Genomic DNA, 55,118 nt, shown 5'->3' with positions numbered 1-55,118 from the left:
CCCCGCGGCCCCCCGGGGGGGGGGGGTTTGGGGGGGGGGGGCCGGGGGGGGGGGGGGGGCGGGCCCCCCCCCGGGGGGGGCCGCCCCCCCCCCCCCCCGGCCGGCGCATCCGGCTTACGCGCCGGGGAGCCCTGCACCGATGACGCCGACGTACCCCACGGAGGGCGGCACGGTGCCCGGCCGGGCACCTGCCACGCGCAGCGCCTCGCCGCATGTCTCCAGGTGTGCTGCGGCCGGCCTCGTCCGTGACGGCGCCGAAGACACCGAACGTCGCCGGCCCCAGGCGCAGCGCGACCCACAGGGGCGTCGTCGCCTCCTCCCGTACCTGATCCAGCGCCCGCTCCAACGCGGCCCCAACCTCCGGCGCCTTGTCCGGCTTTACCCCGAAACGGACGAGCAGTCCCACGGTGACCATCTGGGAACACGGCTACGAAGCCACCTCCATCGCCCTGCTCCCCCAGCCGCTCACGCGCGGCCAGCCTGTATGCGGCGTTCGGCGACAAGCGGGCCCTGTTCCCCGAGGCGCTCGGTTCCTCGGCCGCCGCCTCACCGCCTACGGCGCGTTCACCGCACGCGCACCGGCCCAGGAACCGAGCGCCCGCGCAGCCCCCGAGCGCCTGCTGCCCGAGGCGGCGGCCGCCTGCACCAGGCCCGGCCGCGCGGCTGCCTCCTGATCACCGCGGCGGCCAACTGCTCCCCCCTCCGCCGGCATGACCGGCCGGCTGCGCCGACTGCGTGCCGCAGGCCTTTGCGCACTCCAAGACAAGAACGCCGCCGCGCCGCCGGACCACCTGCCCGCCCACACCGACGCCCCTGCCCTCGCGGCCTTCTACCCGGCCGTCCTGCACCGCAGGTCCGCCCAGGCCCGCGACAGCGCCGAACGACGCGACCCTGAGCAGATCGCCGAGTCGGCACTTCGGGCCCGGCCCTCTGCCACCGGACAGGCCACGGCACGGGTACGAAGCCCGCATAAACCCTCATGAAACCGCATAAAAGAGCGCCTCACGGCGCCACGGCGCGCATCCCGCCGAAGTCGCCCGACTCCACCGCCAGGGGACACGACACGGATGCCGGACCGGTGAGCAGCGGCGACACCGAACTGGCCCTGGCCGCACGGGAACTGGGTGACGACCGGGAGGACGACTGGGCCGACGCCGCGGCCGGATGGGCCGGGGACTACCTGGACTCCGACGTCAAGGGCACCCTCAACGTCGCCGACGTCAGCGCCCTTGCCCACGTCGACCTGGCCACCGTCCTGGACGGCGACCGGACGAACGGCATCGGCGCCGAGGAACTGTACGAAGGCCTGCGCCGCCAGTTGGACGACGGTGTCGAGCGTGCCGGGCACGACCCGTTCGGCGCCGGCGCCGTCTACGACGACTTCGACGCCGTACCGCACACCTTCGGGCTGGTGGCCACCGCCCGCCTCTACGCCAAGGCCACCGGGGACACCGAATACGAGGCCTTCGCCGACCGGCAGTGCGGCTGGGCGCTGGGCGTCAACGCCTGGGGAACCAGCTTCGTGATAGGTGCCGGTGAGGTCTTCCCGCACTGCCCGGAACGCCAGTTGGCCAACCTCAGGGGCAGCCACGACGGGAAGGGCGCCATCCTGCGGGGCGCCGTGGTCAACGGTCCCAACGAGGCCTCGAAGCTGGAGGAGTTGAACGGCGAAGAAGTGCACGGCCGCCCCGCCGACAGGTGCCTGGACGGACTTCGACGGCAAGGGCGCGCGGTACGTCGACGACGTGGGCGCCTGGCAGACCGGGGAGCCCGCACTGGACTTCACGACCACGGCGCTGCTGGCCTTCGCCCTGACCGCACAGGGCGAAGGCCAGTAGCCCCGGCGCTGCTCAGGACGTGAGGTAGCAGGACTTGCTCACACCGGGCAGCGGATCGGTGCCGAAGGCCGCCGTCGTGCAGCCGGTGCCGCCGCTGAACGTCTTGTAGGCGAAGGTGCCCCGTGCGCCGTAGGCGACGGTCTGCTGTCCGCTGAAGGCGCACGTGCCGCCTTCGGCGGAGCAGCTGGTGGCGTAGCCGGCCGGGCCGCCGGTGGCGGTGTAACAGGCCTTCGACTCGCCGGGGATCGGGTCGCCGAACCTGCCGTCGGTGCAGGGGGTGTCGCCGGTGGCCTTGATCGTCGTGAACGCGCCGAAGGCTCCGTACATCACCGGCTGGCCCGCGGCCGCCGGGCAAGTGCCGTTCTGGTCCGCGCACTTGGTCCAGCCACCGGCCGGGGCTCCGGATGGCGGTAGGTAGCAGGACTTGGCGACTCCGTCGATGGGATCGCCGAAGTGGGCGTTGGTGCAGGCGACGGAGCCGTTGGTGACCTGGTGGGCGAAGTTGCCGTTGGCGCCGTAGGCGACGTCACGGTTGTAGCCGGGCACGGCGCAGGTGCCGCCCTCGGCCGCGCAGACGGTGTATCCGGGCGGACCGCCCGCGTCGGCGACGTAGCAGGACTTGAGGAGATTCGCCGCCGGGTCGCCGCCGAAGGAGGCGTTGGTGCAGGCGGTGCTGCTGGTCACCGTCTTGTATCGGTACGTCCCGGCCCCGTAGGCCACGGCACGGGTGCCGCTGAAGGAGCAGGTGCCGCCCTCGCCCGCGCACCGGGTAAAGCCTGCCCTCAGGGCGCCGGTACCGGGTTCGGCGGGTGCCGACGGATTGCCCAGTCCGCTGGCGGTCACGCTGTAGCTGCCCGGAGCGACGCCGGTCAGGTAGACGTAGGTGTCGTCCTGGCTCGCGCCGGTGATGCCGGAGGTGGGCGTGAAGGTGCCGTTGCTCCAGACGACGTTGCCGTTGACGGACACCGAGATGTTGGAGCCGCCCAGATTCGGGACGCCGATACGGCCGGTGGTGCCGGACGGGCTGGTGAGCTGAGCCGCGTAGGTGCCGGCGGCGGGGGCGCGGGACCAGGAGGCATTGATCGCGCCCTGGGGCATGGTGATGCGGCCCTCGGCGCTGGTCAGGTCGCCGGGGTGCGGGACGAAGCGGTAGGCGCCGGTCGCCGACTCCGGTGCGGTGCCGAGCACGTCGAAGGTGAGCGTGGAGGTGGGCGCGGAGGACCAGCCGTGGGCCAGGCTCATGAAGGAACCGCCGTAGGCGAGGCCGCCGTCGGCCTTGATGCCCTCCCAGAAGGTGCTCTTGGTGCCGATGTCGCTGCCCAGCATGTGGCCCCAGGTGCGGCGGATCTGTGCGAGGGCGCCGAAGTCGTCGTTGGCGGTGAAGCGGGCGTTCAGCTCCATGCCGCCGGCGAAGGGCGACACGTTGCTGCCCCATTCGGGGGTGGTGGGGCCGTAGATGCCCCAGTTGTTGCCGAGCCCCGCGACGATGCTCTTCGCCTTGGCCGTGGAGTCGGTCAACCCGTACCAGACCGCTAGGGAGTTGCCGTCCTGCGGGTACAGGGCGCTGGTCGGGTTGTCCTTGTACATGCCCTTCGAGGCGTCCCACAGACGGGAGTTGGCCGCGGTCTTGATGGCGGCCGCCTTGTCGGACCAGCTCGCGGCGAGCGCACTGTCGCCCTTGGCCTGGGCCAGGGTGGCGCCGCCCTTGAGCGCGGCGTACAGCAGCGCGTTGGCGGAGATGTTCTCACCGCCCTGGCCGGACCGGGCCCAGTCCTGGGTGCGGGTCACGTTGAGGAGGTTGTTGCCGTCGATCTTGTTGATGATGAAGGCCATCCCGCGTTTGTAGTCGGCCCATTCGGAGTCCAGCCACGCCCGGTCGCCGGTGTAGGTGTAGTACGTGGCCGTGCCCAGCAGCGTCCAGGTGTGGTAGGTGTCCGAGCCGGTCAGGTTGAACGGCGGTCCCGACCAGGGGATTTCACCCGCCGCCGACTGCGCGTTGTACATCGTGGTGAGCGCGTTGCGGGTCGAGGTGAGGTCGTTGGAGTACGCGTACTGCGTGGGTACGGCGATGCCCAGGTCGCCGGGCCACACCGTACGGTCGCGCTTGGCCCCGTCGACCAGGACGGACTCCCCCACGCCGACGGTGGCGCCGTTGTCCCACTCCGTGGCCGGCGGGGGCCAGGCGCGGCCCTGGTCGGAGGCGATCGTGTTGAGCTGCACGGTGTACGCCCCGGCGTACCAGATGCGGTTGAGCAGGTCGTCGTTGGAGTGGAAGTAGTTGGCGTAGTCGGCCGGGTTGGCCTTCCCCGGAGCCGCGGTGAACGCGAGGCTGACACCCTTGAGGTCCACCCACCCCGAGGTGTCGAGGAAGACGGTGAGATAGCGGAAGCCGCCTCGTTGCTGCGCGGTGGGCATCGTGTAGGTGCCGTTGGCGGAGGCCGTGGTGTAGAGCGCCCCGTCCTCGCCGTCGCGGCCGCTGCTGCGGTCGCTGTTGGTGCCCACGTACAGGGACGACTCACTGAAGGCCAGACCGACCCGTTGATTGCTGTCGCTCGTACTGCCGAATGACAACGTTCCCATTCCGGCGACTTCTTTACCGAAGTCGAGCGTGATGGCCGACTGTGAGCCGGAGATCCGCGTCGACTGCCCGCTGAGGACGTTCTGCGGGTTCGCGACGCTGCCGGACGTGCGGTACACAGCGGTCGGCTTGAGCGTGCGGGAGGTCGGCGAGTAGCTCAGGGGGTCAACGGCCGCCGCACCGACGCTCGTTGCGGTCGTCAGGGTCACCGCGGAGGCGGACGGCGCGGGACCTGCGGCCAGCGCGGCGGCCGCGACCATGGCGAGGCTGAGCAGATGGTGCCGGCCTGGCGATCTGCTCAGTGGGGGACGACGGCGCATGGAGACCTCCCGGGGCGGGTGCGGGGACACGGAGACGTGGTGTATGAAACGATTCAAAAGCGCGGCCTGCGAGCCCCATCGCCTGTTCGGACAGTCGGATGCACGAGGAGCCTCGTCGAAGTTTCACCGATGATGGGCGCGCGGAATCGAGGTGTCAACCCGTCGTGACCACCGTGAACTTCCCTGCGAAAGACTCCCGTTGAAGGCATTGACAGGGACTCGCCAAGCCGGTTCACTGCCTCGGAGACAGGTATGGACCAGTGCGCGATTCCGGCCCGGCTCGGTGAGAGTCGTCGACCCCAGCAGCGCCCACCGACCGGCGTCCCCCATCGCGAAATCGAGGCGATCTGCCGTGCGCTCACGAAGCTCCGACATCGTTGTCAGATCGCGGCTTCTCAGCTTCCTGCTGACGGCCGCGCTCGCCTTCGCGGCACTGGTCCCGGCCGCGACGCCCGCGGCCGCCGCCACCCCGGTGTGGCCTGTGACACGCTGGACCCCTCACAGGCCCGGCAGGAGAGCTTCCCGGCACCGACCAAGAACCTCAACGGCCGTCGCCTCCAACTGCACGTCTCCGACGCGGACAACATGGCGTGGGCCAGCATCGACGACGGCGTGCCCGGCGACGCGGTGTGGCTGGACCGCTCCTGGGACGGCGGCGCCACCTGGGAAGGACTGCTCGGCAAGGCGAGCATCCCGAGCACCTGGACCGGCACCAGGACGCTGATGTACAACATCACCGACCCCCGCAACCACCGGCGCGGGCTGGTCCGGGCCTGCGGCGACGCCGTCGGCGTCGGCTGCACGAACTGGGTCTACCCCACCGTCTGCGAGACGCTCTGCGACGGCACCAGCGCCGGCCAGGCGGCCGGTGACGACCAGCCGGTGCCGTCCACGACCATCTACGGGCGCACGGTCCGGCTGCACTTGGACCAGAAGAACTCCATGGCCTGGGCGAGCATCGAATCCGGTGGCGCGGGCGACGAGATCTGGCTGGACCGCTCCTGGGACGGCGGCTCGACCTGGCCCGGCGGCTCCTCCCTCGGCCGTACCAGCACCCCGTCCGGCACCACCGGCACCCGTACCGCCATGTACGCCACCCGCGACCCGCGCGGTCTCCTCTACGGCGGCGCGGTCCGAGCCTGCGGCCGCGAGGCCGGCCACAACGAGGGCAGCTGCACCGCGTGGGTCAGGCCCGCACCGACCAGGGCACGCGCCGCCGCGGACGCGCCTGGACCCGTTTCAGCCCGGCACCCTCCATACGGCGCCACTCGCAGGTGGGTGAAGTCGAACTCCTGCGGTTATCTGGGGTAGCGGTGTAGGGGCTTGGCAAGGTCGCTGTTCAGGAAGCTGCGGACGCGTCCGAAAGGTGGCTGAGGTTCATCCTCTGCCCAGTTGGAGGTAAGTCGCTGTCCTGTTGGAGTGGTGCATCCGTAGGATCACGTCATGACTGCCGATGCCCCGCTCACCCGAGAGTCGTTCCGGCGCCTCCAGCCGATTAACGCGCCCAGGCCGGTGTCTCAGTTGCCGGATCGTGTCTGGACTGACGAGGACTGGGACCGGATCCGGCGCGGATATCGGGCCCGGGACATGGATGAGAAGTGGAACGTCTTCGTCGAAGGCGATGTCCTGTTCATGCATCGGAGTTGGACCGGTCATGGCGTCTATGAGGCGTCCTTTGCCCCCGTGGCTGGTGGTGGGTGGAGGATCGCCTCTGCTGTGGTGGAGGCCGATGGCGAGCGCTATCGGAGCATGGGCGACGAGCACGACCGTCTGATGCTGGAGCTGGTCATCAGCGCGATCGTCCTTGGTGAGGCAGCCGCCGACCTCCGGGCCGGACTCGTGGAGTTGACTGCTCGGGCTTCGGGGAAGAGTGATCTTCCCTCGGGTGTGGTGGAGCACAGTGTTCTGGGATTGCGTTCTGGATCGTGAGCCGTGGAGCCCGGCGAGTGCTGTCACGGTCTCGGGTTATGTGACTGGATCACACGTTGCAAGCGCAGGATCTCGCCGTGTGCCGCGGCCAGTCGTTGTTCGAGCTCTTGGACGCGCTCTCGGTGGGTGGTGCGCTCACGGCGGAGGGCTTCGGTAAGGGTATGAATCACTGTGCCGTCGTCGGCTGAGGGTGCCTGCGGGGGAGACTGGTTCTCGGTCCGTTTGCTGGCCGCGCAAGGTCTCGATGCGTTTGCGCAGGTCGGTGTGGGCATAGAGAAAGTCCAGGCTGACGCCGGCCGTCCGCGCAACGGTGCGGAAGTTGATCTCCTCGCTCTCCTTGATCAGCCTTCGAATGCCTGCCTCCGCTCGTTGGACGGCCTGCTGGTGCTTGTCCTGTGCGGCCTGCCCGAGGGCGGCGATCCGCCGGTCAGCAGGAGGCACGGTTTGCGGGGCCGTCTCGTTCGGCTGCTTGCTCATGAGTGTGATGCCCCTTTGCTGTCCGAGGTGTTGGCGGCGTCCTGATAGCCGGTGCGACCGAGCACGCCGGCGCCGCGGACGACGGCGGTGCTATCGGTTGGTTGGGCTTCGAGGGCGACGATCTCCAGCTGCATGCTGCGGATCTCCGCGTTGCGCTGTTCCATCCAGACGTTGGTTCCGCTCATCGGCTCGCCGTAGCGTTCGGTGTGCCGCGCCTGCCGGGTGGCGACCAGGGACTGGGTCTCGGCGAGTTGGCGCTGGATGTCTGGGAGGAAGGTGCGGTCGGTGGCGAAGTGGCCGCAGCCGTGGCAGGCGTTTCCCTTGTCGCAGGACCGGGTGGGCGGCAGCAGGCAGTAGCCGTTGGGCAGGATGCGGTCGGTGCGGCGGTCGAGCTGCACGAGGTCGAGCATGTCGCGGCGGCCCATGCCGATCTCGCGCCCGCCGCGCCCGATCTTGGCCAGGGCGAGGAACTCGCGCTCTTCGGTGCTCGCGAGGGTCGCCGCGTAACGCATCGTCATCTCCCGTGTGGCGGAGCCGGTGGCTTCGTGAGTAGAGGAGGAGCTCGCCGCGTGAGTCGCGCAGATCCAGGTGGTGGCTGAAGTCCTTCAGGACATGGTTGTAGTTGCTGGTCTCCCAGGACTTGGTGCCGTGCCGGTTACCGGTGGTCTTCGGGAACAGGTAGCGGATGGTGTCGGCGGGGCCCAGGTGCCAATGCTCGCGCACCCATGCCTGCTGTTCCCGGATGATCTCGACCACGTCGCGGCCGACGAGGATGGTGTTCGGCGCCGCGTCGATCTTCGTCTGCTGGTAGCGGAGCCGCGCGACCATCCCGCCCTCCGGGACGGCGGCGGCGTCCAGGCCGGGGATGTCGGACAGCGGCTCGAAGTCCATCATCAGCACTTCGCTGGCCCGGCGTCCGGTCATGGCCTGGATGAGCCAGGCCCGCATGACCGCGGGATGTCCGAGCCCGGCCAGCTCAACCTGGCGGGCCTCGCGGACGACGGTGCGGGTCTGCTCGGTCGGCAGGCCGAGGAGCTCGATGTGGGTGAGCATGCTGCTGAGATCGGTGTCGTTGATGTAGTTGCGTTCGTCGGCCTCGCGGACCTCGCGCTGACGGGGCCGGTCGGCGGGGCGGAACATGCGGGCATGGCTGTCGGTGAGCGCCAGCCGCCGGGCATCGTCCAGGGCTTCGGCGGCCTCAGTGCGGCAGTCGGTCATGACCCGGTAGAACAGGTCGATCGTCTGCAAGTTCTTGTTGATCGTCCTCGGCTGGAGGCTGCCGCCGACCTCGGCGCGGCCCGGCGTCTCGCGCTGCCAGTGGTGCAGGAAGGTGCCGAAGTCCAGCGCGAGGACGCGCAGGCTTCGCTCGGTGTCGTCGGCCAGGGCCGGGTGGTCGATTCCGCGCTCGGTCACGAACGCGGCGAAGCGCGCCGTGTTCACGCGGTGCTGCATCACCGTCGACCAGGTCAGCTGCCCGGATTCCATTTGCAGCCGTAGGTAGAACTTGGTCCCCTCCCGCAGCCAGAGCGGGGTGATGTCGCCCCAACGGACGGCGGTTGGGCGCCCAGGGGTGCCCGCTAGCCGTCCTCACCCCGACCGCGGGGTCAAGACCACCGTCGTGCGCACCACCCTGGAAGGGCTGGTCGCCAAGAGCCGCGCTCAGCGCACCAGGCATGGCTCGTCCGTCTTCTACAGCGCTTCGGCCGACTCGGAGTCCGCGCAGACCACACCCCAGGCCGACGACGTCACCAGCTGAGCACCGCCGGGCGCCTGTGACAACGACGTCGGCTCCTCGTGTGATGGCGCGCCGGCATGGAATGTCAGCGCGAAGGGCGCAACCGGCGGTCAGCGGTGCGCGATTGAGACGATGCCGAGCAGACCAGGCCTGGGACTGCAGGGCGGGGCAGCCGCTTCAGCGGCGGCGGAATGGTGCGCTGCGTAAGGATGAAGAACTACAAGATCCTGAGCGACTGCTGACAGCGCGGTGACGGCCTGCACCGCGCGTTCCAGGCCGTCGCCGGCATGCACAACCTCGTCCTCGTGGCATGACCCGGCGATCCCGGCGACTGGCCCCGGCCTGCCAGAACCCGGCCTTGTGCAACCCAACTTTAGGCCCGTTATTTACAGGCGCAGTCCACTTCGCAAACGCCACCCCAGCTGCGAGCAGCACCAGCTTGGGCCGCGGCCACGGCCGAACTTGCTGGCGCGTAACTGCCGGACCGCCCTCATCACCCGTCGCGTCACCGTCCCCGATGAACGGCAGCTCCCTCATAGCCACTTCACAGGTTCTACAAAGGAACCTAAACAGGTAATCATCAAATCCGATTGACCGTCAATCAAGGATTGTTAAAGTTGATCGGCTCGTCCATCTCTGGCCTGCAGGAACTCGAATCGGTCTAGATCAAATAGGGCGCAAGCGCCATTCCTCGCGAACCGCATGTCACGCACCCAGGCATTTCCCATCTGACTGACCTTCATGTGAAGATGATCGCCGCCTGACGCCGGGGCACCGGGCCTCTTCCAGAACCGCGAGAGATACGAGGCGCGCACAGCGAGCCATCCGCCCAAGCGTCAGAACTCCCTCAAGTTTTCTCTAGCGAATATCTATTTGTTGTGCGAAGGGGCTCAGACACACAGGCATGACAAGGCCTCGACGGGTGCTCCGGCAGGTGATCGGCACCTGCCGCATCCGGAGCCGTCAGCGTCTGCAATAGACCGGGCGGAGAGCGCTATGACTGAAACGAATCGCCGCCACGCCAGCAGCACAGTTGTGTGGAGGGTGCTCATGTGGCTGATGGCCGCAGCCGTCAGCATGTTGGTGGCCTATCTATCTTGGGTCATCACCATGATGGGCGGTGGCTGGTATCTACTCATCAGCGCTGTCGTCCTCTGCGCACCCGTTCCTGTCCTCCACCTGATCACACGGCGCCGGCACACACGGCGTTGATATCGCCGAGCCCCACGTTTCTTTGCCGTAGCCACCCTCTGCCGGAACCGGAGACCGATCTCCTGGAACGTCGCGCACGAGCCGAAGGCCGGGGCGGCGAGATCGAAGGCATCAGCCTCACCCTCGCCTTCCCTCGCTCGAAAAAGGACGACTCTCAGCGCCGAGCGCAGCGTCTGCCTGTTGCCCCCCGCATGCCGAAGCCACGAACCCCTGTGACGGAGAGCGAAGATTGGTCGAACGGGCTACAACATCGCGACGTCCACGCTGTCAGGACAACCACCCCTCATTGTCCCGATGCTCGCCAAGGCCCACGACCGTGAACTCGTCATCCTCACCGGCACGGACGCCAAGCTCCCGCAGAGCCTGGCAGACCGGGGTTGCTTCGGCCGGTGCCGGTTCACCCTCCACCAGGTGGAGCGGCCCAAGGACGAGTTCTCCGTCACGCCAGACCGCCACATTCTCTTCCCCTGCGCCACCGAAGTACTCAGCTTCGGCATAGGCCACGGGGCCTCCTTTCGACCACTCGGCCAGCACACCGTCGAAGCTGGCCGGGAGGCTCCAGAAGTCGGTACGCCGGGCCCGGGAGGCATCGGTCAGCGCGTCCGACAACACATCGGTCATCGGCACCAGCGCCAGACCGTGACGCAGATCCACGACGCGCGCGGCAGACAGATCGCCCGTCACCGCATCCAGCAATCCCTTCCGCGCGATCACTGCCTTGAGGTCATAGCCTCAACCCGCTCACCCTCGCCGTCGGTCTTCACGCCGCTGATCTTGGCACCGAAAGCCACCCGGGCCAGCACCACTCCCTGCTCATCGACGCTCGCCAAGAAGCCCGACGCCGACCGCCCCCTCACCATCGGAGCCTCATTGAGTGGTGTGCATCGTGAAGTTGCTGGTCACGGGTCTGGTGTGAGGGCCGGGAGAGCTACTCGCGCTGGTCGTCGGCCGAAGTCCATGGCGAAGATCGTCTGACATGTCGTTCGGGGCCGTCTTCGGGTTCTGCTGCGCCGCTCTTACGATCCGTGGCTGGGCAGGTACGCCGGGAGAGCGTGGGAGGGTGCGGGGATGCAGGAGCTGGAACGGATCACGGCTCGCCGGAGTGAACTGGACACGCTCGCTGCGGAGTTGGCCAAGCAGCTGCAGGAGGGCCAGGCCGAGCGGGAGGAGCTCGTGATCGCCTGGGCGAAGAAGCCGAGTCCCACCGGCCGAGCTGGCCTACGAGGAAGAATCGGGGCCGTCGTCGCCGAACTGCCGGTGTCGGGTCATCGAGCGGTGAGGACGTGCGCCCACGGCTCATCGATGTCGGCCAGACCCAGCACGGCGACGACATTGTCGAGCATTCCGGCGCCGAACCAGCGCCGCACGGCGTCGTCGTCGCCCAGCAGCTGCCGGACGGTGTCAACCTGCTTGGCGTAGCACCGGCGCACGGCCTGTGCCACCAGCGGCTCGCCGACGGCACAGTTTGCGTGCATGAGGAAACGCAGGATGTTCTGGTCCGCGACGAGCGCGGCGTAGGCGCCGCGTGCGGCATCCAACGCCGCCTCGGGCGCCGGCCCGGCCCCACCCGAGGCTGGCGGGTGAGCGAGCAGCGTTTCGGTCATGACGACGGACACGTGGTCGACCACCGCCGCGAACAGTGCTTCCTTGTTCGGGTACAGGCGGTAGAGATACGGCTGAGAGATGCCGACCCACTCTGCGATCTCGTGTGTCGTCGTACCGTAGAAACCTTTTTGCGCGAAGCAATCGACCGCGGCGGCCATGATGGCCCGACGTCGTTCGTCGCTCTTCGTGCTGGTACCGGCGGCAGGCATGGGCGTCAGTCAAACACGGCTCCCCTCAGCCTCCAAACGTCACGCTGAGGTCAGAGTCGGACGCCACGTCGTTGGGCGTCAGCGCCTCGATCGCCACCAGCGGGTTCCAGTAGTCCAGGTAGTGGGTGATGCGCGCGTCGTCATCGGTCCGCACGACGGAGATGCACGTCTGCTCGTACGGCTTGCCGGTCGGCAGCGCCGTGCCCTTCGAGCGGAATTCAGCGATCACCAGACTCGGATCGACCGTGTCATGGAACACCAGGTCGACGAACTCCACGTCGAAGGTCTCGGGAAAGTTGCTCATGTGCGCGCGCAGTGCCTCTCGCCCCGTCACCCGCTGGGGCACGCCGGCCGGCGCGTACGGGAACTCGAGCACCGCGTCCGGGGCGAACAGCTCCACCCATTCGTCGGTGCGTCCTGCGGCGGTGAGGCGCAGGTGCTCGGCCAGGGTGTGCTGGGCAGCGGTGCGGCGGGTGGCGTCGTCTTCCTTGGCTGTCATCTTCACTCCTATGTTAGTGGTCGACCTATAACCTACCATGCCGCGAGCCGTTGCGAGTAGTCGAGCAGAGGTAGCGCCAGGGGATCCCGGTCCGGTTCACGTACAGGATGACGTCAGGGAAACGCCCCTGCGGTGGCGGGCGGCACCCCGGTACTATCGGCGCCCGTCACGCTTCGGTGAAGATCGTCGGTCACCGGGAGACTTCTCGGTTCGTCAGGACCAGCAGGGCCCTGACCAGGGCGGTCGCCCATTTGGGGTCGGTGCGGAGCCTGCCGAGCACGCGCCAGTTCTTGAGGTGGGCGAATCCGTGCTCGACCGGGGCCCGGACGGCCGCCAGTGCCTTGTTGGACAGCTTCTGTCCCCGTGTCAGGGGCCGGTTCCGGGTGGCCTTGTAGCCGGTGATCACTGCCGGGTCGGTGTCCGGTCCGCTGTCGTCAAGTCCGACGAATCCCAGGTCGGCGATGGCGCCGAGTCCGGCCGCCCGGAGTTGGGCGGTGAGCTGGTCGTGACGGCAGGCGGTGATGTCCGAGGTCCGTCCGGGCCGGGTCGCCGAGACCCAGAGCAGCCGGCCCCTGTTGTCGGTAAGCGCGATCACGAGCAGGCCATGGCACTTATGCTTGCCCGAGTAGTTCTTCCGGTTCGCCGTGCCGGTGCGCCGCCGGGTGCGGATCAGCGTGCCGTCCAGCAGTACGACCCCGCCGCCCGTTCGGGCGATCTTCTTCAGGGCCCGCTGAAGGCGCGGGGCGCGGGCGGCCAGCAAGCCGACGATCTCGCGGACCCACCGGGTGACGGTGGTGCGGTGTATCCCGTTGCCGCCCGCCAGATCGCCCGGCCGCTGGTCACAGCGCAGTACCGCGAGCGCGATGGCGGCGATCCTTCCCGCAGGCAGGGTCCGCCACCGTGAGCCGATCTTCTTCAGATGGCCGCGCATCAGGGCCGCGAGATAGTTCAAAGTGGCGCTCGACAGGGGCAGGCGGGCGGTGTAGACAAGGCCGTCAGGGCCCTCGACGGTGCTGTTGGCTTTCTTCACACCAAACCCAACTGCCGTTGGGGGCCCGCCAGTTATGCCCCGCCGCGCGGTCACGGACGCGCAGTGAACCGCCCGTCGGGCCGCTTGTGCAGCCAGCCACGATCGGCGAGCTTGGTCATCTTCGCTCGCAGCGGCTCCAGCTTGCCGCGGACCGCAGCGTCCAGGCCCAGCCGCTCGCTAACCGCCCTGACCTGCACCGGGCCGTCGGTCTCCCGCACGATCGCCAGAATTTTGCGGTAGTCACCGGGCAACGGGTCCTCGGCGGCCGCGTCGCTGCGGTGAGGGATGAGCAGTACCGTCCGCCCGGCCACCTTCGCGGATACCGGAGCGACAGCTTCGGCGTCGGCCTGGGCCTGCTCGGCCAAGCGGTTCAACACTCGTTCCGCGATCGCCAGTTCGTCCCGCTCGACCTGGACCTCCTGCAGCTGCTTGGTCAACTGCTCGGCAAAGGCGTCCAGTTCGCCTCGGCGAGTGGTGATCCACTGCCGCTCCTGCATCTCCGCAGCCCCCTCGATCTCATGGCGTGCCAGCCTGCCGACGGATCGTAGGCGGGGGTCGGTCGTGGGCGCAGCCGAACCCGGCAGACCGCCGGAACGGGACCTGCCCGATGATCTACGCCGTGGTCATCGGCCGCCGACCAGCGCGAGTACCCGAATCGCTACTCACACCAGACCCGTGACCTGCGGCTTCACGATGCACGCGACTCATTGACGAACTACATCCCGATCGCCACCCAAACAAGTGAAGTGCAGAGAAGCATCGGCATGCAGAAAGGAGACCGCGTTTCCGCTCGCAGGGGCGGACGAGTCTTTGAACCGCGGTCCGCCAGGCGCGCGGCCATCCGGGGTGCAGCATCGGGGGCACATGAGGGGAGGCTGGTCATCAGGCGGGCGAGACTGCGCAGTTGAGAGGGATCGAGTCCTGGGAGTCTGGGCCGGGCCTGGACCTGTCGGCGCTGGACGTCTGCCTCCGGCGAACGGGCCAGGCTGCCCGGACTGCGTGTTGTCACGTCGACAGCCCTGCAGCACAGTGGCTCTCGGGCGTGAGCCCGGGAGTCGTTCAGAGCCGCCTGGGCCCTTCCGCGGTCATTCTGGGGCGTCCGCTGTCAGGAACGGTGATGCTCGCTGTGCATGCCGTTGGGCCCACTGCCTGGGGGCAGTGGGCCCAACGTCGCCCTGGCGGGTGCTTCACCCGATGGCGATGCGCGTCTTCCAGTAGTCCTTTGCGGCGATGATCTCTGTTCCGGATCCGGACAGGACGGTCTTGCCGCCTGGATAGAAGCGCACGGAGCCGTCGGACCGTACGGCCCAGATGTCCGGGACGGAGTCTCCGTTGGCGTCCGGCGTACCGATCAGGAGCGGAATGCTTGCGGTGGACCAGCCTGCGGAACCGTACGTGCTGTCGTCGCCGCCTGCGGAGTTTCCGGCGGAGGCCAGCGAGTCGAGTTTGACTCCGCCGCCCGACGCCGCGATGCCCGTCCGGAGCTTCAGTTGGGCCGAGGTGTCGGACCGGTAGACGACGTCCGTGACGCCGTCACCCGTGATGTCCTGCACGGTGACGAGGTCGCGGCTGGTCCAGCCGGACGCCCACAGGCGGGTCGCCTGGTCGATGGTCGCCCCGTGGTAGCCGGTGAAGACCCACAGTTCGTCGCCGATGGTGGCGAAGAAGTCGGTCCGTCCGTCGCCGGTGGCGTCGCCCGCGGACACGATCTGAGTGAAGGTCGTGGGGCTGGGTGCGCCGTCGGGCAGCAGGATCTCGCGGCGCTTGTCGATGTTGACGGCGCCGTAGCCGTCGCCAGGGTAGACCCAGAGTTTGCTGCCGAGGCGGACGACGAGGTCCTGGAGGCCGTCGCCGCCGTAGATGTCCCCGTTGTGGGTGATCAGGGCGTCCTTGAAGTGGCCCTTGGGCGGGGCGGCATAGGGCGGTAGTTCGTCTCCATTGGGGTCCTTGTCGGGGTTGACCTGGTAGGCGCCGGGCATGGAGTAGTCCAGGTCACCGGTTGCCTTGGTCAGGTCGTCCTTGTCGGCTTGGGAGGGGTAGAGGGCCAGGTTGCCGCCATCTGTGACGACCATGAGGTCGGGCATTTTGTCGCCGGTGAAGTCGCCCGCGGCGTCGGCCTGGTCGCGGGGGGTGACGTAGAAGAAGTACCTCGTCGGATCAGAGGCGTTGCCCGCGCTGTCGATGGTGCGGATGTAGAGCACGTTGGGTCCGGCAGCCGGAGGCTTGGCGTTGCTGATCGTGGCGCTGACGCTGGTGGCCGTGCCGGCCGTGCGGTCGATGTGGAAGGGATAGGAGGGCGAGTTGAAGCCGTACTCGTAGCGCACCACATCGGTGTTGAGGGCGCGCACGGTGAACGTTCCGGGTGTGCCGAACTTCTTGGTGCTCCAGTTGGCGTCCTCGCCGTCGTTGCCGAATCCGTTTTCGCTGCCGTCGGCGTTCGGGAAGTCGGCGGAGCTGACCTTGGGCGGGCGGGGAGCGTCTACGTCCAGAACGAACCGGCATGGTGTCTTGGTGGGTTGGTACGCCGAGGAACTGCCTGCGTCGTCCACTGCCCGCACGCGCCATGAGTAGGTGGTGCCGCTCTTGAGCGAGCTGGTGGAGAAGCCCTTCGTCGTTCTCAGCGCCGTGTCGGTGTCGCCGCCCACGGAGACTTTGCCGGTGGAGTCGAGCAGGTCACCGCTGGTGTCCCACTTGCCGGTGGGCCAGAGGTCGAAGTCGAGGTAGTTGAGGTTCTTGTCCTTGTCCGTGGCCTTGGCGGTGAAGGTCAGGTCTGCCGATCCCATGCGGACGTAGGGCTTCGTGGTGGTGCACTTGGCGTCCGGCCCCAGGTCAAGGGAGTTGGGGACGATCGTGGGCTTGCGGTTGTAGACCAGTTCCAGGACGGGGGCGTTGTCGCCGTTGGCCTGGAACTTCTTCCACGCGTACTGGGAGTGTTCGTCGCGGGCGCGCAGTCCGAAGGTGATGGTGTCGTCGCCCTCGTCGGCGGTCTTCTGGGCGCCCTTCTTCACGTCGAAGGCTTCGTACGCGTCGCGGCAGCTGGATGCCTTCCAGCCGTGCGCAAAACTCTTGGTGGCCAGTTTGTTGCCGTCGTGGAGCTTGGGTGCGTTTCTCCAGTTGGTGTGCGAGTTGATCTCGCTGGTGAGGTGCACACTCATCGAACGGGCGCTGCAGGACCAGGAGTAGGTCTCCAGCATGCGCAGCTTCGCACTGGTGATCTTCGTGCCCTTGAGGTCCTTGTCGAAGGAGATGTTGAAGAACGAGCGGGAGGTGCCCCAGGTGTCGGATTCGAAGCCGACGCGGGCTTCGTGGGTCCCTCCCCTGTTGAAGCCCTTGCCGTTGTAGAAGGTGGCCTTGGGGTGCCGGTTGTAGGCGGTGGTCCAGTTCTGGGTGTGCTTTTTGACCGACGGGTCGATGAACACCGGGTAGGTGGTGGCCGGGTCGGTCAGGAAGTCCTGGCCTGGGGTGATCGTCCACTGTCCCGCGGACAGATCGGTCTCGACGAGGTCGCCGTGCGAGTCGGGAGAGGGACCGTCGAGGGAGGGCAGGCTCAGCGTGGCCGCCGGGCCGGTCTGCGAGGGCTCCGGGGTCGGCTCTGCGGGCGCGGACGGCAGCGGAGACTCCGAGACCGTCGGCTCGGGTCCGTCGCTCGCGGAGGGCAGCGCTTCGACGTCGGTGTCGCTCTGCTCGTCGGATTCGACGGGATCTTCTGCCGTGGCAGTCGGGGTGTCGCTGGGATCTGGCGCGGCGGAGTCCGAAGGATCCGGGGACTCGGGCTCGGTCGGCTGGGCGGTTTCGCCCACGTCGCCGTCGGTGTCGGCCGGGGCGCCGCTGCTGTCCCACATCAGTGGGGTGGGCGAGACCGCGACCTCTTCGCCGTAAGGGTTTTCGGCGCTGATGATCCCGGAGGCCGGGTCCAGGCGGAAGGTGAGCTCGGCGGAGTGGAGACCGTAGACCAGTTGCTGCACATGCGGATCGGAAGCCGCCTGGCGGTTCTTCAGCACGATGAGCTGTCCGAAGCCGTCGTCATCAGCGGTGAGCACCAGGTCGCCGCCCGGGAAGATCTCCGGGTACAGGGCGCGGTTGCCGTCGATGATGGGCGTGGGGACGGCGCCGGGCCAGGTGAGCTGGATGTCGTAGGCGCCATCGCCGACATGGAGTGTGACCAGCGGGGTCCCGGTGTCTGCTGTGGCTGCGCCCTTGAGCAAAGAGATCCGGCGCGTGGTTGAACGCGACGCGCGCTGCTGACCGTGTGCGGCGGAGCCGGCTGAGAACACCATGCGGGTGTTGGTGGCGGCCGGTTCCCAGCCGTCCTTGGTGCGGTGCAGGTTCGGGTCGATCTTCTTCCACTCACCGCCCACCTTGGCCCGGATCGGCGACGAGTACAGCTGTTTCATCATGAGGCCGTCGGGGCGCGCCCAGGTGGTGGAATGCGTAGTGCGCGCGGAGGTGACCTCGACGGGTTTTCCGGTCCTGGCCGCCTGGTTGATGGCTGTGGCTTCGGTGACGGTCTTCGCGGATCGGTCGTGTCCGGCCCCGCCGCCCTTGGCGTCACTGTCCGGCCGGAGCCCTGCGTAGACAATGCCGGTCGTGGCGACTGCGGTGGCGAGCAGTGCCGCACTGGTCCGACGGCCAGGCATGCGGCGCCAGTTGCGCGTCATCGGGCGAGTTCCCCTTCCCCCATGGAACCGGCGCGTGACAGAGCGCGGCCGGGCCTGCCGATGATGACCTATGGAGGAGCTGTCGTCATCCTGTGCGGAATTTGCGCACGGGGCGGGTTAGACCACGGGCGGCGTTCCGCGAGCGGGGAAGAAGTCGTTGGCAGGGCACGGAGTTGATGAGTCGTCAACTATAAAAATGGGCAGCGCCGCCCCAACCGGCCCGAAGTGACTGCCGTTATGCCAGGGGAAGTTCGCGTACACACCAAAGGGCACTAAAGGGCAGACCGACCCTCCGTAGCGGGTTTTCCCGCGTTCGAGCCTGTTCATTGCGTAGCGATGCGTTACGTTCCGTGACGATCATCACTTCGGCCCCTCATGTCTGGCGTTTCCTCACAGAGTGATCACAGAATCTTCGCTGTCTGATACGTCGTCATGCGTGGTCCTTCACCGGTCCCGCTCCAAGTGGTTCGGGGGGACCCTCGCCGTGTTCGGTGGACTTCCGCACGTCCGTAGGCGCCGCTTCGCGCGTGCAGCCGTGCCTGTCACGGCTGCCGCATTGCTGGTGGGCCTGCTGCCCGCGCAGTCGTTTGCTCTGCCGCCGGATCCGGCGACGGCGGAGAAGGGGCGCGAGACACTGAACCTGGAGGACCTCGGACGTGATCTGCCGGTACCCGGCAAGGTGTTCAGCAGGCACCTCGACACGCTCAAGGCCGACGTCCCCAAGGACCTACTCACGGCCCCCACGGGCACGACGACCCCGCCCTCCAACCTGACGGGCTCCGTCACCTTCGGCTCGACCACGACGACAGCTTCAACCCGTACAGCCACCGCCAGCCCGGCCGCCCTGTCTCCCGTCGGTACTCTGCCTGTCAGTCTCGGCCAGGCCCCCGACCAGCCCGCCCCGAGTGGCACCTGGCAGGTCACCATCCCGGACCGCACCTCGCCGGTGAGCCAGGGGGTGGACGGCGCTGTCCTGGTGGTCCAGCCCCCTGCTGCCGGTTCAGTCCCGGTCTCCGTCAAGCTGGACTACTCCAAGTTCAAGAGCCTCTACGGCGCCGACTGGGCCTCGCGCCTGCGGTTCGTGCAGTTCCCCGACTGCTACCTGACCACGCCGGACGACGAGGCGTGCCAGACGTATGAGGAACTGGAGACGGTCAACGACCCTGCGTCGAAGTCCCTCACCGCTACCGTCGACCCGGCAGCTGACGACACAGTGACTCCGGCTTCTGCGGCTTCCTCGGGCGCCAAGGGCTCCGGCGTGGCGCAGGCGGCCTACCGGACATCCGCCTCGGCGACCCCCGCGGCCGCCGGCGGCGCAGCGGTCGTCGGTGCGGTCGACTCCGGTGGCAGTGCGGGCGGCTCGTTCAAGGCGACACCGCTCGCCTCCGACGGCAAGTGGGCGGCCGGAGGCTCCTCGGGTGCGTTCAGCTGGTCCTACCCGCTGACGATGCCGCCCCCGCCTGCGGGTCCGGCACCCAAGATCTCGCTCGAGTACAACTCACAGACCGTGGACGGCCGTACGGCGGTTTCCTCGCCGCAGGCCTCGTGGATCGGCGAGGGCTGGTCCTACGACCCCGGGCACATCGAGCGCCGCTACCGCACCTGCAAGGACGACCGCAAAGCACTCGACGCCGGGACTCCCAACAACACGGCGAAGAAGGACAAGACGTCCGACCTGTGCTGGGTGTCGTACAACGCGGTGATGTCGCTGGCGGGCAGGACCACCGAACTGGTCCGGGACGCCGCACCCGGCAGCAAGCCCGAGGAAGACACCGAGATCTACCGGCCCCAGCAGGACGACGGAACCAGGGTCGAGCACCGGGTCGGCGGAAGCAACGACGACAACAACGGCGAATACTGGATCGTCACCACCACGGACGGCACCCAGTACTTCTACGGTCTGAACAGCGTCGGCGGCGGTCACGCCGACACCCACTCGGTCTCCACCGCCCCCGTCTTCGGTAACCATCCCGGCGAGCCCTGCCACGCCGACGCCTTCGCCGACTCCCGCTGCGGCTCCGGCAAGCAGCAGGCCTGGTATTGGGGCCTGGACAAGGTCGTTGACGTGCACGGCAACGCGATGGTCGTCAACTGGAAGCAGGAGACGAACTACTACGCGGTAAAGAAGAAGTTCAAGTCGCCTGAGCAGTACGACCGCAACGCGTACCCGACCACCATCGAGTACGGCATGCGCTCGGACCTCACCAAGCCGTCCGCCACCGTCGACTTCGGGGCCAAACAACGGTGCCTGAAGTCCGAGACGGCCTGCGACGCCGCCAACTTCGCCAAGACCGACGACCCGGGTGCCTACCGCCCCTGGTGGGACACCCCCGGCAACCTCAACTGCAAGTCCACCTCCAAGCTGTGCGCACCGTTCCCGTCCTTCTGGACGCAGATGCGTCTGGACACAGTGACGAGCAAGGCAGCCCGCGCCGGGGAGACCGGTCTGGGCCTCGTCGACAAGTACACGCTTCACCAGTCCTTCCCCGAGGACTGGTACGACACCTCACCCGGCCTGTGGCTCAACTCGATCACCCGCACCGGATATGCGCCCGGTGACACCACCGGCACCCTGCAGTCCGCGGACGGCATCAGCTTCGCGCCCTACACCGTCGGCGCCGACTCTCCCCTGCACACCCGGCTGAAGGACAGGCAGCTGCCGAATCTGGTGCTCAACGGCAAGAGCGACCAGCGACCCGGCTTCACCCGCCCCCGCATCGGCACGGTCTCCACCGAATACGGCGGGGACATCGAGATCGAGTACACCGGCGGCTGCGCGGCCGAACCCTCAGAAGACAAGGGCAAAAGCAACGGCACCTGCTACCCGGTCCGCTGGTCACCCGACGGCGACGAAAAAACCCCGGCGAAGGCCTGGTTCAACAAGTACGTCGTCGACTCCGTCACCGAGACCGACAAGGTCACCTCACACGGAGATTCGGTCTTCACCAAATACAAGTACAAAGACACGGCCTGGGCCAAGAGCGACGACGAGTTCATGCGCCCCGCGCTGCGCACCTACAGCGACTGGCACGGCTACCGGCAGGTCACAGCCGTCAAGGGCAGCAAATCCGCCTCCGAGGAAGGTGTCCCGCAGTCCCAGTCGTACTCCGTGACCCGCTACTTCCAGGGTGCAGGCGGCGCGGTCAAGGACTCCACCGGCACCTACACGCTGCTCGCGGACGACGCGCCGCAGTACGCCGGCATGACCGCGGAAACCATCACCTACCGCGACTCCGACGGCAAGATCCTCGAGCGCGGCCTCACCTTCCCCTGGTCCAAGCAGACCGCCTCCCGCTCCCGCGAGAACGAAGACGGCACCGCGGGGGAACCGCTTCTCGCTCACCGTGTGGGCATCAAGCGGACTGACCAGATCCAGACGGACGACTCCAGCTGGCGCGCTGTGCGCACACTCACCGACGTCGACGACACCTATGGCCTGCCACTCCAGGTGGAGACGGCTGTCGTCAAGCCCAACGGCACCGGCGAGACCCTCTCCAACCAGACCTGCACCAAGACGTCGTACGTGCACAACACCACGGCCTGGCTGATCGGCCTGCCCAAGGAACAGCGCACTACGGCCACGTCGTGCGCCGGCTATGACACGGCGGACCCCGCCACCAAGCTCAAGTCCGCGGCGCAGAACACCTACGACAAACTCGCCTACGGCGCGACACCGACCAAGGGCCTGGTCACCTCGGCGGCTCAGATCAACGGTGCCGGTACCGGCTACGCCGCCGCCATGACCACGACGTACGACCCGCTGGGCCGGGTGCGCACCGTGACGGCCCCGGGCCTTGGAACCACCGAGAAGCAGTACACCCCGGGCGACGCGGGCGGCCCAGTCACATCGGTGAAGACCATCGATGCCAAGGGGCGGGCGACCACCACCACCTACGACCCCGGCCGTGACCTGCCCCTGGCCGTCACCGACCCCAACAGCCGCGTGACACGCAGCGAGTACGACGCGCTGGGGCGCCTGGTGAAGGGCTTCTCCGCGTCGCGCTCCTCGGGCGGCAAGTCGCCGAACGTCGAGATCGCCTACCAGGCGGCGATCGCCACACCCAAGGAGAACCGTCCGGCCGCCATTACCGTGAAGACGCTCAAGGACGACGGCTCCTACGCCCGCGAGGTCACCCTCTATGACGGTCTGACGCGTCCGGTCCAGACCCAGTCCGAGGCCCACGGTCCCGGCCGGGTCATCACGGACACGACGTACAACGACCACGGCCTGGTCGACCAGGAGACCAGCGCTTACCTGGCCAAGGGTGAGCCGAGCGCAGAGCTGTTCGCCCCCAGGTCGAAGTCGCTGATCCCCAGTTGGACCAAGCACCGCTACGACGGGCTGGAGCGCGAGGTCCGCGCGTCGGTCTACCACGACGGCGACTACAAGTACGCGACGTACACCGACTACAACGACACCAGCACCTGGGTGAACCCGCCGGGGTCGACGACACCGACGACACTGACGTCGTTCGACGCCCTCGGACGAGTCACGTCCGTCAAGCACTACACCACGACAAATTCCGACGCGAGTGCCGGGCGTACCACGACGTACGAGTATGACGCGAGGGGCTACCGGACCAAGGTCACCGACCCGGCGGGGAACGTCTGGTCGTACACCTACGACGCTCGCGGCCGGGTGACGTCCGCAACCGACCCCGACACCGGCACCACGGACACCTGGTACGACGACGCCGACCGCGCCAACCGTGTCAGGAACGCGCGTCAGCAGGAGACTTTCACCGAGTACGACGATCTGGGACGTGTCCTCAAGGTGAGGCAGGGCTCCGCGACCGCGACCCCCGTCAAGGAGTACACCTACGACACCCTGCCGGGTGCGGTCGGGCAGCCGGTGGCGTCGATCCGGCACACCGCGAACGGCGACTACATCAACCGTGTCACCGGCTACGACACCGAGTATCGCGCCACCGGCAGCGAGACGGTCATCCCGGCCAACTCCATGACCACCGGCGTGGCCGGAACCTATTCCTACGCCTACACCTACACACCCACGGGCGCGCAGCAGTCGGTCACGCTGCCTGCCGCGGGCGGCCTGGCGAGCGAGAGGGTTGTCACCCGCTACAACGGGGACGGTCTGCCGGAGTCGACCTCCGGTCAGGCCTGGTACACAGCTGACGCCACCTACTCCCCCTACGGTGAGCCGCTGCGCACGGTCTCCGGATCTCAGCCCAACCGAGTCTGGACGACCAACTTCGTCGACCCGCACACCGGCCGGCTCCAGCGCACGGTGGCGGACCGCGAGACGTCCGGCCCCCACCGCATCAACGACAGCTACTACTCCTACGACACCTCCGGCACGATCACCTCCAACGCACGTCAGCTCGGCGACCCGGCAGACGGCACCTGGGACAACCAGTGCTTCACCTACGACGCAATGGGCGAGCTGGTGCACGCCTGGACGTCGAAGACCACGCCTGACGCAAGCGGCACGGGCTGCAAGGCCGCGAATGGCACCACATGGGGTCACCGCACCTCTTACGCGGCCTCATCAGGTCCTGTGGCCGAGGCCCCGGACGAAGCAGCCGACGCGACGAGCCCCAACACCTCGCTGACGTCGACGCTTGCGGCCGCGGCGCCCGACGCGGGGACCGTCTCGACGGGCGCAACGGCCTACCGCCAGTCGTTCACCTTCGACTGGCTCGGTAACCGGGCCACGGCAACCGAGCACGACACGGCCGACGCGACGAAGAACGTCACCTTCACCTACCGGTACGGCAAGACCGTCACCGGCAGCGGCACGACCCCGTCGTACACGAAACAGCCGCACACGGCCACTTCCATCAGTTCCAGTCCCTCCGGCAAGGGCAGCGCCTACACCTACGACGACAGCGGCAACACCACCGTCCGCGACCTGTCCAACACCACCCAGAACCTGGTCTGGACGCCCGAGAACAAGCTCGACACGATCACCGACGACGGCAAGAAGACGACCTACGTCTACGACGCCGACGGCAACCGCATCCTGGAAAACTCGGCCTCCGGCTCGACCCTGTACCTGGGCGAGACAGAACTGACCACCAACGCCACCGGCACGATCACCCGCGCCTCGCGCTCCTACACCCAGCCCGGCGCGCCCACCGTCGTCCGCACCACCACCAACGGCGCTACAACAGGCCACAAACTCAGCGTCCTGATCGCCGACCACGTCGGCACGGCGAACACATCCGTCGACCTGTCCACCGGCCAGCCGGTCACGCGCCGGGCCTTCAAGCCGTACGGCGAGATACGCGGCACCAAGCCGGCCAGCTGGCCCAACAAGCGCAGCTATCTCGGCGTGGGCATCGACGACGCCGCCACCGGCCTGACCCACCTCGGCGCCCGCGAATACGACCAGAACTCCGGCCGGTTCCTCTCCGCCGACCCGATCATCGACCTCGCAGACCCGCTGCAGATGAACGGCTACACCTACTCCAACAACAACCCCGTCTCACACTCCGACCCCTCCGGCCTGTGCATGGCAGACATCTGCGGCATCGGCTACCCGATCGGCGGCACCGGCTCCAACGGCGGCGACAAGGAGTACGTGACCACCGCCCCCCAGCACGCAGGCGGAGTCGGAGGCGACCACTACAGCGGAGCCGGATACACCGGAGACCTCCCCGCCGCAGCACACGGCGACTCCAACCAGCTCGTACGCCTCAACAACGAGTGGTACCTGACCATCTACCCAGCCATCTACCTGCCCGTCCACCACAAGCAGATCGACTCGATCGCGGCAGAAATCCGCGACGAGATGGCAAAGACCTGCGACGGCCTCTCCTACGACTGCGCAGCCCCACGAGCGGACAATACCGACCCTCGAGCCCAGGCCCGCATGGTCGCCAAAATGCGCGCCTGCCCCAAAAGCTGCCACGGCGGCAAATACTGGGTCAACCCGGCCCTCATCGCAGACGCTGTGATAGCCAGCGGACTGCCCGGCCTCGGCAACAGCGTCCTGGGGGGCGGCAGCCGGGCACCCGGGGGGCCCCGGAGTGCCTCGGGGCGGACAATCCACTGCCAGTGCTTCCTCGCCGGCACAGACGTCCTCATGTCCGACGGCTCCACCAAGAACATCGAAGACATCAAACTCGGCGACAAGGTCCTTGCCACCGACCCTAAGACCGGTAAGACCGGTCCCCGGAAGGTCACACGCCTCATCAGGACCGAGGGCGACAAGTACTTCAACGAACTATCCATCGCCACAAAAGACGGCATCGAAAAGCTCACCGCCACACACGAACACCCCTTCTGGTCCCCCTCCCAACACGACTGGATACCAGCAGGCAGCCTCAAACCCGGCATGACCCTGCGCACCGACGACGGCCACACCGTCATCATCACCGGCAACCACCCCTTCACCCAGCACACACGGACCTACAACCTCACCGTCGACGGCCTCCACACGTACTACGTGCTGGCAGGCAAGACGCCGGTGCTCGTTCACAACAGCAGCTGCCCGTTCAACATGACTCCGCTTGGAAACGGATCAATGTTGTCTCCCGCAGGTTTGGTCTACAACCCTGGTTCCGCCGATGGCCACCGTCTGAGGCATGTACTAAGGCATGGAACGCAAGGGACCACCGACCCCTCAAAGGCGACGCATACGCAGTTCAATAGCCACGGTCGCGAGCTACTGAGTACCGTGGATGAAGCTTGGGAGCTCAGGGGAACACCGCTCACCGTCGGCGGTACGGACGAGTACATCGTCCCTATGGGACGAACAATCGGTACACAGGGACAGACGGACATTAAGATCATTACCGAATCGGGTTCGAGTAGAATCATTACGGCTCACCCGGTATAGGTCGTTCCTGTCTCCCCCCGAAGAGAGGTAATTCGTGATTCTGTGCACTCGCTGCAACGTGGGACGTGTTTCAGCATTCCGATTCATTGAGGACGGACGTCGCCTCTGGATATGCCGTGAATGTGATGCCGTTTGGCTCGGTGACTCCGCACCCGAGGGAATCCCGGATGGCACGCTCTATCAGTATGTCCAGCCCTACCGAGGTCCGGGAACTCCCACGGATTGGGAACAGATCGAGCCTGTCATGGAATGATTCGCGCCACCGCGCCAGGGAGCGCGGAACGGCCTCGCTGCTGTCCTGGTGCATGTGGCCCATGAGCTCGCCCATCTCGCGGGAGTCGGCGTTCGGGGCGTCGGTGTTCTGCACCGCGCGGCGCAGCCAGTCGGCGGTCGTCAGGGCGAGTGCGGTGGCGTCCGCTTCACGGTTGTCGTCGAGGAGTTCCTCGATCCGGAAGGCGAGGCCGCCCAGGGTGTCGTCGTTGGTCTCGGGCGTCAGGTAGCCGCGCAGGCCGTCGGGGTAGGGGTCCTGGGCTCTGGCGTGCCGTACGACAGCGAGTACCGCGGGGTCGTCGCTGTACTGGTCGAGATGGCCCAGGAGGACGTAGATCCGCCCGGTCAGCCGTGGCCGTCCGGGGTGGCGGTCCAGCCAGGCCATCAGTTGCTGCTGGCCGCCGAGGTGGTCGACGATCGGGTCAGTGCTCTCCCAGTGCAGGCCGAGGAGTTCGCCCTTGCGAAGTCCATCAACGCGGGCGCCAGGTGCGAACTTCCAGGTGAAGGATGTGGGCGTCGGGCTGGATGCGTCCGGTCTCTACGAGCCATTGGTGTACTGCGGCGGTGACGTCTCCGCCTGCAGCGTCAACGCGACGGGCGAAGTCGGCTGCGTCGTGGCCACCGGTCTGTGCGGAACCGTAGGAGCGTTCCTCGGTGTGGTCGGCGCGTTGGATGACGTCGCGGCGGATGCCCGGTGAGTCGGTTCGGCTGCCCGAGGGGTGCAGGTAGGCGGTCTTGGCGAGGCGGACGGTGAAGGCCAGGCGTAGACCGCGGCGGGCGGCTTCGGCGATCAGGGGACGCAGGCGGGCGGAGCCGGAGGCGATGGCTTGGGCGCCGACGCGGCCGGTGCCGGATCCGGTCGGGGTGATCAGGACGGCCTTGGTGCGTACCCGGGCACGGGCGCCGGAGGCAGTGGTGCGCCGGTGGGTGTGGCGGGCGGCGATGGCAGCAAGTTCGGGCAGGTCGGTGATGCCGCCGGTCTCGACGGCGGCCAGGACCTGCCGCAGGGCGGGGACGAAGGCGGCCCCCTTGTGCTTGGTGTAGAACTGCGAGACCAGGGACGGGTCGCGGTCGAGGATGCGGGCGATGTCGCGTTTGGTGTAGCCGGCCTGCTGGAGCCTGTCGGCCAGCTGCGCTGCCTCGTTCAACTCGCCCTGTCGTCCTGGCTGGTTGCGGCGGCGGGGCGGCATCAGGGCTCCCGCTCAGCCGTGAGGGCCGCACGGCCGGCATCCCGCAGCGTGAGGAGTTCTTCTTCGGTGGTGGGGGCTGTGACGGGGCCGGTGAGATGGCCGCGTAGGAGGTAGTCGCCGGGCTGGTGGTGGTAGGGCCAGTCCTGTGGCTGGGTTAGGTAGAGGGCGTCGGTGCGGAAGGCGACCACGGTGCCGGGCGGGGTGTGCAGGGCGCCTGCGTAGGTGTCGTCGTCGCGGTGGCGCTGGGTGAGCGGGGCGGCGCGGGCGCCGGACCAGATCGCGGCGGCCCATTCGGGGTGGGCATTGGGGTCGCGGGCGAAGCCGGTGGGCTTCTGCCAGGTGATCAATTCGTCGTCGAAGCCGATGATTTCGGCATCCGGCGGCACGTCGCGCTCCAGGGTGCGGGGGGTGGTGCCGGTGACCATGCGGGGGCGCTGGGCGAAGGCACCGATGCCGTACAGGAGGATGGAGCGCACGGCGCGGGAGGCGAGGTGGGCTGCGCGGGCCTGCTGGGCGTCGCCCTGGAAGTGGGCCTGGGCGGAGAGGTTGGTCCAGGTCTCCTTGAGTTTCTTGGCCCAGTCGTCCAGCGGTTTGCCGTCGTCCCACATGATGCCTTCTAGGATTTCGATCTTCCACGGCTGGATGGGGTTGGTCAGGGCGGTGTGAATTTCGGGGCCGCCGGCCCAGGTGGTGAAGGTGGTGCCGGGTGCGGCTGGGTAGTGCCAGGCGCGGTCTCCGGGAGCAGGGGCCGGGAGGAGTCCGACGTGGTTCCAGGTGTCGGGGACCGTCACGCGGACCCGCCAATGCCCGCACCCATACAGTGCGCGCATCTGCTCCTTTTCCGGCCATGCGGCGAACCTGTCGGCGGTGATGCGGCGGGGTGTTCCGACCGGGGACTTCCACGTGTGCTTGGCGTAGGCGAAGGTGCGGTCGTACTCGACGAGTTGGGGCAGCTGGGCCGGGACGCGGGGCGGGGTGATGAGTTCGTTGCGGCCCTGTCCGGCGGTGGCGTGCAGCAGGCCGCGCAGTTCTTCGGACAGCACGGGGAAGCCGTCGGCATGCTGGCCACGCTGCGGGATGGTGCGGGTCCATACGTCGCGGCCGGTCTGCGAGGGCGAGCCCATGACGACGGCATCGCTCCAGTGGCGGCGAAGGGCCTGCCACAGCAGCACGAACGCATCGCGGACGGTGCGCGGGTCGTCTCCGTCGACGTCGAACCACTCCCCCACCGAGCGGATTTCCACGTGCTGCTCGCCGTTCTCGCGCTGGTAGCGGCCGACGGGGTTGCGGGCGTGGACGAAGTGTCCGGCCATCCGGTCGCGGCCGCGGCCGGTGTCGGTGCGCCAGCCGGGGGTGGGGGCGTTCAGCCAGGCGGCGACCGCGTCGCGTAGGTAGGGGTAGCGGCCGGTGTCGCGGTGCCAGGGGTCGCCTGCGGTGATGTAAATCCGTTCCGCGCCCTCGGGGACCGCGTGGAAGACAGCCGTGAGGATGTCCGCGGCTGACCTGCCGGCGAGGTCGAGGTGGTGGGTCTGGTTGCGGTGGACCAGGACGCCCGTGGTGGTGTCCAGGAAGACGGTGGAGCGGGCCTGCTGGGTGAAGTTAGGCCGGGTGGAGGCCAGACCGGAAGTGTGGACGAACCAGGCGTCGACGGCGCCGCCGGCCGGAATGGAGGGCAGATCCCGCGTCGTCTGGGGGTCTGCAGACTGCTCCGGGGCCGTGACTTCGGCCGGGACAAGGGGCGGAGCAGAGCGATCGGAGGCGGTGGGCACTGTAGCTGCTGCTGTGTGCTGCGGCGGGAGCTGTGCGGATTCGACGGTGGCCTGGGCTTTGGACGGCGTAAGCGCCTGCGGCTGCGGGTCGTTACTGACCTTGCTGGCGTGATGTCGTCAAGGTGAGGCCGGTTTCAGCGAGGCATCCATCGACGAGGTTGCTGCGGTACTGGATCTCGCGGAGGCCCTGCCGAAGAACGCGCATCAGGTGGTCAGGGTCGGTGAAAGCGGTGTTGGCCTGGCTGCTGCGGCGCAGCAGCCACCAGATGCCCTCGACAGGGTTGAGGTCCGGTGCGTAGGCCGGCAGGAAGTAGCAGGTGATCCAGTCGTGGGTGTCGATGAACTCCCGCAGCCGGGCGTCTTTGTGCACGTTCAAGATCCCATATGAGTACGATCGGCGCGCCGAGTTGTTGGTGGGCGGCGGTCAGCAGGTCGCGGTAATCGGTCCAGGTGAAACTGCGTCTGCCGCCCCGCTTGTGATCGATGTGCCGCTTGGGCCGGTAGATCAGGCGTGAGCGTTCGCCCTGCTTGTAGCAGGCCAGAGCGGCGATGGAGAAACGGCGCTGGGAGCGTCCCCGCACCCGGATGACAGGTGTGTGTCCGCGCCTGGCCCAGGTGCGGACGGTGGGCGGCGTCATCGAGAACCCGGCCTCGTCTTCGAAGCACAGCCAGGCCCCGAGCGCCGCCACGGCGTTTCCACCTGGGGCCAGGTCTCCTTCACCCAGCCGGTGACGGCTTCCTCGTTGCGCTCCACCGCGCGGCGGGCGGGGACCTGGTGGCTGAAGCCGTGCCGGTGCAGCATCTGCGCGATGGCCGACAGCGTCATGCTCTTGTGGAACCGGCGCCCGATCAGCGTCTTGATCCGCGCGAGTGTCCAGGTCTGGTCCGGCCAGCCGCGCGCGACCGGCCCCTTGGCCAGCTCCTGCTCGAGCACCTCGAACAGTGCCTCGCTCAGCTTGGGCCTGGACGCTGGCCCCTGCGACTCCAAGGCTGACGTTCCGTCGTGCTCCCAAGCCTGGCGCCATCGTTGTACCGACCGGACGCTGGTCCGAAAATGAGAGATGAGCCCAGGTCAGCGAAGTAGTGGCTGCCGTGTCTTCATGCGGCTTCTATGGGGTCGAAGCGGACGGTGTAGCCGAGGGCGTTGGCCTGGCGGGTGAGGCGGCGCATGGCGCGTTCGGGGTCGTATTTGGCGTAGTAGTCGCCGCCGAGGTCGGTGTACTTGGTGTCGTGGGTGAGCATGTGCCAGACCGCGGTCAGGATCGAGTGTTCGAGGGCGACCAGGGCTTTCTTCTTGCCCAGGCGGGGGGGCCAGGCGCCGGTAGCGGGCGCCGAGGTAGGTGGTGTCGCGGGTGCGGGAGGCGGCCATCGCTGCGGTGCCCAGTGCGGCCCCCAGCCACCGGTTGCCGTGCCGGCGCCGACCGGATTTGTGTCTGCCGGCGGATTCGTGGTGGCCAGGGCAAACCCCGGCCCATGAGGCCAGGTGCCCGGCTGTGGGGAAGCGGGCCATGTCGCCGCCGGTCTCCGCGAGGATGGCCTCGGCGACGCCGCGGCCGACGCCGGGGACGGTCTGCAGCAGCTCAAGCTGGCGGGTGAAAGGGCGCATCTCCTCCTCGATCCGTGCCGACAGCTCGCCGATCGCCTCGGTGAGATGGTCGATCCGTTCCAGATGGAGGCGGCAGAGGAAGGCGTGGTGTTCGCCGAAGTTCCCGGTCAGTGCCTCCACCAGAGCGGGAATCTTGGGACGCATGCGGGCCTTGGCCATCCCTGCCAGTGTGTGGACATCGCGCTCGCCCTCGATGAGCGCCTCCAGCATGGCCCGGCCGGAGACGCCCATGATGTCGGTGGCCACCGAGGAGAGTTTGATGCCCGCGTCCTCCAACTCCTTCTCCAGACGCTGGACTTCACGGGAGCGTTCCATGGTCAGGCTGGTGCGATAGCGGGTGAGGTCGCGCAGATGCCGGACGGGTTCCGGGGGTACGAACGAAGCTTTGAGCAGGCCGCACTCGCCGAGCTGGCACAGCCAGGCGGCGTCGGCGACATCCGTCTTGCGGCCGGGCAGTCCCTTGGCATGGGCGGCGTTGACCAGGATCACGTTCAGACAGTCCTCCAGCAGGTAGAACGCCGGCCGCCAGTAGTCGCCAGTGGCTTCCATCACGACGAGGGTGACCTTCTCGGCCAGGAGCCAGTCCCGCATCTCCAGCAGGGAGTTGGTCATCGTCGGATACGTGCGCACCTCCTGACGCCGCGAGCGCCGACCGCTCGAGCTGGGGGCGCGTGGGACCAGGTGCCTGCGGTGCCGCCGTGCTGGTGGGCCAGTTGGCCGGCGAGTTGGGTTGCAGGGGTTTTGGGGTGTGCCTTGAGTGCGGTGCGGGCCTGGTCCAGGCGGGGGTCGCCGTCGTAGGGGTAGCGGCGGTCCGTCGTTCCGGTCGGGCGGCCGCCTCCACGCTCGCGGCGCTCGGCGTAGGTCCAGATGTCGCCGCGCCGGTACTTTCGCTTGACGAAGCCCTTTTCCGTCGTCGCCTCCTCGGCTGGTGCCGGCCAGTGCTTCGGCGGCCTCACCGGGTACTTCGTGATGCTGGCCGGTTCCATGCCCAGGACCCGGGCGGCCTCGGACAGCGAGATCAGGTCCTCGGCGTTTCCACTGAGGTCGACGTTCGTGCGCCACTGCTGATTGGCTTTGTAGCCCTCGTACCAGGTGTCCCAGGACTTCGGGTTCCAGTACATGGTGTTGCCAATGGTCTTCTCCGGCTCGGGGTGCCGGTTGGACTTCCTGTCCCGCCACATCAGTTGGAGGGTGCTCAGGCCCAGGCCCGTACGGTCGTGCAGGTCCGCGCGGCTCTCCAGCGCGGCTACGTCGGTGTGGCGCTTGTACCACTGGTGCCAGTCGGCGGCGTACCAGACCAGCGCGCGATTGATCGTGCCCGCGGCCTCGGGGTGGCCGTTGACCTCGCGCTCGCGGTACAGCCTCTCCAGGTGGGTGATGCTGAGCTCGTAGGTGTCGGCGAGCTCCTTGCGAGTCAGTACGGGGCGTCCGTCCAGCGTGGCCATGGGGGTGTCCTTTGTGATCTGTGGGTCCCGCGGCAGGGCCTCACGCGTCATCTTCGGCTCCCTCCTCGCGGCGGTCGTTGTGGTCGGCCGGCTGATGGCAGGAGCACCACGCCGGTCTCGGTGAGCGCGTGCTCGGCGTCACGCTCCGCACCGCTCGTGACGTTGCGGCCCTGGGTCTGCTGCCGCGTGTGCTGCCATCGCACCATGCCGGACTCGGTCGGCCTCGTGGCCGTTGCGATGTCGCTGTCCTTGATCGTCGATGCCCGGTCCGGAGCACCGTGCCCTGCTCGTCGGCGAGCAGGATGAACCGGGTGCCGCCGGTGTTGGGGAGCAGGGCGGTCCTGAATGCGGTGGGTCACAGCGGTGTAGACCTCGCGGCCGTCAAGTGTTGTCACGGTGGTCTTTCCGATCTGCCGGCTGAAGGGGCGGCCCGAGGCGGCGCACCGGCGGACGGCAACGCGCCGCCCAGGCGGGGCCCGGCCATTGCCTAGGATGTTGGGATCGCTTCTTGGAATGGGCTTGTTGATTGTGCCCTCGGGCCGGGAGGCGTAGGGCGGCTGGCGGGCTGCCAGCGTTTTTCCCGTCAGCCACCCGCCCAGCTCGTCTCGATCCTTCCGGGCAGCAGGGTCCTTGTTCGCGGCGCTCCACCGCCGTATGGGGCGTCCAGCGCGTAGCGGGCGGTCACGCCGCTGTTGGCGGCTCCAGGCCGGTCGCGCCCGCGCAGCACGACGCCACGCAGGGTGCCCTATCCGCCCCGGGCCGCGAGTCAGCAGCGTCCAAGATCAGAACGACACGTCGATGTAGTCGATGTCGGTGAATTCAACTTCGAGTTGGTCGGCCCGGCGTCCATTGTCCTTGAAGTACATCTCTTGGATGCCTTCGGCGATGACCTCGTTGGGGCTCTGGGCACCGATGCCTCGCTGGGCGTCGAACAGACGCCGGGCGTAGTCGGCGGGCAAGTGGACGGTGATACGGCGTAGACGGCCGTCGTCGGTGGTGCCGATGGGCGCGGTGTAGCCGAAGCTGGCGCGGGCTTCCACGGTGATCCCGGTTGTGGCGGCGGCCTGCCTGCGGCGCCGGTCACGGACCTTGGGCTGCCAACGGGCGCGTACGGCCGCCTCGATGCGGTCGGCGATCGCCTTGGGCGGGTGCTTGCGCTCGCCGGTGCGGTAGCGCTCCACGGAGCGCTGGGTGATCCCGAGTTCCTGAGCGACCGCCCTCGTCGTCTTCAGCTTCCCCAGCAGGAAATTGATGCGGCCCTTGAGGGTCTTGGGTGGTTCGCGGGTGAAGGCTTCCTCGCCGGCGCGGTCGACGGCCTCGTTGATGAGGGCGTCGTCGGCGTCGGCGCCGTCCGGGCGGATCCGTCGCGCCATGGCTTACTCCCCTTCGTCCAGGACGGCGTCGCCGCCCTTGATGTGGCGGGCGGGGTTGAGGCCCTGCTCCATCAGGTCAACCGCCCAGGCCATCTCCTGGACGCCTTCCAGCTTGGCCAGACCGGGGGTGGGCCCGAGGCGGAAGGCGCCGGGGATCGGCTTGCCGGAAGCGTCGTAGGGCAGGAAATCCAGCGGGCTCTTGCCGGGCGAGGGGTAGACGACGCAGTCGGAGAGCACGGCCAGCGGGAAAGGGCCCGTCATCTTGGCCATGTTGGCCAGCTTGCGGTGCATGTTGATGCGGGCCTTGCTGATGACCGCGGCGCGGATGTCCGGGCGCCAGGTCGGGCGTTCCAGCGCCGGCCACCGCTCACCGTCTTTGTAGTGGCGCCCTTGCGGGCGTTCGCGGAGCTTGCCGACGCCGCCCTTGACGGTGGCCTTGATGGCGGCGACGGCCGCCAGGGCCGGGTCGGCCTACTTGTGCCGCTCCATCGCCGCCAGGAACTCGGTGTCGCTCAGGTCTTTGGTGACGCCGAGGTCTTCGAGGGTGTCGACGTAGGCGGTCTTGAGCCGGTCGTGCCACGGGTCCAGGTATGCACCCGTCTCCCGGCGCAGGTGCGCCTCGAGAGAGGCGACGCTGTAGCCGAGTTCCTGGGCGTAGGCGACGGTGTGGGTCTGGTACCAGGCCGGGCCGGTGGGGCGTTCGCCGGTCGGCGTGAACGGCGAGGGCAGGCGCGGGTCCAGCTCGACGTGGGAGAGGTCCACCAGCCAGGAGCCGGGGATCTTCGGCTGAGCGCCAGCCGGGAAGTCAGCCGCTGGAGGGCACCGGCGGCGGGGACGTGTCGTCCTGTCGCAGTTCGACCAGCAGTTCGTTCTGCCCGGCCAGCAGCTCTGTGAGGATGCGGCGAGCCGCGCGCAGGATCTCTGCAACGTCACCGCCGGCCAGCGCATAGCTGACGGTAGAGCCCTCCCGGATGGACACCACGATGCCGGAACGACGCAGGACGGCCAGCTGCTGCGACAGGCTGGACGGCTCGATCTCGATGTCGGCGAGCAGGTCCCGCACCGGGACGGGGCCGTGCTGCAGCAGTTCCAGGACCCTGATGCGCACGGGGTGTCCGAGCATGCGGAAGAACTCCGCCTTGGCCTGGTAGAGGGGGACCCGCATCGGTGCTCGCTCCCTGGCACGTGGGGATGGTCTTCACGGTGCGGCGACGCCCGGAAGGCGCCGCCGCAGGATGTGTCCGTCGGTACCGATCCTTCTCGCCCACGGCCACGCGCATCCACTAATTGGGATCATCCTGATGTGGCGACTTGAAGAAGCCTTCACATCGTGGGCACACGTCAACCCAAGGCTCCGGTCGGCCTAGATCTCCAGCTGCTCCTCGACGCGCTTGAGTTGGTGGCGGGCCATCGCCAGGTTCGAACACGCCCTGTCGAGCACGAGGTACAGGAACAGGCCGTTGCCGTTGCGTCCGGTGACCAGTCGAATGAGGTGGTACTGAGCTCCGAGGCTGATCAGGATGTCCTCGATCCGGCTCTTGAGACCCGTCTGCTCCATGGTGCGCACCTTCGCGCGGACGACATCCGTATTGCCGGCGGCGGCAATCGTGAGGTCCAGGTCCTTGCCCCCGCCCAGCGTGCCCAGCGCCATGCCGCTGGTGTAGTCGACGACGGCCGCCCCCAACGCCCCCTCGACCGCGGTCATCATTTCCTTCAGTGACACTTCCACACTCGCCATAGCGCCTCCCCTTGGTTGTCGGCTGCGCGGCAGGACCGGCGATGCCCGTCCCGCCGCGTGACCGCACCGTATGCGCACGCCCGAGTCACCGGCGGAGTATCTCCGAGGCTGACACCCGGCGATCGGGCATGAGCGCGAGAGAACCGCTTTTCGACTGCTACTGCCGTAATCGAGCAGGAAAGGCGCACGTAGAGCTCGCTCGACGCGGGCGGCGGAGATCCGTTCGGGCAGCGCTCGCTGACCTGGGCGTGGAGTGGGCGTGAGAATCACTGAGCTTGAACTCGTGAAGTTACGGCGGGCAGAGGGTCAGGCCGGTCTCGGCGAGGCAGCCGTCGATCAGGTGGGGGTGGACTTCGGCATGTGGATCTCCGTAGTGATCGGAGACCAGGTGTCAACGGTGATCGTCAGTCTTAGACCCTGGCACCGGGCCCGTCGGCCGGTGTCAGGCTCAGGTGCGGTGGCGGAGGGCGAGCGTCCAGGTGTCCACCATGTAGCGGGTGAGCTCGTCCGCGTGTGGCACGGCAACGACCGCGGCGACCCGGTCGCCGTCCCACCTCAGCGCCCGAAACGTCCGCGCCCCCAGGTCCGCCGCGATACCGCCGAGTTCAGCGAGGACGGTGCTGTCGAGCCCGCGGCCCACCGCGCGGAGCACTCCACCGTCGAGGACCAGGATCGTGCCATCGTGCAGGACCAGCGGCTTGGGCGGCTGCGAGTCGGACAGGCGCGGGCCGCGTTCCACGACACCGCCGGGCAGCAGCCGGACGACCCGGCCGTCGGTCGGTATATTGCGGTCGGCCTCGACGACGCGCAGACCGGTGCCCACGACGTAGTGGCCATAGGAACGCCAGGCGTCGATCTCGTTGCCGTCGCGGTCGTACTCCCAGGTGTCGAAGACGCCGTAGCCCTCCAGCCCGAGCACGAATCGGCCGTCTCCACGCGCGGCGCCGCGCTCCCCGCGCAACTCGGCGACGAGCCGCCCGTCCGCGAGGTCGAGGAGCAGAGCCGGGCCGAGGTTGCCCCAGGGCGTGTACTCCAGGGAGTCCGTGGTGACGAGCACTCGGTCGCCGGACACATGGGCGGCGTTGGGCCGTCCGGCACAGCGGTGCGTCCAGAGGGTGCGGCCGACGGAGTCGACGCAGCTGACCGACCCGACGTCGCCGTGAATGCGCAGCCCGTCCCGGCGCGCCAGCGGCTTCTGCGGGGGCAGGGCCAGCTCGTACGGCGGCCGCCCCACCGCGCACCGGTGGTCTACCACGTCGGCGCTCCACGCGGCGGCGGTCCCACTTGCCACTTCCCCACCCGTCTCCCACCCCGGCATGCCCGCGATCGTAGTGCCGCACGACGCCACCGCACGAGTCGCGGGGGCCGCCGGGAAACCGCCGAACCACCAAGCGGGCACGGACGTCGAGTTGCCCTCCTCGGCTTTGCTGCCGTCCTTGCCCTTGGCGGGCGGTCATCCTTGAAACCGAAGGCGTTTTCGGCGATCTCGCGGGCCGGCAGCGCACCGGCACAGGAGCCGCGCTGTTCGCCAAGTACGGCATCCACCAGCAGCCTTTGGACATCGTCGTGTCTGCTGGCTGGCTGTCTCGCTCACAGCCCCCTTGGGTGGCCGAGGCGTAGACGTTGGCCGCGACCAGTCCTCCGGCGCCGAGAACGGGGACGGTGAAGCGCACGCCGTCGGCGGAGGCGACCAGCCCGTAATCAGCGCGACTGCGGCAAAGGTCGTGCGTCGTGCGCCTGTTGTGTCCCAACAGGGACACGGCCGTCCCAACCGGCCGCTGAGCACAGAGCGGCCAACCTGTCGAAGTGCCGAGCGATCCCTGCTGTCGACCATCCGCCGATGATCGTAGAGACCCCCGCCGCGCAGTCAGCGGCCCGCGATGAAAAGCCAGGGCGGGCGTGCAAATGCTGCGCTGACCTCCGTCACGGGCCAGGCATCGGATAACCAATACGGGCAAGGGGCGCGATGCGGAGCGTGCCGAGTGGGCCGAGGGCCCTGGTTCGACGGTGCAGACGGGGAGCCACGAGTGAGGGCGCGTGGACGAGAGGGTAAGCCTCGCGGGCACACCGCGCGCCTCGGCGAACGCCTTCCTCCGCGGTGGCCCACGCTGTCACGCTCTGTCCCCACCACCGCCCAAGCCGACCGACAGGGGGACCATGGCAAGGCATTCGACGGCGCCGGCCCTTGGGACACGCATTCGCATCGGCACGATTCCGTACCCGGGTCAGGCACGGCTGCACCCCGGACACGACGCAGTGACGGACGCCGACCACGCCTGGCTGGGGGCAGCAGTGCCCTTCACGGACAGGCAGAGCAGGGACGTGTTCCTCATGGAGAAGATCCCTCGCTGGTCGTGCTGGTGCTACCCCACCGCCGCAGCCGACCGGATCGGCGGCATCAGCCGCCTGTACACACTGCTGTTCGCCCTCGACGACACGGCCGTCCACGAATGGGGCACCTACGGGGACTTCATGCGGACGCTCGACGGCACAGGTCACGATGCGGGCCCCTATTCCACCGCCTACAAAGACGTCTGGTCGGACCTGACCGGGGCGATGTCCTCAGGGCTCCGGGACCGGCACGCGCGCACCCAGCAGCGCTGGGCCGAGGCGCTGGCCATGGAGAACGCCATACGTGCCACCGGATACCCCGCCCACCCTGACGTCTGTTTCCCGCTGCGCCGCATTTCCACCGGCGGGGAGACCATCATGGTGCCCATCGAACACGGCCTGGGCATCGACTTGACCGGCGTGATGGCACAGGACACTGACCTGGCAGGCATGTGGCGCATCGCGGGGACACACGTGGTGCTGGTCAACGACCTGTTCTCGATGCGCAAGGAAATGATCTCCGGCGACGGCATGAACCTGCTGCTGTCACTGATGCACCACCACGACCTCACCGCACAGGCCGCCGTCGACGTGCTGCTGCAACGGCTCAGAAACGCCGACGACGAGTACACCCGCGTGTGCCGGCTGCTGCGGACCCGCTACCGGGACCACCCACAGGGCGGCGCCATGCATCGGTACTTGGAAGGAGTGGGCCACATGATGGCCGGAAACGTCGCCTGGCACTACGAGTCCCGCCGTTACCACGGCCCCGGACACACCTGGAACGGGCACCCGCCCACCGGACTGGTGCTGCACCCGGACAGGACGGAATTCGAATACGAGCAGGAGTGAGTCATGAAGCCGACCCCCGAGGTCCCAGAGCTCATCGTCCCGCCGGTCGCACCCGGCGGCATGCCGCTGGCCGGGCACCTGTGGCAGATCCTGCGAGATCCGCTGCGTTTCTTCGAACGGCAGCACCGCGACGCCAGCGTGGTGGTGGTCCGCGTGGGCCCGAAACCCGTCCACCTGGTAACCCGGCCGGAGCTGGTACGGCACCTGCTGACCGACCCGGTCACCTTCGACAAGGGCGGGATCTTCATCGAGGGGGTGCGGTCCCTGGCCGGCAACGGTGTGGCGACGTGCTCCACCACGGACCACAAGGTGCAGCGTCCGATTCTGCAACCCGCCTTCCACCACCGCAGGATCGTGGAGTACTCCAAGGTGATGGAGAAGTGCGCCGACACGCTGGCGCGCTCGTGGAGCGACGCGCAGCAGCTGGAAGTGGTGCGGACCATGCACCGGATGGCCGCCGAAGTCGTCACCAGGACACTGTTCTCCGGGCCCGGCGCGGCGCACGCCGCGCAGGAGATCCAGCGGCTCTTCCCACCCATGCTGGCCGGGCTGTACCGCCGGATGTTCATCCCCGCCGCCTGGGCGCACAAGGTGCCGCTGCCGATCAACATCGAGTTCGACACGGCCCTGAGCGACATCCACCGCATTGTCCGCGAGGAGATCCGCGCGTACCGCGCCGACGGGCGGGACCGGGGCGACCTGCTGTCCGCGATGATGCACGCGACCGACGAACGCACCGGCGCCACGCTGACCGACACCGAACTCAAGGAACAGGTCATCAGCATGCTGATGGCCGCCATCGAGACCACCGGCAGCGCGGCTGCGTGGCTGCTGCACAGCCTGGCCGAGAACCCCGACGCGGAAGGAGCCGTCCTCGAAGAGCTGCGCCGTACGGTCGGGGACCGGCGCCTGCACGCCCAGGACCTGGGCAACCTCCCCGTGTTGAGGCGCGTCCTGACCGAAGTACTGCGCCTGTACCCGCCCTTCTGGCTGCTCAGCCGTGTCACCACCCGCCCGGCCACACTCGGCGGGTACAGGATTCCCGCTCATGCGGATGTGGTGTTCAGCCTGTACTGCCTCCACCGCGATCCGGAGACCTTCCCCTTTCCCCATCGTTTCGATCCCGACCGGTGGCTGCCCGAACGGGTGACGGCCGCGCAGAAGGAAGCACAGATCCCCTTCGGCGTCGGCACCCGCAAGTGCATCGGTGATGTGTACGGCCTGACGGAGATCCCGCTGATCGTGGCGACGATGCTCCGGCACTGGCGGCTGCGGCACGCCACCGGTCCGAAGGTCACCCCGCTGGTCAAGGGAACGATGCGGCCCAGCTCCCTGCCCATGGTGCTGACACGTCGGACCGCAGCTTTCCTTTAGCAGTCGCCTCGCCCACCCCTTCGGCCCCGTCGGATGCACCTCTCCGTCGCGGCTGGCGCGCAGGACGGGACAAAACAACGACAACGACAACGACAACGACAACGACAAGACACCAGGTCCGGCCGTGCGCTGCGAGCGGCAACATGCCCCGGGACGAACGGCGAATCACATGGGACAGTGACAAGATGACGCCGGACGAGACAGCTGTGGCACGGGTGTCGCACATAGCGATCTGGGGGTGCTTACGTCGTAAGCACCCCCAGATCTCGCTCTCCTGCTGTCCAGTCTCAATGAAGTTGGTCGTCCGCGATTGCGCTGACCTGCATGGACTGGATCAGGCGAGACAGGGCGGACTCGATTCAACGAACGCAGTCGCCGCGGGACAGGCAAGCCCGTAGGCGTCGGCCAGGGCGACCGGGTCAACAGTGGTTGCTCCGGACTTACTGATCTTGCGGCCTCGGACCGTGAGGTAGTCGTGGACCAGGATGTCGGTGGGCAGCGGCATGGCCGGACCGGGTGCGCGCCCGCACCTGGGCTTCGCCCTGGAGCTCGTTCGAGGAATAGTCATCCCTGAAGAAGTGGGGCCGGTCAAGTGGGTGTCTTGTCCGTTCTTCTTCCGGTTTCCGGGTGCTTGTGGGCAGCGTCGAGCCAAGGCGCGGGGCCAAGGCCGTAGCGCCGAGGCCGCGCCGGGTCGGCGCGCACTGGCCGTGCCGGGGACCGGGTTGTGGAGTTGTGGTGTCTCGCCCCAAAGGTGTCGTCATGGTCTGGGCAGGCTCGGCTGCCGGTCATCCCTTCGCGGCTGCGTCCGGCCGCGGGGCCGGACGAGCTTGTGCATGGGGCGTTCCGCGACGACCGACGGGATCGATCAAAATTACGGCCACGCCGCCGAAGCGGGAGCCAGACAATTAACGATCACGCGTCGGCCGTGTTCCGGCCTGCTCACGTCACTGCCGTCTGTGCCAGGCAGCGGACCTCGCCGTCGCGCAAGGCGTAGTAGACGAGAGTGAGCAGCTTACGGGCCGCGGCAGTTTTGGCGACGTTTCCTGCCTTCTTCCCGCGGCGGTCGATGATGCGGTCCTTCAAGCGGCGCATCGGGGTGTCGGCCCTGCTGCGCTGTACCGCCTCGACGCAGGCCCAACGCAGCAGTGGGGACCCCTGCTTGGTGATCCGGCCCCGGTGGACCTTGGTATCCGAGGCGCGGTGACGCGGGGTGAGCCCGGCCCAAGAACACAGCTGGCTGGGGCCGCCGAAGCGGGTCACGTCGCCGATTTCGGCGACCATGACGGCGGCGAAGACCGGGCCGATACCAGAGATCGTCTGCACGGCCAGGTAGCCGGGATCGCCCGCGAGGGCCCGCACGATCAGCTTGTCCACTTCGGCGATCTCGCTGTTCAGGAAGGCGATCAGCCGTAGCAGGGAGTCGGCGCGCACCCGGTAGGAGCCGTGCAGCGGTATCCCGGCCAGCCAGGCACGGCCTCCGCGGTCGAACACATCGGTCACGGGCACGTGCAGGCCGGCCTTGCCGAGCACCCCGTGGATCTGTGCCTTCGCCGATGTGCGCATGCCCACCAGCTTGTGTCGGTAGCGCACCAGCTCGCGCACCTGGCGGATCCGGCTGGGGGCGATCCACGCCTCGGGCAGGCGTCCCATGCGTAGCAGGTCGGCCAGATCAGCGGCGTCCTTGTCGTCGGTCTTCACCCGTCGGTAGCCGAACATCTTCACGCCCAGTGGATGCGCGAGGTGGACCTCGGCTCCGGCTTCCTGGAGCGTGTCGGCGGCCCAGTACCAGCCGTAGGTGGCTTCCAGTACCACTCGCGGGTGCGGGCCGGCTTTGGCGATCTCGGCTGTGAGGGCGGCGGGGCTGTTGTTGATGCGTATCCGCTCCAGCCGCTGCCCTTGGGGGGTTATGCGCAGCAGCACTGAACGGTTGCGGTGCAGGTCCATCCCCACGATCTGGGGTCCGTCGTAGGCTTGCTCACGGTCCATCAGGGGCCTCCTGCCTGTGGACGGTTACTTCTTCTCCTGGACCGAGCATCGTCTGCACCCGGCCGGAGCGGGAGGCCCCGCTCCTTCATCGCATCAAGACCTGTGGATCGGCGTGTCACGCGACTTGCTGATCACCACCCTCTGATTCGTCGGGTCGTTCGATGAGCTTGCCGTTCTTGAATACCGCGCCGGCACGGACCAGCGCGACGAGGTGGGGGTGCGTTGACGGCCCGCCACCGGGTCTGTGCTGATTCGATGAGCTTGAACGCCATCGCGAGCACCAGCGGCGCGGGAGCCGGGGCCCTTGGTGACTCGCTGGCGAAGCCTGAGCTGGCGAGGAAGTTCCACGACAACGCCGTGAGGTCCCTCCCGGAGGAGCGTGCGGCCGAGATCACGGCCCGAACGCTCGCCCTTCCTGACGCTCAGAGCGTCGGGGATCTCACCGCGCTGCTGACCTCGGCGGGGGAGCGCTGAGGTCGAGACAGTTACCGCTCCCGGACTGCGTAGGTCAGGTGGGTCACCCGCTGCGTCGGCTCCGCGCGGACCGGCTCCAGGGCCACGCGGCCCGCGTTCACGCCCTCGAACAGGCGTATTCCGGAGCCGAACAGCACGGGTGAGAGCGCGATCGAGAACTCGTCGATCAGGCCGGCGTTCACGTACTCCAGGATCGTTGCGCCGCCGCCCGCAATGCGGACGTCTCGGTCGCCGGCGGTCTCGCGGGCCTGGTCGAGCGCGGTCTCGATGCCGTCGTTGACGAAGTGGAAGGTGGTCCCACCCGGCCGCTCCCAGGGGTCACGCCTCTCGTGCGTCACGACGAAGACCGGCGTGTGGAACGGCGCCTCCTCCGGCCACGCCTGCTCGCCGAGGTCGAACATGCGCTTGCCCATCACGCTCGCGCCGGTGCGCTCGAACGTCTCCCGCGCGATGTCGTTGTCGCGCCCTTCCTCGCCGCCCTCGCCGAGCTTCAGGTTCTCCCGGAAGAACCGCTGCGGGAATATCCACTGCTGCAGCTCCATCCACTGCGCCATCCAGCGCTGCGCATCCGGGTCATCCATGCGCTCCTCGGGCGCGATGAACCCGTCCAGCGACATCGTCACGCTGAAGAACACCTTTCCGGCCATCAGTCCTCAACTCCCTTCCGAACGATCTCGGTGACGTAGGCAGCCAGGTTGCTCAGGGTCTGCTGGCCACCCTCGATCGCGTGGTACTTCTCGACCGCCTCGTCGCGCAGCTCCTTGGTGGGGAACACCGTGCGCATCTCGATCCGGGTCGCCGCGCCGTCGGGCGCGAACGTGAGGACCGACTCGAAGGCGTTCGGGTCGCCGCGGGACTCACCGTGCAGCAGCGTGATCCGCTCCGGCGGGGCGATCTCGGTCCAGGAGATCCACTCCTGATAGTCCGTCCCGTCCGGTCCGTGCATCACGAAGTCCCACTCCCCGCCGACGCGGAACTCGAACGCCCGCGTGGTGGTGGTGAACCCCTCCGGTCCCCACCATCGCGACAGGTGCCGGACTTCGGTGAACGCCTCGAACACCAGCTCCCGCGGGGCACTGATGACCCGGGAGATCACGATCTCGCGGTCGGCCGTCGCTGACTGCGCCGGCGCGTCCCGTCCTGTCGCTGCCAACGGTCACTCCTCCTGCCTTGCCTGCTTGAGGTCCTGCACGTACGCGTCCAGCCGGTCGAAGCTCTCGTTCCAGAACCGCTCGAACCCGCCGGTCCACTCGTGGACCGGTCGCAGCCCGCGGGCGTCAAGGCCGTACAGGCGCTGCTTGCCTGCCTTGCGGTCCCGCACCAGCCCGACCTCCCGGAGCACCCGCAGGTGTTTGGACGCCCCCGGCTGGGTCATCCCCAGCTCCTGGGCCAACTCGGTCACCGGCCGCTCACCCGCCCGCAGCAGTACCAGGATCTCCCGGCGCTGCGGCTCGGCGATCGCGTTGAAGACGTCCGACGTCGTCGCTGCTCGTGCCATGGACGCCATCGTATGCCGATATCGGCATACGTCAACCGGAGGACCGTCTGGTTCCGTCTGAACATGCGCAAGCCCGGGAGCAGCAAGAAGGATCCTGTTGAGGTCGTCAAGGTGCTGCGCGGGCTCTGACACCTGCCACATGAGCACGGTCGCGGTCATGCTGCTGGCCTGGAGCAGGGGGTGCCTTCGTGCCGAATGCTTCCTCGACTTCGTGATGGCATCGGCGTTCGACGCCCGAACCGTCCGCTTGCCCGCCAACCGCGCGGTCACGTGTACAGCCGCATGGACCGCCTCACTCTCACCGACTCCCGCGCCCTGAGCGCCTCCAGATCCGTGGCCTCGAGTAGATTCCGCCCGTCCGTGACCCAGCCGGGTCCCCTCTTCCCGCTGAGTTGCGTCAACGCCTCGTCGAGAGCGATCGAGTTGGCGAACTCCTTCCGCCACAGTTCACCCAGCTCATCGATCTTCCCGGGCTGGAACTCCCTCACACGCCCCCGCGCGACAGGGAGCAGCCTCACCTGGACCTGTGTCAACTGCTCCGTCTGAAGGGCGATCTCCTCGAGGATCGCCGCACTCGTGTCCGTCCCGGTCAGCAGCGGCGCCCACCTGGCCATGATCACGCGGAACCCGTGAGAGCACCCCCGCAGAAGGTCGTATGCCGTCTGGACCCACTCCGGATCGGCGGCGAGCACGCTGATGGCGAGCCAGAATCGCCCTGATCCGGTCTGCCGATTCAGGGTCGAGGCGGAAGTCGGCATCCTCAATGAAGTGGCCAGCGTTCAACACGAACCACATCACCCGCCGCTGAGCAAGAGGTGCCCGAGCCAACGACCCGCAGGCCACGAGTATGACCAATCGCAGCCGAGCCTCGTCGTGCCGCGCGATCCACTCCTCGACGAGAGTCGCGCCGAGAGCCAGAAAGAGCAGCGAGGACAGTGAACCGGCAAGAAAGGCATGCTGGTTCCAAAAGCTCCGAAGGCTCCCCTGGGGCCAATCGGTCACGGTCAACCCTGCAATGACGACCACAAGCCCGCCACTGACGGACGACCCCACGACGATTCGGCAGCATCCGCCTTGGCCCCACCCCCTGGCCGTATCACCGTCCGCACACCACACGGCACAACACGTTACGCGCGCCCAGACTACGGGTTCCCCAACGCCAGAGGCCCGGATCTCTCCGGGGCCTCTGTTCCGTGCGCACTCGGCAGGATTCCAACCTGCTCTCTGATCCGTGGGATCGGACCCGCTCCGGGAGCACAGCTGTGCAATCTCGATCTCCGGCGGGCTGCCGACGCTCGGTAAACGCCGCTGACTGGAGATGTTCCCCTAGCCCCGTCACAACGCGTGAGTTGCTTCGAGACCGCTGGTGAGCGTGGTGATCTCTTCAAGGCGGTCGTGCGTGTCGGCAGGCGGAAGCGCGACGGCCGCCGCGGCCTGAGCAAGAGCCGGCAGGTGCGGGGCCGCGGACTGCCAGAACAGACTCGTGGCCACTGCGCTCCGGCGGAAGGCCTGGGCAGCCGTCCGGTGTCCGTACCTGGCGGCGAAGACCGCGAAGGCATGGGTCGCATCCAACAGGGCCTGCCGCTCTCCCAGGCGGTTGTCCTGCTGGATCAGGTCGTTGACGCACTGTCGTCCCGCCGCCAGGTCGGCAAACAGACGCCGCCGGAAGGCTGCTGCCTGCCGGTCGGTGACCCCCAGCGGCTGGGAGAGGAGCGAGCCCGCCGTGCAGCGGCGCTTGAGCTCCGCGTCCAGCACATGGACCGCATGACGCGGATCCTGCCCGATCCGCAGACCGTGCAGGGCAGCCGTGAAGCGACGACCTGGCTCAGGGCACCGTTGCGGTGCTCCGGCGCAATCCGTCCGCCGACCTGCCGTACCGCACCCGTCTTACGCCGCCGCCCAGCCGCCATACCCACTCCCCCTCTCCCCCCGCCCGCCCCATCGGCCGTGGTTTATGCCCTCCGGTATGCCCCTGACCTGATCGATAGGCCAACTCCCGCAGTTTTGGCTCTACTCCGACGTCGGCGCACGGAACGAGCAGCCCATCTCAGGCTCTGACGACATCGGTGCCGCCGAAAACGCCAGACCGTTCGAAGCGACGCCTGGAGGGCCGTTGTGACTGAGCGCCACACTTGACCACCGAGTGCTTCACTTGGCCACTCTGATGCTCAGTTCAACGCGCTCGGCCGGCCCGGCGGGCGCGGCTTCCGGATCTTCGGGCGAGCGCCGCGCAAAGCGCGATGATGATCACGTGCATCGAGGCGGGCATGGCAGCCAGCGTGCAAGCCTAGTGCTGCGGATGCGTTCGCCGACTTCGGCTTGGGACCGAGTCGCGAGGCAGATCGTGCGAAGTGATGATGGTCGCCAGGCGGTCTTCGATGATCTCACTCATAACGCCCCGCTCCCGGCTAGCTTCAGCCCTTAGCCTGTCAATCTTCCTCATGTCTTCAACTGATGCTGGGCGACCGGCCAGTACGAGTGCCCTGATGCGCGCCCCGTACTCTTTCAGCGCCTCAACCAGCAGCCCGTTCGGTGAGAAGGATCTGTCCATCCACTCGGTGGGGGGATCTCCAGGGGCGAGTTCGTAGTGCGAAATCGGCACATACCACTGATCGTGCATGACCTCATCTAGGGCCCTCACGCCCTTCCTCATTGCCTCCTGCTCTTCCTCCCTGAACCGATCCAGGTCGAGGCTGCCCACCACCTTCATTTCCGCAAGGGCCCCGTCTAGTAAGAACTGCCACGCACGCAGCGTCGAACGAACCTCAACCAGTCGCCCGATCTGTGCCTGGATCTCCACGTGCCTGCGTGCCTCCTCCGCCTGGGCGCGCGCGGCCTCGATCTCCATTTCCGCGCGTCTCAGATCTGCGCTTCGCTGCAACTCCGCCTGTTTTGCAGCTTCGCGTTGCTGATGAAGAGGGCCCCAGTAAGCGACCGCAGCGGTTAACAGCGACCCGCCAAGAGCCCCGACCAGTCCGTACACGGCATCTGACATACGCGCCAATGTGGCACAGGCGTGAGCCCGCCGCGACCTGGCCAACACGGCGATAAAAATGGCCAGTTGCGGGGTTGTGACCGCGCTTCCGTGACGACTACGCCAGAAGGACGGCCCGCGTCCATTCCGGGCCGCGCAGGCAACCCGACCCGACCAGTGCCGAACCGGCACCCGCCGCGCACCTGGCACCTGGCAGACGCCGAACTCCGCATCGCACCCGGCTTCCCCGCCGAATGCGCGCCCGGACTGTACGGCGGCTACGAGCCGCCCGCGCAGGCCGAGCTGTGCGAGAGAGCTGCAGCGCACCCACTGCTCCCTCGACCCACGCTGCCGGCCCGCCGGCACCAGAAAGTGCCGAGAGGGAAGCGAAGTCGGCAAAGCCGGGATCCTGCCCGCTCCTTGAGACCACTCTGTAGGGGTGATCGAGACGAACCGCCGTGAGCACTCCTCTGCCGTCAGCCTGTCCAAGATGCTGGAACAAGCCCCGGACCTGGTCAGCCTCTACAAGACGGCAGGCACCAGCATCCGCAATCACGGACTGGAAGGAGTACGGGCAGCCGTGTACCTCGTACTGGACCGCTCACGCTCCATGCGGCCCTACTACGCCGACGGCACCATGCAGCACCTCGCGGAGCAGGTACTGACGCTGTCCGCCCACCTGGACGACGACGGGACCGTCCCGGTGGTCTTCTTCTCCACCGACGTCGACGGATCCACCGACCTCCGTCTCGGCAAGCACCGCGGCCGCATCGACAAACTGCATCAGAACCTCGGGCACATGGGACGCACCAACTACCACTGGGCGATGGACGAGGTCATCGACCACTACCTCGACTCCAAAAGCGACGCGCCCGCCCTGGTGATCTTCCAGACGGACGGAGGCCCCACCAGCAGGCCCGCCGCCGAACGCTACCTGTGCAAAGCCGCCCGCCTGCCGTTGTTCTGGCAGTTCATCGGCTTCGGCGACCCCGCCGACAACGAGTTCGCGTTCCTGCGCAAGCTCGACACCCTCGCCGTCCCCGACCGCCGCGCCGTCGACAACGCCGGCTTCTTCCACGCCGGACGCACACCGCTGACCGTCAGCGACGACCTCCTCTTCGACCGGCTGCTGCAGGAATTCCCCACCTGGCTCACCGCCGCCCGCAGCGCGGGCATCGTGTAACAACACCCCGCCCAGCAACCGGCCCACGGCGCACTCGAACTCCCGGTGACAGAACGCATCCAGGCGCGCCGGCCAGCAGCGCAGGACACGCCCCCGGGCGCTCCCACCCCGGGCCAGTACCGAGCGGCGGCAGAAGGAGGCACGGCGGCGGCTGAAGGGCCTGCTGACCTGCGGATTGACGGCAGGATCGCGCGCAGCGGGGTAACAGTTGACGCAACAGATGGCGTTAATTTTGTCGCGACAGTTGGTGTGACAGATATGGCGGCAGACCAGGGATCTGATCTCACGGGATGTACAGGCTCTACTTCACTTCGGGCCCCAGCAGATCCAGCGCCTCCTCCCATCGGAAGCGCTCAGCGCCGCCACCAGCCTTGGGTTTGTGAGGCTCGTAACTGCCGATCAATACGCCCATGGCGCGCAGCCGTTCCAGACTCTGCTGGTAGGCGGGGTGGGCGGCGTTCAGGTAGGGCAGGACGGCAGTGGGGATGCCCATGCCGTATGCCTCGCACAAGATGCCCAGGGCCAGCGTGTCGCAGATGCCGGCAGCCCACTTGTTGACCGTGTTGAAGGTGGCCGGCGCGACCGCGATGGCATCCGCGGGCGGCAGAGGCCGTGCCTCGCTGGGCGTGCGCCAGGCGGAGCGGATCGGGTAGCCGGTCTGCGCCTTGAGCGCCTCGGTGTCGAGGAAGCCCAGGCCCTGCGGGGTGGCGACGACGCCGACGTCCCAGTGCCGTTCCTGCGCGGCCGTGATCAGCTTGGCGACGTCGCCAGCGGTGCCGCATGCGCACACGATGACGTACAGGAAGGGCTTCTTGTCCGGGGCGTTCGGCTCGGTCACGCGGGGGCTCCCAGTTGGCGGCTGAAGTGGTGCAGTTCTGGCAGGGTACGGCGGCGATCGCGAGCGACCATGTCGGCGACGAGGTCACGGACGGCGGGGCGACGGACGTCCTGGGCGGCGCAGGTCTCGGCGATGCGCAGTGCCTGATAGCCGTTGGCGAGGCGGCCTTGCTGGCTGTAGGCGCGAGCCGTCTCCACCCATAGGGCTGCCCGGCGCTCGGGGACGGGGATGTGCCGGCGCATGAGGGGGCGTGCTGCCTGGAGGGCGAGGCCTGCGTCGCCGAAGGCCACCAGGGCGCTGATCTCGCGGAGAGCGACGTTGGTGGGGCTGAAGTTGGCCCAGGCGTCGGGCTGGTCGAGGCAGACGTATCGGGTGACCTCTTTGGCCTCGGCGAGGAACGCCTCGGTGGCAGCGCGGTCGCCTCCGCTGCTGGCCGCAGTCACGCCGCGCAGCAGCAACAGCCCTACGGCTGCGAGGTACTTCGGGGTGCGGCGGTCGTAGGAGCCGGTGAGCTGGTCGGCGGTGTGGCGGACGAGGGTGATGGCTTGGGCGGTGTGCTTCTCGCGGGCGACGACGTGGGCCTGTACGCGGACGCTGGAGGCAAGGACGACCGAGTCGCTGGAGCGTTCGGCCTCGGCCATCGCGCGGCCGACCGCGAGCCAGGCGTTGCCCTGGTCGTGCTGTTTGAGCAGCAGGCTGGTCGAGGTCTGGTACGCCGTGGCGAGCAGCCCGGAGAGCACATCTGTGGCTGTGGTGTCGCTGGCGGCCTGCCGCAGGTCGGCGATCAGGCCGGGCAGGGTGCGTTCCAGCATTGTGTAGTCGCAGGTGTAGAAGAGCCTGCGCGCCGCGCCGACCCGTTCGCGGAGCATCGCCGTGTCCAGGGGAGCGCCAGTACTCGCCGGGCTGGGGCCGGGCAGGAGGGCCTGGACGAGGCCGTCGTGCGCGGCAGTTGAGGTGGCGGGGGCAGCGAGCGCGGCGATGCTCGCTGTAAGGAAAGTACGGCGGTGCATGTCCTCTGCTTCGGAATCGGCGACGGAGGCGTCGGGGGTAGTCGCGAGGCCCAACTGGTGGGGTGGGATGGTCAGTTGGGTGTGGATCCTCTCGGGGGATGACTGAGCTGGGAAGACGCTGATTGGCGTGTGGTCGGTGGCGTCGTGCTTCTACCGTGGCGGGGTGGAGGTGGCGCCATGGTGTCGTTGCCGGAAGAGCTTCAGGCGCGGGAGTCGGCGGCTCGACAGTGGGTGGAGGAACTTGAGGCCGAGGCGGTGGAGTTGGCCGTCCGGCTGGAGCGGGCCCGGGAGGATCTGTCGCGGTTGGAGATCACGCGGGAGACCGTCGCGCAGGTGCTGGCGGAGTTGTCGGCCGCGGAGGCCGAGCCGGACGTTGCGGCGGAGGATGTGCCGGAGGCGAATGAGACGTCGGTGCCTCATGGGGTCGGGGTGATGATGGTGCCGCCGTGGCGGGAGGGCCTGGTCGTGGCGGTGTTGCCGGATGTGTACCGGGACATTGTGGAGGTCATCGCCGATGCGCCGGGGCCGTTGCAGGCCAAGCAGATCGTGCCGCGGATCGGTCTGCCGACGACGACCGGGAAGATCGAGGGGACCCGGGGAAAGCTGAAGCGTCTGGTGGAGCGGGGCTGGCTGGACGAGGACGCGCCGGGACAGTTCGCTCTCGCCCGCCGCGGGCCGGGCGCCGGCCGGTCCAACTCCCGGTGACCAAGGGGCTCTTCTCTCTAGATTCGAGGGTGCCAACCACATCGGATCCGCTGAAAGAAGAGCCCGGTGGAACAGTACGACGCCTTATCCGAGCCTGATCCGTACATCGCCTCCCGTGATGCCTTCGAACGCCTCGTCTCGACGCTGGCCGGTGCCCCGGCGCGGGGCATGGCCCATGACGAGCTGGAGCTGCTGCTCGAGCGGCAGGGACGCGAACTGCTGCGGCAGTTGATGCAGGATCACCTCGACAAGCGGGCGATAAGCGAAGAGGACGCCGTGCGCGCGGACGGAGGACAGCCGGTCGTGCGCGGGCCGGAAGGACAGGCGAGGACCTGGCGGGAGAGCGACCACGGCCGCTGGTTGACCTGCGTGTTCGGGCCGGTGCGGGTGACCCGGATCGCCTATCGCGGCCGCGGCGTTGCCAATGTGCACCCGGCGGACGCGGTGCTCTCGCTGCCCGCCGGCCGGCACTCACGCGGACTGGCCCGGCTCGCGGTCCTGGAAGCGGTCCGCGGTTCGTTCGACCAGGCCGCCGCCGCGATCGAGCGACGGTGCGGCAAGGTGCTGGGCAAGCGCCGTCTCAAAGAACTGGTGGTCGCCGCCGCAGTGGACATCGCCGCCTACTACACGGCGAAGATCCCCATCCCGTGCACCCGCGAGATGCCTCTGATCATCCAGGTCGATGGGAAGGGGGTGGTGATGCGTCCTGAGGCCCTGCGCGAGGCCACCCGCCGAGCCGCGGCCAAGAGCGCGGCAGCCGGGCGGCGCGGACGCCTGGCCCCGGGCGAGAAACCCAACCGCAAGCGCATGGCGACGGTGGCCTGCGTCTTCGACGTTGTTCCGGCCCCACGTCGGCCGCACGACATCGTCCACCCGCCCGGCGGCCGCAGCAAAACCCGACCGCCGCGGCCGGGACCGAAGGCGGAGCAAAAATGGTGCACTGCCTCGGTGATCCGTCCCCCGGAGCAGGTCGTCGCCGACGCCTTCGCCCAGGCCACTGCCCGCGACCCGCAGCATCTGCGGGACTGGATCGTGCTCGTCGACGGGGCCCGCCACCAACTCGACCTGATCTACGACGAAGCGGCCCGGCGCGGCCACGCTGTCCACGTCCTGCTCGACTTCGTGCACGTCGCGGAGTACTGCTGGACGGCCGCGCACATCTTTAATCCGCCCGGCAGCCGCGAGGCCGAGACCTGGGCCGCGGACAAACTCACCGCGATCCTCGCCGGACACGCCGACTGCGCGGCCACCGAGATGGCCGCCCAGGCCGCAGCCGAACAGCTTCCCGCCGCCCGCCACGATGCTGTCACCACCTGCGCCCGCTACCTCACCGGCCACCTCGACCAACTCCACTACGACACTGCCCTGAAGAACGGCTGGCCGATCGCCACCGGCGCTGTCGAGGGCGCCTGCCGGCACCTGATCGCCGACCGCCTCGATATCACCGGCGCCCGATGGGGACTCGACGGCGCCGAAGCCGTCCTCCAACTACGCACGCTGATCACGAATGGGGACTTCGAGGACTACTGGATCTTGCATGCAGCCCGCGAGCATCAGCGTCTCTACCCGGCCCCCGTTCAGGGCCGATATGCCCTGACGGCCTGATCAGTCCCGGCGCAATCGCCCTGCGGGTTCCTGCGGTCCGCGGAGGAAATCCCAAGACTCATAGGCGCTTGGCGGGGATACGGTGCTGCCATGTTGCTGTCACCCGACGATGAGCTCCGCGGCCCTGATGACCTGGTCGCCTTTCTTCGTGACCTTCACCTCGACTTCCAACAGCGAGGTCACGAGTGGGAAAACCCGACGCTTGACCGCTTCCTGGAAGCCCTTGCCGCATGGGTCGGTAGCTCAGAGAACTGGTACCGAAACTTCGGCAAAGAACTGCCGCCCGAGGGTGACTGGACGTACTTCGCTCGGGCACTCGCGGCAGCGACCGTCTACGAGTAATCGGGGTGCCCACCTGCGCAGGGACTTCCCTGGAAAGGATCCGCACCCTATCCCGAAAGCGTCTCCCTGTCCTTGCCGACCACTCTCGTGGAGCAGGTGCGATTGGCGCGGCCGGTGGCCCTCGCAGGCTACGGCCCCGGCCGCCAAAGTTCATCAGGACCAGGATCTGCGGCGGGTGGCCGGCAGATCTCAGAGACAGGATCTCGTCGGCGAGCGTCACCCGGACAGCGCGGCCTGCACGACACCTGGTCGTGCCGGTCATGACGGGCTACCGCGAGGCAGTCTTCCGTGATCAATGAGGCGGCCTGCTGTGTCACTGCGAGGGCGGAATTCGGTCAAAGCTTCGTTCATCCAATGGTGTTGAGCGCATTGTCGTGTTTGTGCTCTGGTGCTTTGCCGTGTTGGCCGTGAGGATGCCCGCCTGATCGGTGCACCGGGGGGCGGTATGGGGCTGGGGCGGGGGCTGCGTGTTCGGGAACGGGGTGCGGAGGGGATGGCCGAGTGGCCGGCAGTGCCGGTTCAGGCCGGGGCTGCAGGCCCCACCAGCCGCTCCTCCGGTGAGGTGGATCCGACGTCGTCAGAGGTGACCCGGCTGCTGTGCCAGTCCGTCTACTCACGCCCTGACCAGGTGAAAGCCGTCACGACGTGGTGGCGCAGGATCCGCGGCAAGAGCAACAAGGCGAGCAAGCCCCGGCGCAGTGTCCGCAGGCGTATCTATCTGGAGGGCAGCGACGACTGCCCGCCTCTGGGTGAGCCCATGGCGGGGTGGGTGGTGGATCATGTCCTGCATGGGCCGCCGTTGCCCGTGCCGTCGTACGGTTTCGATCTGCTGCCCGTGGTCGCGCACAGTCTGCGCAGCAGACGACGGCAGTGGCTGCGGCGGGTGCTGGTACTGCTCTGGGCCGCTGCTGTGGCGTACGCGATTCCGCGTGCTGCCGTCGTGTGGGGCGTGATTGTCCTGCTGGCGCTGGTGATGCGGTGGGCGGCGCTGCGGGCGGTCCGCAGAGGGAAGAGGTCGCGGCTGGCACCGTCGCCCCGTGCCGCGTATGTCGTGCTGTGTGTGCCGCTGCTTCTCGCCGTGGTGCCGTATGAGCCCATCCGCAGCGAAGTGGTCCCCTTGCGGCTGGGCTTGCTGCTGCTTCCGCTCGTGCTGCTGGCCGGAGCGGGACTTGTCTGCATGGGCGACCGGCTGGCCGCGCGGGCGGCCCTGGCGGAGATCGCCGGGGAGGGTGTCGCGACCAGCCGTCTGCCGTGGGTGGCGGCGAAGGCGGGGCGCCGGATGGCTCAGATCAGCGCGGAGCAGAAGCGGCAGGAGCTGCCCTACAACAATCCGGAGAGGTTCGTCGGGGCCGGGCGCGAGGTGTGGGGCGTCGCGGACATCGGTATTCCGCTCAAGCCCAAGGATCCGCAGGAGTCGGTCAGGTCCTTCGGTGAAGACGAGCTCCTGCGGCGGATGGGAACCGCTCTCAAGGACCTGGGGCGCGGCGCACGGGAGATCACCGATCCGCTGCCCGGCTTCTCGGTCACGCAGGTGAAGGGGCTGCCGGCCGCGCTGTGGCTGCGGCGCACCCGTGCCGCGAAGCTGGAGTTGCCCGACCTACGAGGCCGAGGCCGCCGCTCGCCGTCCAGCGTCCCCGACCGGCTGTACCTGCGCGCCCAGTGCGTCAGCTGGGACGGCCAGGTCGTGGTGAGCGTGTTCGTGCACGCCGCACTGGAGGCCGGCGAGCTGCGGCTGACCCTACGACCGCACGTGATGACGCCCCTGTACAACGAGTTGAGAGTGACCGACGCGCCGCTCGCCAAGCGCGGGCTCCGGCTGCTCGGCTGGACGGCGGTACAGGCGATGCTCGACGCAGCCGAAGGCCCGCTCTCCTTGTGGCAGTTCGTGACCCGCCTCGGGCGGGGCCAGCAAAGGGACGACGACTCCGTCGAGGAAAAGGATCCGCTCAGCCTGCGGGACCGGTACTCCATCGAGGAAGTCACCGACATGCACCAGAGCGACGATGCCAAACGGCACGTGGTGCTGATGCAGACATGCATCTTCCGGGCCGTCGCGGAATACCTCGTCGAACTCGGCGTCGAAACCGCCCAGTTCGATGAACAGGTAGCCATGGTCATCACCAACATCCAGGTCTACGGCGACAACAACGCGCCCATCCAGAACATCGCCGGCAGCGGTATCAGCAATATCGGCCAGGACAACAGCGCCCAGGGGGGAACGAAATGATGGTCGGACGACGCCGCCACGAGGACGAGCACGGGCATGGCTCGGGCATCAGCATCGGCGGCAACAACATCGCTCCGCTGCAGAACGTGGTGGGACACAACATCTCACACGTTCACCAGTCTGCTACCGCCGAAACCACCCCAGTAGACCTCGACACCGTGCGCGATCTCCTCGCCTCCTTCCGCACCGAGGTGGACCGCAGCGCGGGAGACCTGCGCAACGCGCAGGTACTGCAGGCCATGGCGGACTCCATCGACACCTCGCTCACGACGCCGGACGCTCAGGCACAAGGCACCCTGCGCGGAGCCGTGCAAGCACTGCCAGCCCTCGTGGCCGGCACCGTCGTGCAACAGGGCGGCGAAGCGCTCGCCCACGCCCTCGCAGGATGGCTGGGCTGAGGAGAGGCCCAGGTCGGTCAGGTCTGGGCGGGGGCC

General features: G+C 68.1%; 43 protein-coding genes and 4 pseudogenes. 16 read left to right on the top strand and 31 right to left on the bottom strand.

What is annotated here, in order from left to right; genetic code table 11:
- Positions 1–407: 407 nt before the first annotated feature.
- The 3 genes from ACFY0T_RS42915 to ACFY0T_RS42905 all read left to right on the top strand — a co-directional run bounded on the left by ACFY0T_RS42915 (position 408) and on the right by ACFY0T_RS42905 (position 1,861).
- Positions 408–674 (top strand): hypothetical protein, encoded by a 267-nt coding sequence (locus ACFY0T_RS42915; protein ID WP_388883811.1) that lies wholly within the window; start codon positions 408–410, stop codon positions 672–674.
- Positions 675–710: 36 nt separating this feature from the next.
- Positions 711–983 (top strand): hypothetical protein, encoded by a 273-nt coding sequence (locus ACFY0T_RS42910; protein WP_388883809.1) that lies wholly within the window; start codon positions 711–713, stop codon positions 981–983.
- Between the two features lie 95 nt (positions 984–1,078).
- Complete coding sequence (locus ACFY0T_RS42905; RefSeq protein ID WP_388883807.1) at positions 1,079–1,861, top strand: glycoside hydrolase family 9 protein; 783 nt, start codon at positions 1,079–1,081, stop codon at positions 1,859–1,861.
- Here ACFY0T_RS42905 and ACFY0T_RS42900 read toward each other — a convergent pair.
- Positions 1,851–4,736 (bottom strand): trehalase family glycosidase, encoded by a 2,886-nt coding sequence (locus ACFY0T_RS42900; protein ID WP_388883805.1) that lies wholly within the window; start codon positions 4,734–4,736, stop codon positions 1,851–1,853. The two genes, ACFY0T_RS42905 and ACFY0T_RS42900, sit on opposite strands and share 11 nt — an antisense overlap.
- Before the next feature lie 474 nt (positions 4,737–5,210).
- Between ACFY0T_RS42900 and ACFY0T_RS42895 the strand changes: the two genes are divergently transcribed.
- Positions 5,211–6,047, top strand: coding sequence for a hypothetical protein (locus ACFY0T_RS42895; RefSeq protein ID WP_388883803.1), 837 nt, complete (start codon positions 5,211–5,213; stop codon positions 6,045–6,047).
- A gap of 132 nt (positions 6,048–6,179) precedes the next feature.
- Positions 6,180–6,665 (top strand): hypothetical protein, encoded by a 486-nt coding sequence (locus tag ACFY0T_RS42890; RefSeq protein WP_388883801.1) that lies wholly within the window; start codon positions 6,180–6,182, stop codon positions 6,663–6,665.
- A 135-nt stretch (positions 6,666–6,800) separates the two neighbouring features.
- On the opposite strand, the gene ACFY0T_RS42885 is transcribed toward ACFY0T_RS42890, so the two are convergent.
- Complete coding sequence (locus ACFY0T_RS42885; protein WP_388883799.1) at positions 6,801–7,142, bottom strand: DUF6262 family protein; 342 nt, start codon at positions 7,140–7,142, stop codon at positions 6,801–6,803.
- Complete coding sequence (locus tag ACFY0T_RS42880) at positions 7,139–7,660, bottom strand: hypothetical protein (protein WP_388883797.1); 522 nt, start codon at positions 7,658–7,660, stop codon at positions 7,139–7,141. The genes ACFY0T_RS42885 and ACFY0T_RS42880 overlap by 4 nt, the downstream gene beginning before the upstream one ends.
- A 130-nt stretch (positions 7,661–7,790) precedes the next feature.
- Here ACFY0T_RS42880 and ACFY0T_RS42875 point away from each other — a divergent pair, with 130 nt between their 5' ends.
- Positions 7,791–8,639 carry a hypothetical protein gene (locus tag ACFY0T_RS42875; RefSeq protein ID WP_388883795.1) on the top strand — a complete coding sequence of 283 codons (849 nt, stop codon included), beginning with the start codon at positions 7,791–7,793 and terminating at the stop codon, positions 8,637–8,639.
- 121 nt (positions 8,640–8,760) lie between these two features.
- Positions 8,761–8,898, top strand: coding sequence for a hypothetical protein (locus tag ACFY0T_RS42870; RefSeq protein ID WP_388883793.1), 138 nt, complete (start codon positions 8,761–8,763; stop codon positions 8,896–8,898).
- 1,458 nt (positions 8,899–10,356) lie between these two features.
- Here ACFY0T_RS42870 and ACFY0T_RS42865 read toward each other — a convergent pair.
- The 6 genes from ACFY0T_RS42865 to ACFY0T_RS42840 all read right to left on the bottom strand — a co-directional run bounded on the left by ACFY0T_RS42865 (position 10,357) and on the right by ACFY0T_RS42840 (position 18,090).
- Complete coding sequence (locus tag ACFY0T_RS42865; RefSeq protein WP_388883791.1) at positions 10,357–10,803, bottom strand: hypothetical protein; 447 nt, start codon at positions 10,801–10,803, stop codon at positions 10,357–10,359.
- A 551-nt stretch (positions 10,804–11,354) separates the two neighbouring features.
- Complete coding sequence (locus tag ACFY0T_RS42860; RefSeq protein WP_388883789.1) at positions 11,355–11,903, bottom strand: TetR/AcrR family transcriptional regulator; 549 nt, start codon at positions 11,901–11,903, stop codon at positions 11,355–11,357.
- Positions 11,904–11,928: 25 nt separating this feature from the next.
- Positions 11,929–12,402 carry a nuclear transport factor 2 family protein gene (locus tag ACFY0T_RS42855; RefSeq protein ID WP_388883787.1) on the bottom strand — a complete coding sequence of 158 codons (474 nt, stop codon included), beginning with the start codon at positions 12,400–12,402 and terminating at the stop codon, positions 11,929–11,931.
- A 190-nt stretch (positions 12,403–12,592) separates the two neighbouring features.
- Positions 12,593–13,432: a transposase family protein gene (locus tag ACFY0T_RS42850; RefSeq protein ID WP_388883785.1), complete on the bottom strand. Its 840-nt coding sequence runs from the start codon at positions 13,430–13,432 to the stop codon at positions 12,593–12,595.
- Between the two features lie 50 nt (positions 13,433–13,482).
- A complete protein-coding gene (locus tag ACFY0T_RS42845) occupies positions 13,483–13,929 on the bottom strand; it encodes a hypothetical protein (protein WP_388883783.1) in 447 nt (148 codons plus the stop codon).
- A 690-nt stretch (positions 13,930–14,619) separates the two neighbouring features.
- Positions 14,620–18,090 carry a DNRLRE domain-containing protein gene (locus ACFY0T_RS42840; protein WP_388883781.1) on the bottom strand — a complete coding sequence of 1,157 codons (3,471 nt, stop codon included), beginning with the start codon at positions 18,088–18,090 and terminating at the stop codon, positions 14,620–14,622.
- A gap of 535 nt (positions 18,091–18,625) precedes the next feature.
- Between ACFY0T_RS42840 and ACFY0T_RS42835 the strand changes: the two genes are divergently transcribed.
- Entirely contained in the window at positions 18,626–25,894 is a 7,269-nt protein-coding gene (locus ACFY0T_RS42835; protein WP_388883779.1) for a polymorphic toxin-type HINT domain-containing protein, read from the top strand.
- Between the two features lie 70 nt (positions 25,895–25,964).
- On the opposite strand, the gene ACFY0T_RS42830 is transcribed toward ACFY0T_RS42835, so the two are convergent.
- The 12 genes and pseudogenes from ACFY0T_RS42830 to ACFY0T_RS42775 form a co-directional block, all read right to left on the bottom strand.
- Positions 25,965–26,549: a hypothetical protein gene (locus ACFY0T_RS42830; protein WP_388883777.1), complete on the bottom strand. Its 585-nt coding sequence runs from the start codon at positions 26,547–26,549 to the stop codon at positions 25,965–25,967.
- 85 nt (positions 26,550–26,634) lie between these two features.
- Positions 26,635–27,354, bottom strand: a complete 720-nt coding sequence (locus ACFY0T_RS42825; RefSeq protein ID WP_388883775.1) for a helix-turn-helix domain containing protein — start codon at positions 27,352–27,354, stop codon at positions 26,635–26,637.
- Positions 27,354–29,123, bottom strand: coding sequence for a hypothetical protein (locus ACFY0T_RS42820; protein WP_388883773.1), 1,770 nt, complete (start codon positions 29,121–29,123; stop codon positions 27,354–27,356). The genes ACFY0T_RS42825 and ACFY0T_RS42820 overlap by 1 nt, the downstream gene beginning before the upstream one ends.
- A gap of 91 nt (positions 29,124–29,214) precedes the next feature.
- A pseudogene (locus ACFY0T_RS42815) lies at positions 29,215–29,761 on the bottom strand (transposase).
- A complete protein-coding gene (locus ACFY0T_RS42810; protein ID WP_388883819.1) occupies positions 29,758–30,186 on the bottom strand; it encodes a winged helix-turn-helix domain-containing protein in 429 nt (142 codons plus the stop codon). Before ACFY0T_RS42810 ends, ACFY0T_RS42815 begins: the two are co-directional and overlap by 4 nt.
- Before the next feature lie 9 nt (positions 30,187–30,195).
- Positions 30,196–31,359 carry an IS110 family transposase gene (locus tag ACFY0T_RS42805; RefSeq protein WP_388883771.1) on the bottom strand — a complete coding sequence of 388 codons (1,164 nt, stop codon included), beginning with the start codon at positions 31,357–31,359 and terminating at the stop codon, positions 30,196–30,198.
- A complete protein-coding gene (locus tag ACFY0T_RS42800; RefSeq protein WP_388883769.1) occupies positions 31,338–32,225 on the bottom strand; it encodes a hypothetical protein in 888 nt (295 codons plus the stop codon). The genes ACFY0T_RS42805 and ACFY0T_RS42800 overlap by 22 nt, the downstream gene beginning before the upstream one ends.
- A gap of 731 nt (positions 32,226–32,956) precedes the next feature.
- Positions 32,957–33,547, bottom strand: a complete 591-nt coding sequence (gene tpg / locus ACFY0T_RS42795; protein ID WP_388883767.1) for a telomere-protecting terminal protein Tpg — start codon at positions 33,545–33,547, stop codon at positions 32,957–32,959.
- A gap of 3 nt (positions 33,548–33,550) precedes the next feature.
- Positions 33,551–34,333, bottom strand: a pseudogene (locus tag ACFY0T_RS42790) (transcriptional regulator); the annotation flags it as partial.
- Between the two features lie 19 nt (positions 34,334–34,352).
- Positions 34,353–34,712 (bottom strand): ArsR/SmtB family transcription factor, encoded by a 360-nt coding sequence (locus tag ACFY0T_RS42785; protein ID WP_388883765.1) that lies wholly within the window; start codon positions 34,710–34,712, stop codon positions 34,353–34,355.
- Between the two features lie 198 nt (positions 34,713–34,910).
- Positions 34,911–35,285, bottom strand: coding sequence for a hypothetical protein (locus ACFY0T_RS42780; protein ID WP_388883763.1), 375 nt, complete (start codon positions 35,283–35,285; stop codon positions 34,911–34,913).
- Between the two features lie 448 nt (positions 35,286–35,733).
- Positions 35,734–36,576: a hypothetical protein gene (locus ACFY0T_RS42775; protein WP_388883761.1), complete on the bottom strand. Its 843-nt coding sequence runs from the start codon at positions 36,574–36,576 to the stop codon at positions 35,734–35,736.
- A gap of 1,040 nt (positions 36,577–37,616) precedes the next feature.
- On the opposite strand from ACFY0T_RS42775, the gene ACFY0T_RS42770 reads away from it, so the two are divergent.
- Entirely contained in the window at positions 37,617–38,468 is an 852-nt protein-coding gene (locus ACFY0T_RS42770; RefSeq protein ID WP_388883759.1) for a terpene synthase family protein, read from the top strand.
- Between the two features lie 3 nt (positions 38,469–38,471).
- On the top strand, positions 38,472–39,842 hold the full coding sequence (locus ACFY0T_RS42765) for a cytochrome P450 (protein ID WP_388883757.1): 1,371 nt from the start codon (positions 38,472–38,474) through the stop codon (positions 39,840–39,842).
- Between the two features lie 939 nt (positions 39,843–40,781).
- On the opposite strand, the gene ACFY0T_RS42760 is transcribed toward ACFY0T_RS42765, so the two are convergent.
- The 8 genes and pseudogenes from ACFY0T_RS42760 to ACFY0T_RS42725 form a co-directional block, all read right to left on the bottom strand.
- A complete protein-coding gene (locus ACFY0T_RS42760) occupies positions 40,782–41,828 on the bottom strand; it encodes an IS110 family transposase (RefSeq protein WP_388883755.1) in 1,047 nt (348 codons plus the stop codon).
- Positions 41,829–41,943: 115 nt separating this feature from the next.
- Positions 41,944–42,158: pseudogene (locus ACFY0T_RS42755) on the bottom strand (IS256 family transposase); the annotation flags it as partial.
- A gap of 155 nt (positions 42,159–42,313) precedes the next feature.
- Positions 42,314–42,949: a dihydrofolate reductase family protein gene (locus tag ACFY0T_RS42750; protein ID WP_388883753.1), complete on the bottom strand. Its 636-nt coding sequence runs from the start codon at positions 42,947–42,949 to the stop codon at positions 42,314–42,316.
- Positions 42,949–43,455, bottom strand: coding sequence for an SRPBCC family protein (locus ACFY0T_RS42745; RefSeq protein ID WP_388883751.1), 507 nt, complete (start codon positions 43,453–43,455; stop codon positions 42,949–42,951). The genes ACFY0T_RS42750 and ACFY0T_RS42745 overlap by 1 nt, the downstream gene beginning before the upstream one ends.
- Positions 43,456–43,458: 3 nt before the next feature.
- Complete coding sequence (locus ACFY0T_RS42740) at positions 43,459–43,800, bottom strand: metalloregulator ArsR/SmtB family transcription factor (protein ID WP_075033765.1); 342 nt, start codon at positions 43,798–43,800, stop codon at positions 43,459–43,461.
- Positions 43,801–44,066: 266 nt separating this feature from the next.
- Complete coding sequence (locus tag ACFY0T_RS42735; RefSeq protein ID WP_388883748.1) at positions 44,067–44,492, bottom strand: hypothetical protein; 426 nt, start codon at positions 44,490–44,492, stop codon at positions 44,067–44,069.
- Between the two features lie 643 nt (positions 44,493–45,135).
- Positions 45,136–45,555, bottom strand: a complete 420-nt coding sequence (locus ACFY0T_RS42730) for a hypothetical protein (RefSeq protein WP_388883746.1) — start codon at positions 45,553–45,555, stop codon at positions 45,136–45,138.
- 532 nt (positions 45,556–46,087) lie between these two features.
- Positions 46,088–46,795: a hypothetical protein gene (locus tag ACFY0T_RS42725; protein ID WP_388883744.1), complete on the bottom strand. Its 708-nt coding sequence runs from the start codon at positions 46,793–46,795 to the stop codon at positions 46,088–46,090.
- Positions 46,796–47,264: 469 nt separating this feature from the next.
- On the opposite strand from ACFY0T_RS42725, the gene ACFY0T_RS42720 reads away from it, so the two are divergent.
- Complete coding sequence (locus tag ACFY0T_RS42720) at positions 47,265–47,957, top strand: vWA domain-containing protein (protein WP_388883817.1); 693 nt, start codon at positions 47,265–47,267, stop codon at positions 47,955–47,957.
- Positions 47,958–48,258: 301 nt separating this feature from the next.
- Here the strand turns inward: ACFY0T_RS42720 and ACFY0T_RS42715 are convergent, their stop codons facing one another.
- Both ACFY0T_RS42715 and ACFY0T_RS42710 read right to left on the bottom strand, forming a co-directional pair.
- Positions 48,259–48,795, bottom strand: a complete 537-nt coding sequence (locus tag ACFY0T_RS42715) for a flavoprotein (RefSeq protein ID WP_388883742.1) — start codon at positions 48,793–48,795, stop codon at positions 48,259–48,261.
- Positions 48,792–49,880 (bottom strand): annotated as a pseudogene (locus tag ACFY0T_RS42710) (transcriptional regulator); the annotation flags it as partial. The pseudogene ACFY0T_RS42710 and the gene ACFY0T_RS42715, both read right to left, overlap by 4 nt.
- Before the next feature lie 102 nt (positions 49,881–49,982).
- Between ACFY0T_RS42710 and ACFY0T_RS42705 the strand changes: the two are divergent.
- The 5 genes from ACFY0T_RS42705 (at position 49,983) to ACFY0T_RS42685 (ending at position 55,082) form a co-directional block, all read left to right on the top strand.
- Complete coding sequence (locus ACFY0T_RS42705; protein ID WP_388883740.1) at positions 49,983–50,510, top strand: hypothetical protein; 528 nt, start codon at positions 49,983–49,985, stop codon at positions 50,508–50,510.
- Positions 50,511–50,576: 66 nt separating this feature from the next.
- Entirely contained in the window at positions 50,577–52,115 is a 1,539-nt protein-coding gene (locus ACFY0T_RS42700; protein ID WP_388883738.1) for an ISKra4 family transposase, read from the top strand.
- A 90-nt stretch (positions 52,116–52,205) separates the two neighbouring features.
- Complete coding sequence (locus ACFY0T_RS42695) at positions 52,206–52,457, top strand: hypothetical protein (protein ID WP_388883736.1); 252 nt, start codon at positions 52,206–52,208, stop codon at positions 52,455–52,457.
- 493 nt (positions 52,458–52,950) lie between these two features.
- Entirely contained in the window at positions 52,951–54,684 is a 1,734-nt protein-coding gene (locus ACFY0T_RS42690; protein WP_388883734.1) for a hypothetical protein, read from the top strand.
- Positions 54,681–55,082 (top strand): hypothetical protein, encoded by a 402-nt coding sequence (locus ACFY0T_RS42685; protein WP_388883732.1) that lies wholly within the window; start codon positions 54,681–54,683, stop codon positions 55,080–55,082. The genes ACFY0T_RS42690 and ACFY0T_RS42685 overlap by 4 nt, the downstream gene beginning before the upstream one ends.
- The last annotated feature ends 36 nt before the right edge of the window (positions 55,083–55,118 follow it).

The sequence above is a fragment of the Streptomyces sp. NPDC001530 genome (genome assembly GCF_042894545.1).
Classification (GTDB): domain Bacteria; phylum Actinomycetota; class Actinomycetes; order Streptomycetales; family Streptomycetaceae; genus Streptomyces.
This window is presented reverse-complemented; position numbering and strand designations above follow the sequence as displayed.

Bases quoted from the DNA above. Each gene is read 5' to 3' on its own strand.
- ACFY0T_RS42765 (WP_388883757.1), top strand. From the start codon at position 38,472: ATGAAGCCGACCCCCGAGGTCCCAGAGCTCATCGTCCCGCCGGTCGCA.
- ACFY0T_RS42740 (WP_075033765.1), bottom strand. From the start codon at position 43,800: ATGGCACGAGCAGCGACGACGTCGGACGTCTTCAACGCGATCGCCGAG.
- tpg (WP_388883767.1), bottom strand. From the start codon at position 33,547: ATGGCGCGACGGATCCGCCCGGACGGCGCCGACGCCGACGACGCCCTC.
- ACFY0T_RS42860 (WP_388883789.1), bottom strand. From the start codon at position 11,903: ATGCCTGCCGCCGGTACCAGCACGAAGAGCGACGAACGACGTCGGGCC.
- ACFY0T_RS42840 (WP_388883781.1), bottom strand. From the start codon at position 18,090: ATGACGCGCAACTGGCGCCGCATGCCTGGCCGTCGGACCAGTGCGGCA.
- ACFY0T_RS42885 (WP_388883799.1), bottom strand. From the start codon at position 7,142: ATGAGCAAGCAGCCGAACGAGACGGCCCCGCAAACCGTGCCTCCTGCT.
- ACFY0T_RS42720 (WP_388883817.1), top strand. From the start codon at position 47,265: ATGCTGGAACAAGCCCCGGACCTGGTCAGCCTCTACAAGACGGCAGGC.
- ACFY0T_RS42780 (WP_388883763.1), bottom strand. From the start codon at position 35,285: ATGGCGAGTGTGGAAGTGTCACTGAAGGAAATGATGACCGCGGTCGAG.
- ACFY0T_RS42695 (WP_388883736.1), top strand. From the start codon at position 52,206: ATGTTGCTGTCACCCGACGATGAGCTCCGCGGCCCTGATGACCTGGTC.
- ACFY0T_RS42900 (WP_388883805.1), bottom strand. From the start codon at position 4,736: ATGCGCCGTCGTCCCCCACTGAGCAGATCGCCAGGCCGGCACCATCTG.
- ACFY0T_RS42750 (WP_388883753.1), bottom strand. From the start codon at position 42,949: ATGGCCGGAAAGGTGTTCTTCAGCGTGACGATGTCGCTGGACGGGTTC.
- ACFY0T_RS42910 (WP_388883809.1), top strand. From the start codon at position 711: ATGACCGGCCGGCTGCGCCGACTGCGTGCCGCAGGCCTTTGCGCACTC.
- ACFY0T_RS42890 (WP_388883801.1), top strand. From the start codon at position 6,180: ATGACTGCCGATGCCCCGCTCACCCGAGAGTCGTTCCGGCGCCTCCAG.
- ACFY0T_RS42845 (WP_388883783.1), bottom strand. From the start codon at position 13,929: ATGCAGGAGCGGCAGTGGATCACCACTCGCCGAGGCGAACTGGACGCC.
- ACFY0T_RS42880 (WP_388883797.1), bottom strand. From the start codon at position 7,660: ATGACGATGCGTTACGCGGCGACCCTCGCGAGCACCGAAGAGCGCGAG.
- ACFY0T_RS42760 (WP_388883755.1), bottom strand. From the start codon at position 41,828: ATGGACCGTGAGCAAGCCTACGACGGACCCCAGATCGTGGGGATGGAC.
- ACFY0T_RS42830 (WP_388883777.1), bottom strand. From the start codon at position 26,549: ATGGCCTGGCTGGACCGCCACCCCGGACGGCCACGGCTGACCGGGCGG.
- ACFY0T_RS42685 (WP_388883732.1), top strand. From the start codon at position 54,681: ATGATGGTCGGACGACGCCGCCACGAGGACGAGCACGGGCATGGCTCG.
- ACFY0T_RS42800 (WP_388883769.1), bottom strand. From the start codon at position 32,225: ATGACGCGTGAGGCCCTGCCGCGGGACCCACAGATCACAAAGGACACC.
- ACFY0T_RS42855 (WP_388883787.1), bottom strand. From the start codon at position 12,402: ATGACAGCCAAGGAAGACGACGCCACCCGCCGCACCGCTGCCCAGCAC.
- ACFY0T_RS42725 (WP_388883744.1), bottom strand. From the start codon at position 46,795: ATGTCAGATGCCGTGTACGGACTGGTCGGGGCTCTTGGCGGGTCGCTG.
- ACFY0T_RS42690 (WP_388883734.1), top strand. From the start codon at position 52,951: ATGGCCGAGTGGCCGGCAGTGCCGGTTCAGGCCGGGGCTGCAGGCCCC.
- ACFY0T_RS42785 (WP_388883765.1), bottom strand. From the start codon at position 34,712: ATGCGGGTCCCCCTCTACCAGGCCAAGGCGGAGTTCTTCCGCATGCTC.
- ACFY0T_RS42770 (WP_388883759.1), top strand. From the start codon at position 37,617: ATGGAGAAGATCCCTCGCTGGTCGTGCTGGTGCTACCCCACCGCCGCA.
- ACFY0T_RS42825 (WP_388883775.1), bottom strand. From the start codon at position 27,354: ATGCCGCCCCGCCGCCGCAACCAGCCAGGACGACAGGGCGAGTTGAAC.
- ACFY0T_RS42705 (WP_388883740.1), top strand. From the start codon at position 49,983: ATGGTGTCGTTGCCGGAAGAGCTTCAGGCGCGGGAGTCGGCGGCTCGA.